62 protein-coding genes (2 of these 62 only partly in view) are annotated in these 55,621 nt (G+C 56.6%); 24 read left to right on the plus strand and 38 right to left on the minus strand.

Annotated features, from left to right (window positions below; all coding sequences use genetic code 11):
* The 3 genes from groL to C8N30_RS04395 all read right to left on the minus strand — a co-directional run.
* Positions 1 to 765 carry the 5' end (the start) of a chaperonin GroEL gene (gene groL / locus C8N30_RS04385; protein ID WP_025063285.1) on the minus strand. It extends 879 nt beyond the left edge of the window, so the window shows 765 of its 1,644 coding nt (coding positions 1-765); it begins with the start codon at positions 763 to 765; its stop codon lies off the left edge, out of view.
* A 75-nt stretch (positions 766 to 840) separates the two neighbouring features.
* Positions 841 to 1,128 carry a co-chaperone GroES gene (locus C8N30_RS04390; protein WP_025063286.1) on the minus strand — a complete coding sequence of 96 codons (288 nt, stop codon included), beginning with the start codon at positions 1,126 to 1,128 and terminating at the stop codon, positions 841 to 843.
* Positions 1,129 to 1,284: 156 nt separating this feature from the next.
* Positions 1,285 to 1,956 (minus strand): DUF2161 domain-containing phosphodiesterase, encoded by a 672-nt coding sequence (locus tag C8N30_RS04395; protein WP_037968500.1) that lies wholly within the window; start codon positions 1,954 to 1,956, stop codon positions 1,285 to 1,287.
* Between the two features lie 60 nt (positions 1,957 to 2,016).
* Between C8N30_RS04395 and C8N30_RS04400 the strand changes: the two genes are divergently transcribed.
* The 7 genes from C8N30_RS04400 (at position 2,017) to C8N30_RS04430 (ending at position 7,407) form a co-directional block, all read left to right on the plus strand.
* Positions 2,017 to 2,370 carry an MmcQ/YjbR family DNA-binding protein gene (locus tag C8N30_RS04400; RefSeq protein ID WP_025063288.1) on the plus strand — a complete coding sequence of 118 codons (354 nt, stop codon included), beginning with the start codon at positions 2,017 to 2,019 and terminating at the stop codon, positions 2,368 to 2,370.
* Positions 2,371 to 2,449: 79 nt separating this feature from the next.
* On the plus strand, positions 2,450 to 3,370 hold the full coding sequence (locus C8N30_RS04405) for a manganese-dependent inorganic pyrophosphatase (protein WP_025063289.1): 921 nt from the start codon (positions 2,450 to 2,452) through the stop codon (positions 3,368 to 3,370).
* 131 nt (positions 3,371 to 3,501) lie between these two features.
* On the plus strand, positions 3,502 to 4,374 hold the full coding sequence (locus C8N30_RS04410; protein WP_025063290.1) for a TIGR01459 family HAD-type hydrolase: 873 nt from the start codon (positions 3,502 to 3,504) through the stop codon (positions 4,372 to 4,374).
* A gap of 89 nt (positions 4,375 to 4,463) precedes the next feature.
* Positions 4,464 to 4,907, plus strand: coding sequence for a MaoC family dehydratase (locus tag C8N30_RS04415; protein WP_025063291.1), 444 nt, complete (start codon positions 4,464 to 4,466; stop codon positions 4,905 to 4,907).
* Between the two features lie 36 nt (positions 4,908 to 4,943).
* On the plus strand, positions 4,944 to 5,876 hold the full coding sequence (locus C8N30_RS04420; protein WP_025063292.1) for a bifunctional riboflavin kinase/FAD synthetase: 933 nt from the start codon (positions 4,944 to 4,946) through the stop codon (positions 5,874 to 5,876).
* A complete protein-coding gene (locus C8N30_RS04425) occupies positions 5,873 to 6,370 on the plus strand; it encodes a YcgN family cysteine cluster protein (RefSeq protein ID WP_025063293.1) in 498 nt (165 codons plus the stop codon). The genes C8N30_RS04420 and C8N30_RS04425 overlap by 4 nt, the downstream gene beginning before the upstream one ends.
* A complete protein-coding gene (locus C8N30_RS04430) occupies positions 6,370 to 7,407 on the plus strand; it encodes a threonine aldolase family protein (RefSeq protein ID WP_025063294.1) in 1,038 nt (345 codons plus the stop codon). The genes C8N30_RS04425 and C8N30_RS04430 overlap by 1 nt, the downstream gene beginning before the upstream one ends.
* Here C8N30_RS04430 and C8N30_RS04435 read toward each other — a convergent pair.
* Positions 7,404 to 8,186, minus strand: coding sequence for an alpha/beta fold hydrolase (locus C8N30_RS04435; protein ID WP_025063295.1), 783 nt, complete (start codon positions 8,184 to 8,186; stop codon positions 7,404 to 7,406). The two genes, C8N30_RS04430 and C8N30_RS04435, sit on opposite strands and share 4 nt — an antisense overlap.
* Before the next feature lie 2 nt (positions 8,187 to 8,188).
* Positions 8,189 to 8,785 carry a 2-hydroxychromene-2-carboxylate isomerase gene (locus tag C8N30_RS04440; RefSeq protein WP_025063296.1) on the minus strand — a complete coding sequence of 199 codons (597 nt, stop codon included), beginning with the start codon at positions 8,783 to 8,785 and terminating at the stop codon, positions 8,189 to 8,191.
* A 105-nt stretch (positions 8,786 to 8,890) separates the two neighbouring features.
* Between C8N30_RS04440 and C8N30_RS04445 the strand changes: the two genes are divergently transcribed.
* The gene (locus tag C8N30_RS04445) at positions 8,891 to 9,910 is read left to right on the plus strand and encodes a ribose-phosphate pyrophosphokinase (protein WP_025063297.1); all 1,020 of its coding nucleotides are present in this window, start codon (positions 8,891 to 8,893) and stop codon (positions 9,908 to 9,910) included.
* Between the two features lie 98 nt (positions 9,911 to 10,008).
* Here the strand turns inward: C8N30_RS04445 and C8N30_RS04450 are convergent, their stop codons facing one another.
* The 6 genes from C8N30_RS04450 to C8N30_RS04475 form a co-directional block, all read right to left on the minus strand.
* The gene (locus C8N30_RS04450) at positions 10,009 to 10,359 is read right to left on the minus strand and encodes an H-type lectin domain-containing protein (RefSeq protein ID WP_025063298.1); all 351 of its coding nucleotides are present in this window, start codon (positions 10,357 to 10,359) and stop codon (positions 10,009 to 10,011) included.
* A 123-nt stretch (positions 10,360 to 10,482) separates the two neighbouring features.
* Positions 10,483 to 10,911, minus strand: coding sequence for a F0F1 ATP synthase subunit epsilon (locus C8N30_RS04455; protein ID WP_025063299.1), 429 nt, complete (start codon positions 10,909 to 10,911; stop codon positions 10,483 to 10,485).
* A gap of 12 nt (positions 10,912 to 10,923) precedes the next feature.
* The gene (atpD, locus tag C8N30_RS04460) at positions 10,924 to 12,351 is read right to left on the minus strand and encodes a F0F1 ATP synthase subunit beta (RefSeq protein WP_025063300.1); all 1,428 of its coding nucleotides are present in this window, start codon (positions 12,349 to 12,351) and stop codon (positions 10,924 to 10,926) included.
* A gap of 19 nt (positions 12,352 to 12,370) precedes the next feature.
* The gene (locus C8N30_RS04465; protein ID WP_025063301.1) at positions 12,371 to 13,246 is read right to left on the minus strand and encodes a F0F1 ATP synthase subunit gamma; all 876 of its coding nucleotides are present in this window, start codon (positions 13,244 to 13,246) and stop codon (positions 12,371 to 12,373) included.
* Positions 13,247 to 13,259: 13 nt separating this feature from the next.
* Positions 13,260 to 14,798, minus strand: a complete 1,539-nt coding sequence (gene atpA, locus C8N30_RS04470; RefSeq protein WP_025063302.1) for a F0F1 ATP synthase subunit alpha — start codon at positions 14,796 to 14,798, stop codon at positions 13,260 to 13,262.
* A complete protein-coding gene (locus C8N30_RS04475; protein WP_198021483.1) occupies positions 14,799 to 15,359 on the minus strand; it encodes a F0F1 ATP synthase subunit delta in 561 nt (186 codons plus the stop codon).
* A 485-nt stretch (positions 15,360 to 15,844) separates the two neighbouring features.
* Between C8N30_RS04475 and C8N30_RS19775 the strand changes: the two genes are divergently transcribed.
* Positions 15,845 to 15,979 carry a hypothetical protein gene (locus C8N30_RS19775; RefSeq protein ID WP_269667565.1) on the plus strand — a complete coding sequence of 45 codons (135 nt, stop codon included), beginning with the start codon at positions 15,845 to 15,847 and terminating at the stop codon, positions 15,977 to 15,979.
* An 85-nt stretch (positions 15,980 to 16,064) separates the two neighbouring features.
* On the opposite strand, the gene C8N30_RS19265 is transcribed toward C8N30_RS19775, so the two are convergent.
* Positions 16,065 to 16,223 carry a hypothetical protein gene (locus C8N30_RS19265; RefSeq protein ID WP_156949585.1) on the minus strand — a complete coding sequence of 53 codons (159 nt, stop codon included), beginning with the start codon at positions 16,221 to 16,223 and terminating at the stop codon, positions 16,065 to 16,067.
* On the minus strand, positions 16,224 to 16,958 hold the full coding sequence (locus C8N30_RS04485; protein WP_025063305.1) for a methyltransferase domain-containing protein: 735 nt from the start codon (positions 16,956 to 16,958) through the stop codon (positions 16,224 to 16,226).
* A 60-nt stretch (positions 16,959 to 17,018) separates the two neighbouring features.
* Between C8N30_RS04485 and gloB the strand changes: the two genes are divergently transcribed.
* The 3 genes from gloB (at position 17,019) to C8N30_RS04500 (ending at position 21,355) form a co-directional block, all read left to right on the plus strand.
* Positions 17,019 to 17,810 (plus strand): hydroxyacylglutathione hydrolase, encoded by a 792-nt coding sequence (gene gloB / locus C8N30_RS04490; RefSeq protein ID WP_025063306.1) that lies wholly within the window; start codon positions 17,019 to 17,021, stop codon positions 17,808 to 17,810.
* Between the two features lie 267 nt (positions 17,811 to 18,077).
* The gene (gene clpA / locus C8N30_RS04495; RefSeq protein WP_025063307.1) at positions 18,078 to 20,399 is read left to right on the plus strand and encodes an ATP-dependent Clp protease ATP-binding subunit ClpA; all 2,322 of its coding nucleotides are present in this window, start codon (positions 18,078 to 18,080) and stop codon (positions 20,397 to 20,399) included.
* A 14-nt stretch (positions 20,400 to 20,413) separates the two neighbouring features.
* Positions 20,414 to 21,355: a M23 family metallopeptidase gene (locus C8N30_RS04500; protein ID WP_232222834.1), complete on the plus strand. Its 942-nt coding sequence runs from the start codon at positions 20,414 to 20,416 to the stop codon at positions 21,353 to 21,355.
* A 37-nt stretch (positions 21,356 to 21,392) separates the two neighbouring features.
* On the opposite strand, the gene C8N30_RS04505 is transcribed toward C8N30_RS04500, so the two are convergent.
* From C8N30_RS04505 to C8N30_RS04515, 3 genes are all read right to left on the minus strand, one after another.
* Entirely contained in the window at positions 21,393 to 23,132 is a 1,740-nt protein-coding gene (locus tag C8N30_RS04505) for a peptidoglycan -binding protein (RefSeq protein WP_025063309.1), read from the minus strand.
* Positions 23,133 to 23,134: 2 nt separating this feature from the next.
* Positions 23,135 to 24,355: a biopolymer transporter ExbB gene (locus tag C8N30_RS04510; RefSeq protein ID WP_025063310.1), complete on the minus strand. Its 1,221-nt coding sequence runs from the start codon at positions 24,353 to 24,355 to the stop codon at positions 23,135 to 23,137.
* 67 nt (positions 24,356 to 24,422) lie between these two features.
* Positions 24,423 to 24,953, minus strand: a complete 531-nt coding sequence (locus tag C8N30_RS04515; RefSeq protein WP_025063311.1) for a gamma-glutamylcyclotransferase — start codon at positions 24,951 to 24,953, stop codon at positions 24,423 to 24,425.
* Positions 24,954 to 25,018: 65 nt separating this feature from the next.
* Between C8N30_RS04515 and C8N30_RS04520 the strand changes: the two genes are divergently transcribed.
* Positions 25,019 to 26,023 carry a DUF2125 domain-containing protein gene (locus C8N30_RS04520; protein ID WP_025063312.1) on the plus strand — a complete coding sequence of 335 codons (1,005 nt, stop codon included), beginning with the start codon at positions 25,019 to 25,021 and terminating at the stop codon, positions 26,021 to 26,023.
* Here the strand turns inward: C8N30_RS04520 and C8N30_RS04525 are convergent.
* From C8N30_RS04525 to C8N30_RS04550, 6 genes are all read right to left on the minus strand, one after another.
* Entirely contained in the window at positions 26,020 to 26,772 is a 753-nt protein-coding gene (locus tag C8N30_RS04525) for an extensin-like domain-containing protein (protein WP_025063313.1), read from the minus strand. The genes C8N30_RS04520 and C8N30_RS04525 overlap by 4 nt on opposite strands.
* Positions 26,769 to 27,692 (minus strand): prephenate/arogenate dehydrogenase family protein, encoded by a 924-nt coding sequence (locus tag C8N30_RS04530; protein ID WP_025063314.1) that lies wholly within the window; start codon positions 27,690 to 27,692, stop codon positions 26,769 to 26,771. Before C8N30_RS04530 ends, C8N30_RS04525 begins: the two co-directional genes overlap by 4 nt.
* Positions 27,693 to 27,694: 2 nt before the next feature.
* Positions 27,695 to 28,777, minus strand: a complete 1,083-nt coding sequence (gene hisC, locus C8N30_RS04535; protein ID WP_025063315.1) for a histidinol-phosphate transaminase — start codon at positions 28,775 to 28,777, stop codon at positions 27,695 to 27,697.
* Between the two features lie 203 nt (positions 28,778 to 28,980).
* Positions 28,981 to 29,601, minus strand: a complete 621-nt coding sequence (gene rpsD, locus C8N30_RS04540) for a 30S ribosomal protein S4 (RefSeq protein WP_025063316.1) — start codon at positions 29,599 to 29,601, stop codon at positions 28,981 to 28,983.
* A gap of 315 nt (positions 29,602 to 29,916) precedes the next feature.
* Positions 29,917 to 30,897 carry a sterol desaturase family protein gene (locus C8N30_RS04545; RefSeq protein WP_025063317.1) on the minus strand — a complete coding sequence of 327 codons (981 nt, stop codon included), beginning with the start codon at positions 30,895 to 30,897 and terminating at the stop codon, positions 29,917 to 29,919.
* A 159-nt stretch (positions 30,898 to 31,056) separates the two neighbouring features.
* Positions 31,057 to 31,629 carry a DNA-3-methyladenine glycosylase I gene (locus C8N30_RS04550; protein ID WP_025063318.1) on the minus strand — a complete coding sequence of 191 codons (573 nt, stop codon included), beginning with the start codon at positions 31,627 to 31,629 and terminating at the stop codon, positions 31,057 to 31,059.
* Between the two features lie 135 nt (positions 31,630 to 31,764).
* Here C8N30_RS04550 and C8N30_RS04555 point away from each other — a divergent pair, with 135 nt between their 5' ends.
* The 5 genes from C8N30_RS04555 to yddG all read left to right on the plus strand — a co-directional run bounded on the left by C8N30_RS04555 (position 31,765) and on the right by yddG (position 36,862).
* On the plus strand, positions 31,765 to 32,607 hold the full coding sequence (locus C8N30_RS04555) for an EAL domain-containing protein (RefSeq protein ID WP_025063319.1): 843 nt from the start codon (positions 31,765 to 31,767) through the stop codon (positions 32,605 to 32,607).
* Between the two features lie 145 nt (positions 32,608 to 32,752).
* On the plus strand, positions 32,753 to 33,928 hold the full coding sequence (locus C8N30_RS04560) for an acetyl-CoA C-acetyltransferase (protein ID WP_025063320.1): 1,176 nt from the start codon (positions 32,753 to 32,755) through the stop codon (positions 33,926 to 33,928).
* Positions 33,929 to 34,000: 72 nt separating this feature from the next.
* On the plus strand, positions 34,001 to 34,723 hold the full coding sequence (gene phbB / locus C8N30_RS04565) for an acetoacetyl-CoA reductase (RefSeq protein WP_025063321.1): 723 nt from the start codon (positions 34,001 to 34,003) through the stop codon (positions 34,721 to 34,723).
* A gap of 337 nt (positions 34,724 to 35,060) precedes the next feature.
* Positions 35,061 to 35,999 (plus strand): transcriptional regulator GcvA, encoded by a 939-nt coding sequence (gene gcvA, locus C8N30_RS04570; protein ID WP_025063322.1) that lies wholly within the window; start codon positions 35,061 to 35,063, stop codon positions 35,997 to 35,999.
* On the plus strand, positions 35,996 to 36,862 hold the full coding sequence (gene yddG / locus C8N30_RS04575) for an aromatic amino acid exporter YddG (protein ID WP_025063323.1): 867 nt from the start codon (positions 35,996 to 35,998) through the stop codon (positions 36,860 to 36,862). Before gcvA ends, yddG begins: the two co-directional genes overlap by 4 nt.
* Here the strand turns inward: yddG and C8N30_RS04580 are convergent, their stop codons facing one another.
* The 3 genes from C8N30_RS04580 to C8N30_RS04590 form a co-directional block, all read right to left on the minus strand.
* The gene (locus C8N30_RS04580) at positions 36,863 to 37,027 is read right to left on the minus strand and encodes a YdcH family protein (RefSeq protein WP_084273611.1); all 165 of its coding nucleotides are present in this window, start codon (positions 37,025 to 37,027) and stop codon (positions 36,863 to 36,865) included. It abuts the gene before it with no gap.
* A gap of 109 nt (positions 37,028 to 37,136) precedes the next feature.
* On the minus strand, positions 37,137 to 37,862 hold the full coding sequence (locus tag C8N30_RS04585) for a tRNA1(Val) (adenine(37)-N6)-methyltransferase (RefSeq protein WP_232222835.1): 726 nt from the start codon (positions 37,860 to 37,862) through the stop codon (positions 37,137 to 37,139).
* Between the two features lie 11 nt (positions 37,863 to 37,873).
* Positions 37,874 to 38,089: a putative signal transducing protein gene (locus tag C8N30_RS04590; RefSeq protein WP_025063325.1), complete on the minus strand. Its 216-nt coding sequence runs from the start codon at positions 38,087 to 38,089 to the stop codon at positions 37,874 to 37,876.
* 56 nt (positions 38,090 to 38,145) lie between these two features.
* Between C8N30_RS04590 and C8N30_RS04595 the strand changes: the two genes are divergently transcribed.
* Positions 38,146 to 39,141 (plus strand): polyprenyl synthetase family protein, encoded by a 996-nt coding sequence (locus C8N30_RS04595; protein ID WP_025063326.1) that lies wholly within the window; start codon positions 38,146 to 38,148, stop codon positions 39,139 to 39,141.
* On the opposite strand, the gene C8N30_RS04600 is transcribed toward C8N30_RS04595, so the two are convergent.
* From C8N30_RS04600 to C8N30_RS04610, 3 genes are all read right to left on the minus strand, one after another.
* Positions 39,134 to 39,967: a 4-(cytidine 5'-diphospho)-2-C-methyl-D-erythritol kinase gene (locus tag C8N30_RS04600; protein ID WP_025063327.1), complete on the minus strand. Its 834-nt coding sequence runs from the start codon at positions 39,965 to 39,967 to the stop codon at positions 39,134 to 39,136. The two genes, C8N30_RS04595 and C8N30_RS04600, sit on opposite strands and share 8 nt — an antisense overlap.
* Positions 39,957 to 41,681: a tetratricopeptide repeat protein gene (locus C8N30_RS04605; RefSeq protein WP_025063328.1), complete on the minus strand. Its 1,725-nt coding sequence runs from the start codon at positions 41,679 to 41,681 to the stop codon at positions 39,957 to 39,959. Before C8N30_RS04605 ends, C8N30_RS04600 begins: the two co-directional genes overlap by 11 nt.
* 97 nt (positions 41,682 to 41,778) lie before the next feature.
* Complete coding sequence (locus C8N30_RS04610) at positions 41,779 to 43,431, minus strand: electron transfer flavoprotein-ubiquinone oxidoreductase (protein ID WP_025063329.1); 1,653 nt, start codon at positions 43,429 to 43,431, stop codon at positions 41,779 to 41,781.
* A 381-nt stretch (positions 43,432 to 43,812) separates the two neighbouring features.
* Here C8N30_RS04610 and greA point away from each other — a divergent pair, with 381 nt between their 5' ends.
* A complete protein-coding gene (gene greA, locus C8N30_RS04615; RefSeq protein WP_025063330.1) occupies positions 43,813 to 44,283 on the plus strand; it encodes a transcription elongation factor GreA in 471 nt (156 codons plus the stop codon).
* A 14-nt stretch (positions 44,284 to 44,297) separates the two neighbouring features.
* Positions 44,298 to 45,374, plus strand: a complete 1,077-nt coding sequence (locus tag C8N30_RS04620; protein ID WP_025063331.1) for a hypothetical protein — start codon at positions 44,298 to 44,300, stop codon at positions 45,372 to 45,374.
* A 12-nt stretch (positions 45,375 to 45,386) separates the two neighbouring features.
* Here C8N30_RS04620 and C8N30_RS04625 read toward each other — a convergent pair whose 3' ends face one another.
* The 5 genes from C8N30_RS04625 to C8N30_RS04645 all read right to left on the minus strand — a co-directional run bounded on the left by C8N30_RS04625 (position 45,387) and on the right by C8N30_RS04645 (position 50,210).
* A complete protein-coding gene (locus C8N30_RS04625) occupies positions 45,387 to 45,872 on the minus strand; it encodes a hypothetical protein (RefSeq protein ID WP_025063332.1) in 486 nt (161 codons plus the stop codon).
* A 10-nt stretch (positions 45,873 to 45,882) separates the two neighbouring features.
* Entirely contained in the window at positions 45,883 to 47,994 is a 2,112-nt protein-coding gene (locus C8N30_RS04630) for a molybdenum cofactor synthesis domain-containing protein (RefSeq protein ID WP_025063333.1), read from the minus strand.
* Positions 47,991 to 48,482, minus strand: coding sequence for a molybdopterin-guanine dinucleotide biosynthesis protein B (mobB, locus tag C8N30_RS04635; RefSeq protein WP_025063334.1), 492 nt, complete (start codon positions 48,480 to 48,482; stop codon positions 47,991 to 47,993). Before mobB ends, C8N30_RS04630 begins: the two co-directional genes overlap by 4 nt.
* A complete protein-coding gene (gene mobA / locus C8N30_RS04640) occupies positions 48,479 to 49,081 on the minus strand; it encodes a molybdenum cofactor guanylyltransferase MobA (protein WP_025063335.1) in 603 nt (200 codons plus the stop codon). The genes mobB and mobA overlap by 4 nt, the downstream gene beginning before the upstream one ends.
* A gap of 247 nt (positions 49,082 to 49,328) precedes the next feature.
* Positions 49,329 to 50,210: a formate dehydrogenase accessory sulfurtransferase FdhD gene (locus tag C8N30_RS04645; protein ID WP_409373581.1), complete on the minus strand. Its 882-nt coding sequence runs from the start codon at positions 50,208 to 50,210 to the stop codon at positions 49,329 to 49,331.
* A gap of 54 nt (positions 50,211 to 50,264) precedes the next feature.
* On the opposite strand from C8N30_RS04645, the gene C8N30_RS04650 reads away from it, so the two are divergent.
* Positions 50,265 to 50,981, plus strand: a complete 717-nt coding sequence (locus C8N30_RS04650; RefSeq protein ID WP_025063338.1) for an AzlC family ABC transporter permease — start codon at positions 50,265 to 50,267, stop codon at positions 50,979 to 50,981.
* On the plus strand, positions 50,978 to 51,304 hold the full coding sequence (locus C8N30_RS04655; protein ID WP_025063339.1) for an AzlD domain-containing protein: 327 nt from the start codon (positions 50,978 to 50,980) through the stop codon (positions 51,302 to 51,304). Before C8N30_RS04650 ends, C8N30_RS04655 begins: the two co-directional genes overlap by 4 nt.
* On the opposite strand, the gene C8N30_RS04660 is transcribed toward C8N30_RS04655, so the two are convergent.
* The 5 genes from C8N30_RS04660 to C8N30_RS04680 all read right to left on the minus strand — a co-directional run bounded on the left by C8N30_RS04660 (position 51,293) and on the right by C8N30_RS04680 (position 55,379).
* Positions 51,293 to 51,892 carry a hypothetical protein gene (locus C8N30_RS04660; RefSeq protein ID WP_025063340.1) on the minus strand — a complete coding sequence of 200 codons (600 nt, stop codon included), beginning with the start codon at positions 51,890 to 51,892 and terminating at the stop codon, positions 51,293 to 51,295. The two genes, C8N30_RS04655 and C8N30_RS04660, sit on opposite strands and share 12 nt — an antisense overlap.
* Before the next feature lie 11 nt (positions 51,893 to 51,903).
* The gene (locus C8N30_RS04665) at positions 51,904 to 52,038 is read right to left on the minus strand and encodes an aa3-type cytochrome c oxidase subunit IV (protein ID WP_025063341.1); all 135 of its coding nucleotides are present in this window, start codon (positions 52,036 to 52,038) and stop codon (positions 51,904 to 51,906) included.
* A gap of 104 nt (positions 52,039 to 52,142) precedes the next feature.
* The gene (locus tag C8N30_RS04670; RefSeq protein ID WP_025063342.1) at positions 52,143 to 52,607 is read right to left on the minus strand and encodes a DUF6173 family protein; all 465 of its coding nucleotides are present in this window, start codon (positions 52,605 to 52,607) and stop codon (positions 52,143 to 52,145) included.
* 3 nt (positions 52,608 to 52,610) lie between these two features.
* Positions 52,611 to 53,660, minus strand: a complete 1,050-nt coding sequence (locus C8N30_RS04675) for an MBL fold metallo-hydrolase (protein ID WP_025063343.1) — start codon at positions 53,658 to 53,660, stop codon at positions 52,611 to 52,613.
* Positions 53,661 to 53,663: 3 nt separating this feature from the next.
* Complete coding sequence (locus C8N30_RS04680; protein WP_025063344.1) at positions 53,664 to 55,379, minus strand: acyl-CoA dehydrogenase; 1,716 nt, start codon at positions 55,377 to 55,379, stop codon at positions 53,664 to 53,666.
* 136 nt (positions 55,380 to 55,515) lie between these two features.
* Between C8N30_RS04680 and C8N30_RS04685 the strand changes: the two genes are divergently transcribed.
* A protein-coding gene (locus C8N30_RS04685) for an L-threonylcarbamoyladenylate synthase (RefSeq protein WP_025063345.1) crosses the window boundary here: on the plus strand, positions 55,516 to 55,621 show its 5' end (the start). 839 nt of this gene lie beyond the right edge of the window; only the first 106 of its 945 coding nucleotides appear in the window; its start codon is at positions 55,516 to 55,518; its stop codon lies beyond the right edge, outside the window.

Here is a 55,621-nt window from a genome sequence, read left to right on the forward strand (position 1 = left end):
TTCAACATCTTCCGAGATGATGAGCAGTGGCTTCTGCGACTGGATCACCTGCTCGAGCAGTGGAACCATTGGCTGGAGCGAAGACAATTTCTTTTCGTGCAGCAAGATGATCGCATCTTCCAGCTCGACTGTCATTTTGTCTGAGTTGGTCACGAAGTAAGGCGACAGGTAACCGCGGTCGAACTGCATGCCCTCAACAACATCGGTTTCTGTTTCCAGACCTTTGTTCTCTTCAACAGTGATGACGCCTTCGTTGCCAACTTTTTGCATCGCATCTGCGATCTGACGACCGATATCTGCTTCGCCGTTGGCGGAGATGGTGCCAACCTGAGCAACTTCGTCGCTGTCGGATACGGGGCGTGCCGCTGCTTTGATCGCTTCGACAACTTTAGCAGTTGCCAGATCGATGCCGCGCTTCAAGTCCATCGGGTTCATGCCCGCTGCAACTGATTTCATTCCTTCGCGCACGATGGCTTGGGCAAGGACTGTTGCGGTTGTTGTACCGTCACCAGCCTCGTCATTGGTGCGGGAGGCCACTTCTTTGACCATCTGTGCGCCCATGTTCTCGAACTTGTCTTCCAGTTCGATCTCTTTGGCGACAGATACACCGTCTTTTGTGATGCGTGGTGCGCCGAACGATTTGTCCAAAACCACGTTACGGCCTTTGGGGCCGAGGGTTACTTTGACGGCGTCTGCGAGGATGTTAACACCCTTGAGCATTTTGTTGCGCGCGTCGGTACCGAATTTGACATCTTTTGCAGCCATTTTCGTATTCTCCTAAAATTGGTTTATGATGGATCGCGTCTCAAAGGGGGGCAGCAGTGCCCGCCTGTCCTGATCTCAGGACAGGATCCCCATGATGTCGCTTTCTTTCATCATCAGCATTTCTTCGCCGTCGACTGTCACCTCTGTACCGGACCATTTGCCGAACAGGATACGGTCGCCCGCTTTTACCGCTGGTGCGATCAATTCGCCGTTGTCCTTGCGTGCGCCTTCGCCCACAGAAACAACTTCGCCTTCGGAGGGCTTTTCTTTTGCGCTCTCGGGGATGTACAACCCGCCAGCAGTTTTCTCTTCGCCCTCTGTGCGCTTAACCAGCACGCGGTCGTGAAGTGGTGTTAATGCCATCTTTGTAGCTCCTTGATGCTCAAAGTTTATCTCTATGACCGGCCCTTCACCCGAAGCGACCAGCCGTTAGCACTCACATATGTCGAGTGCTAACGGCTGTTAGTTAGGCAGTGCACCCATATGAGTCAACGGGCCCGTCGATAAAATTTTCACAACCTAATCAGCGGCAAGGACGCGGGCCGAAACAGCAACTGCATCCGCGCCCGACGGGGTGAGGCCGTAAACACCTTTCTCGACTTTTTCAAACCAGCCATAATGATTATCGCGCATCATCGCAGTGGCCTTCGGGATGCCCGTTTCCTTGGCTACATCCGCACCTTTGCATGCCCCCACCTCAAACAGATAAACAGCGATTTTCACCGCATCCTGCCGGTAGGCCGTGACCAGCCCTGCCCGCGTTTGGCCCCCGTCGTTGGGATCACCCTGACGCCGCGCAAACTCGCGGAGTAATGTCGCCTTACGCTTTTGGTTCTTGCGCGGCGCATAAGGGCCGGGGTCACAATGTACCGTCACCAAGCCGTCTGCCAGCCGCACCGTCATCAGCCCCAACCCCAGACGCCGCGCCAGCGCAGTATTGGCTTTAACCGCCTTATAGAAAGGCTTGCCTGCTTTATGAGCCACGGCCAGATAAACGTCCTCGCTCAGCTTGAGGCGCTCAACGCACTGGTGAAACAGCGCCAACGAAAAACCCAGCTTCAGTTCGACGACGACCGGCGGCTCGCCTCCGCGCAGAGCCACAACATCGGCCGCCCCAACTTCGGCTTTCACCACATATCCCTGATCCTCCAGAAAGGCTTTTACGGGGGGGTATAAATCAGTCTCACGCATGCTCATGGCGGGTACAGTATCATCATTTCCAAACACCGCGCGACCCCTTAAGCTGCGGGCATGACTTGCGATGATCTAAAACATTTCTGTGCCTCGCTGCCCCATACAACCCATGTGGTCCAATGGGGCAACGCGGATGTCTACAAAATCGGGGGCAAGATGTTTGCGGTGGTGGGCATGAGCGGCACGAACGCCACCGTCACCTTCAAGGCCAGCGATCTGTCATTCGAAATCCTCTCGGACAGTCCCGGACTGCGCCCCGCCCCCTACATGGCATCGCGCGGATTGAAATGGATACAGCAATACGCTGAGCCGGGCCTTTCAGATGACAGCCTGCGGGATCACATCCGCGCCTCATACGATATGGTCGTGGACGGCCTCACAAAAAAACTGCGCGCAGAGCTGGATCAGTAGGTACTGTGCCTACGTGACAAGACCTGCTTTCCTGCTATAAGGCGCTCGAATTGACTCACAGCTTGCAGGAGCGCCCCCCATGACCACCCTCGTTTTCGGCCACAAATCCCCCGACACTGACAGCACAGGAAGCCCGATCATCTGGGCGTGGTACATGTCCGAAATTATGGGCACTCCTGCAAAAGCTGTTCTGCTGGGCGAGCCGAACACCGAAGCTCTGTTCATGCTTGACCACTGGAAACTGGACAAGCCCGAGATCATCACAGACGTCGAGGCCGGTCAGGATGTGGTCATCGTCGATACCAACAATCCCGCCGAACTGCCCGACACCATCAACGATGCGAACATCACAGCCATCATCGACCACCACAAACTGGTTGGCGGGCTGGAAACAGCAGGCCCCATCACAATTCGCATCGAGCCACTGGCCTGCACTGCGACCATCATGTGGAAGATGATCGGCAAGGACATCGCGCAAATGCCGTCGAACGTAAAAGGCGCAATGCTCACTTGCATCCTGTCCGACACGCTCGAGTTCCGCTCCCCCACAACCACACAAGAGGACAAGGCGATTGCATGGTCGCTTGCCGAAGATCTGGAGGTGGACATCCCGACCTATGCGGCACAAATGTTTGCGGCAAAGTCCGATGTGTCCTCTTTCTCCGAGGCCGAGCTTTTGCGCATGGATAGCAAGGAATACGAGATCGCAGGCAAGCAGTTCCGCATTTCCGTGCTGGAGACCACATCGCCCGAAGCAATCCTGAGCCGTAAGGCTGAACTTATGGCCGCAATGCCCGCCGTTGCACAAGAAGACGGTGCCGATCAGGTACTGTTGTTTGTTGTGGATATCCTCAACGAGGAGGCGACAATGCTTATCCCCAACGAACTGAGCAAGACCGTCGCGGAAAAATCCTTTGATGCAAAAGTTACCGGTGACACGGTTGTCCTTCCCGGCATCATGAGCCGGAAAAAACAAATTATTCCATTCCTGAAAGTCTAATTTTTCACAAGATGCGTTGCCATTAAGGGCCTCCCGTACATACGGGGGGCCTTTCTCGCATACGCCGACCTCTTTGCATCCGCCGCCGCCTCCGCTATCCCACGCACTAGCAATCCCTGAGGAGCACACCTATGACCCGCATCATCACCGCCCTGTCCGAAGTCTCTGCCGACTATGAGGCGCTATTCGTAGATCTGTGGGGCTGTGTGCACAATGGCGTCAAAGCAATTCCGTCTGCTGTGATCGCGCTTCAGGACTACCGCAAGACGGGCGGAAAGGTGGTGCTTGTAACCAATTCCCCCCGCCCCCGCGCAGGCGTGGCAAAGCAGCTTGTGCATTTCGGTGTGCCCGAGGATGCGTATGACGCCATCGCCACGTCTGGCGATTCCGCCCGCTCGGCGATGTACCGCGGCGTGGTCGGGCATAGCATCTGGCACTATGGCCCTCCCACCGACAGCCGCTTTTTCGACCCGCTCGACATCTTGGAAAACCCTGTCGAAATTACGCGTGTGCCTCTGGCCGAGGCAACTGGCATCGTATGCACAGGCCCCTTTGATGCCGAAGCGGACCCCGAAACATGGCGCGCAGATCTGGAACTTGCGCTTGCCAGCGACCTCAAACTTCTGTGCGCAAATCCTGATATCGTCGTGGACAGGGGCGACGTGCGGGAGTGGTGTGCAGGGGCCGTGGCCAAAATGTATACCGAGATGGGCGGTACCAGCCTCTATTTCGGCAAACCACACGCCCCCATCTATGATCTGGCCCGCCGCCGTTTGCACAAACTGGGCACTGCAATTCCCGATACGGCCATCCTTGCTATCGGTGACGGCATCCTCACGGATGTAAAAGGCGCCATTGACGAGGGGATCGATTCCCTGTTCATCACCGGCGGCCTTGCGGCGGCAGAAACAAAAACTGTTAACCAACCCGATGAAAAATCCCTAACTGCATACTTAAAGGCGGAGAAAATGGATCCAACCTTCACAATAGGTCACTTGCGCTGACATATTTAAGGCTTGCCTTTCTGCACTCGCGAAGTAATTAAGTTGCAATCAGGACGCCCTGATCGAACGATTATTACCAAGAGGCAAGCATGTTGGACAATCTTCCGCGCGGCACCATCGTCATTGAAGACATCGAAATCGGAATGTTCCGGTACCTGCGCAAGCAGGTGACAGACGAAGATATCGAAATGTTCGCCACCATCTCGACTGACCGTAACCCCGTGCACCTCGACGATGATTATGCGCAGGATACAATCTTTCAGGGCAGGATCGCCCACGGCATGTTGACCGCGGGCCTCATCTCCGCTGTCATCGGAGAACAGCTGCCAGGACACGGGACTGTCTATCTGGGCCAGACAATGAAGTTCCTGAGGCCCGTGCGCCCCGGCGATACTGTCTATGCCGAGGTCAAAGTTACCGAAATCGACGCTGCCAAACGGATAGTTAAAATGGATTGCCACTGTTCCGTCGACGGCAAAAAGGTGTTGGTGGGCGAAGCAACAGTTCTGGCCCCCTCGCGCAAGTTCGACTGACCTTGCACGCATCCGCACAGGCCGCTAATCAAAGCCATGCGGATAATTTCTGACTATCAATTTGTGAATGAAGCTGATCGCGGTGCCACCGCTGCGATTGGTAACTTTGACGGCGTGCATCTGGGGCACCTGTCGGTGATCGAGATGGCGCGCGCAGCCGCGCCTGATGCGCCCCTTGGGATTGTTACGTTTGACCCCCACCCGCGCGCCTATTTTGCACCAAAATCACCGCCCTTCAGGCTCATGAGCAGTGCCGCCCGCGCCTCGCGCCTTGCGAAGGTCGGTGTCGAAAAGCTCTATCAGCTTCCGTTCAACACCGCGATGGCCTCCCTCACGCCGATTGAATTCGCGGGCAAGATATTGCACCGTGGTCTGGGGTTGAAGCATGTCGTGGTCGGTGCTGATTTCTGCTTTGGAAAAGACCGCGCAGGCACTGCGGCTGACCTCGAAGATTTCGGGCGCCAGCTAGGCTTTGGCGTAACGATTGCGCCGCTCATGTCCCAATCAGAACAAACCGTCTCTTCCACCGCGATCCGCACTGCCCTGAGCGAGGCACGCCCCCGCGATGCCGCTGCGATGCTGGGCCATTGGCACCGCATCGAGGGGCCAGTTATCGGCGGAGAGCAGCGCGGCCGCGAACTGGGTTATCCCACAGCAAACATGTCAATTGACGGCCTTCACCCACCTGCCTTCGGCGTATATGCCGTTCTGGCCGATGTGTTGGAAGGCCCTCATAAAGGAAGCTACCATGGCGTTGCTTCTATGGGTGTTCGGCCTATGTTCGGCGAAAACAAACCAAACCTTGAAACCTTTATCTTCGATTTCAAGGGTGACCTATATGGCAGCACCATTTCAATTGCCCTCGTCGATCATTTGCGCGGCGAGGAGAAATTTAACAGTCTTGAGGCACTTATCACCCAAATGGACGCCGACAGTGCAAATGCCCGTGCTATTCTGGCGGCCCTATGACCGGCCATCCTGAACGCAACGCAGACGCAGATCCTATTGACCGCAATGGCCTAAGCCCTAAGTTTTGGGAACGTAAGCCGTTAAAATCCCTTAATAATAAAGAATGGGAAGCGCTTTGTGACGGCTGTGGCAAGTGTTGCCTGAACAAGCTCGAAGATGAAGACAACGGTGAAGTGGCGCTAACAAACGTTGCTTGCCGTCTGCTCGACGATGGCAGCTGCCACTGCGCCCAATACGAGATCCGCCACCAGTTCGTGCCCGATTGCATCGTTATGACACCGGAAAACATCGACGACCATGCCTATTGGATGCCGCAAACCTGCGCTTACCGCCTACTCTGGAAGGGTCTGCCCCTGCCGCAATGGCATCCGCTGATCAGCGGCACCCAAGAGAGCGTCCACAGCGCGGGTGTCTCCATGCGTGGCCGCACTGTCAGCGAATGGGACATTGCATTTGAAGACTGGGAAGATCACATTATCGAGGAGCCTACATAGTGTTTTTTGCATCCGACAACGCGGGCGTCGTTCATCCGAAGATCATGCAAGGCATCGTTGATGCAAATACGAACTATGCTATGCCTTATGGGAACGATGACCTGATGGCGCAGGTCCGTAGCAAAATCCGCGATCTTTTCGAGGCCCCAGATGCGGCCGTTTATCTGGTCGCCACTGGCACTGCTGCGAATTCCCTCGCTCTCGCCTGCTACACACAGCCATGGCAAACCATATTTTGCGCCCAATACAGCCACATCGAGGAGGACGAGTGTAACGCCCCTGAATTCTACGCCAGTGGCGCAAAACTCACTCTCATCCCCACATCTAATAAAATGTCTCCCGAAGGACTGGCCCAAGCCATAGCCCACCGCGCAGGTGACAGCGTGCATATGGCGCAATCAGGCGCGGTATCGATAACTCAGGTTACTGAATTCGGGTCGGTTCATACATTGGGCGAGCTGAATGCTCTCACGGCTGTGGCAAAAGCGGCAGGTCTGCCAGTCCACCTTGACGGCGCTCGCTTTGCCAACGCTCTTGTCGCGCTTGATTGCTCACCAGCCGAAATGACGTGGAAAGCGGGCATCGACGTGGTCAGCTTTGGCGGTACAAAAAACGGATGTATGGGTGTAGAGGCGGTGATCTTCTTTGACCCGTCAAAAGCGCAGGAATTTGAATACCGCAGGAAGCGTGGCGCGCATCTGTTCTCGAAACATCGCTATTTGTCGGCACAAATGCACTCCTATCTCGCAGATGATCTGTGGAAGGAAATGGCAAGCACTGCCAATGCAGCCTGCTCTCGCCTCGCGGCGGGACTGCGCGCTGCAGGCGCCGAATTTCTGCACGAGCCTGAGGCGAACATGATCTTTGCGCGTTTCCCACGCGCTGTGCATCAAAAGCTACAAGCGGATGGCGCAAAGTATTATGTGCTCGATGGCGATGTCACATCCGGTCCACCTGAAGAGTTTTTGCCCTGCCGCCTTGTTTGCGACTGGGCAATGACCGACGCACTGGTCGACCGGTTTCTTGCTCACTTCTAGCTCCGTGCAAGCAACTCTCGCACAGGCACCGCGACTTCATCAGGGTGCGTGACCGGTAGCATGTGCCCCGCCCCCTTAATGACAACACGCTGAACATCGGGTAACCGCTTGGCCAGCGAGACCGCAACCTTACCGCTCATGGCGGGGGATTGATCCCCCTCAATTAGGACGCATGGCATCGCCGCCCCGGCCATCCGCCCCGGCGCCAGCAATTCGGCACTGTCATGGTGCAAAAACGCCGAGCTTGCAGGCACATAGTGTACGAGACGCGCCATGTGCTCACGCATTCGTTCCGGCAGTGTATCCCACGGCGTGCCATCGCCCCAGTCACGATTAAATACACGCGCAGCCTCGCGCTCGTCTCCACTGGCAAATGCCGCATCAAGCGCGGCGCTGTCGCGCCGGTAATCGCTTAGCAGTTCGGGTTCATCCTCGATCGCGGCAGCGAAATACACCGGCTCTATCAACGTCAGACTGCGGACAAGCTCGGGACTTTCGACTGCAATGCGCAAGGCAACCGTTGCCCCGAACGAGTGCCCGATCAGGTCCATCCTCTCTGTGATCTGGCCCCGTGCCATATCTGTCGCCACATCATGCACATTGCCGGTCCGGTCCCAGACACCCGATTTTCCATGGCTAGGCAAGTCAAACGCAAGAATGCTCAGTTCGTTCTTGAGTGCCGCAGCCATGCCGCGCCATGCCCCCGAATGCCCAAGCGTACAATGAATGGCCAAAGCCCGGCGCGGAGCGCCCTCATAAAGATGGGTGTGGGTATGCAATGCTACAGCTTTCCTTGAAGATAAAGTTCAAGATCGACAATCCGGTCCTGTCCCCAGAACCGCTGACCTTCGATCACATAGAAGGGCGCGCCAAATGCCCCGGCCTCAACAGCTTCCTCAAGGTTACGCGTATAGGTCTCCGCCCCTAACAGCAGCCCGCTGTCGGCGAGATCGGGGTTAAACCCCGCCTCGACCAAACAAGCGCGGATAACTTCTTCATTCGCTATGTCTTTTTCCTCGGCCCAGCAGGCGCGGGTAAAACTGTGCGCCAGCAAACCCAGATCACCACCACCTGCATTCTGCGCTGCAATAAACGCATAGGCAGACAGCGCGCCATTCGTGGGCCAATGCGCAGGCTTGAGATTGAATGGCAGCCCCAGCTTTTTGGCCTGCCGTACCAATTCTTGTGCGCGATATTCGATACGGCTGATATGCCGGTCTTTCGGTGCCATACCTCCCGTGAGGGTGAAACCCTGTAACAAATCAAAGGGTTTGTAATTAATCTGGGCGCCGTTCTTCGCCGCGACCTCCTCCAGCCGCAGGCCAGCAAGATAGCAATAGGGTGACAGGGTTGCGAAATAATAGTCGATAGTAGCCATTTGGAGCTCCAACAGGGTGTGCGTGCTTTGCCTGACCCTAGGCACATGTTACTGGGTGTTCAATGTAACGATTCTGTTAAACCGCTGCCACGGAGCCCTCCCCACATGCGCCATATCCCCGAGCCAAAGCTGATTTCCGGCAATGCCAACATGCCGCTTGCAAAAGCAATAGCACGGCGGATGTCCCTGCACCGCGGTGTCAACGTAGGCCTAGTCGATGCACGTGTTGAGCGTTTCAATGACGGCGAGATATTCGTCGAGGTGTTCGAGAATGTGCGCGGTGAGGATATGTTCATCATCCAGTCCACTTCGAACCCTGCCAACGATAACCTGATGGAACTGCTGATCATGGCCGATGCCCTGCGCCGCTCCTCCGCGCATCGTGTGACCGCTGTTCTCCCATACTTCGGTTATGCGAGACAGGACCGCCGAACAAAAGCGCGCACGCCCATCACTGCAAAACTGGTTGCAAATATGCTGGTTGGCACAGGGATCGAACGTATACTAACGATGGACCTACACGCCGCCCAGATTCAGGGCTTCTTCGATATTCCCGTCGACAACCTTTATGCTTCGCCTGTCTTTGCACTCGACATCAAGCATGCCTTCAAGGACCAGATGGACGATCTGTTGATCATCTCGCCCGACGTGGGCGGCGTTGCCCGCGCCCGCGAACTGGCCAAGCGCCTCGGCGCACCGCTCGCTATCGTGGACAAGCGCCGCGAAAAAGCCGGTGAAGTCAGCGAGATGACCGTAATTGGAAACGTCACCGGCAAGACCTGTCTCATCATTGACGACATCTGCGACACTGCGGGCACCTTGTGTAAAGCCGCCGAAGTCCTGCTGGAAAACGGTGCCAAGGAGGTTCACGCCTACATTAGCCATGGTGTCATGTCCGGACCCGCCGTTGAACGCGTCACCAACTCGGTTATGAAATCACTGGTAATTACCGATACAATCCAGCCTACTGAGGCGGTCAAAAAAGCGCCGAACATTCGTATTGTTCCGACCGCTCCAATCTTTGCGCAGGCCATTTTGAACATCTGGAACGGCACGTCCGTCTCCTCCCTGTTCGAGCAAGACACCCTCGGACCGATATATGATGGAATGTACAACGACGTCTGACCGGAAAGTTAGGGCGCCAGCGTATTTATCGGTTCCCAATAAAGCTAGCTGACCTCTCCCCTCGGGGAGAGGTCAGCGGATACCACATCGAGCTAACGTCAGCCAACATCCCAAGCATCGGCATCCTCAAGCTCGCCCAAGGCCGTCCACGATATCCGGATACGGGCCACGCGCGTGTCGCCCCATGTGCGAAACACCATGTCAAACCCCTTTTCAGTCACGGCTTCAGCGGCAACATCCGCGCGAAGGACGGTCCCTGCATCCATATCCCATAGCGAAATAGACAGCTGAACCGTTGGAATACTCAAATACTTCTCGGAAAATTTGATCCGGCGACGCCTCTCACGCTGGCCCCGCCCCGTCCACATCTCGCCACCGTCTTCGAAATCCTCAAAAAGGATTTCATCGCCGCTATCCACACCCACAATCAAACTACGCAACTTTCTCATTGTGGGTTTCCTATTATCCGTTGATCCTTCGAAGTAGAAACAATTTATGGCAAATTTACGGAACTTGGAAACGCAAAAGGCCCCACACTCTGGCGGGGCCTCACGCTAACTTGTCGAAACCGATCAGGTCTTGGCCGAAAGACCAATCTGCTCACCCATTGCTACCATGTCAGACAAAAGCTTGGCCGCGTCGTCTACAGGACCTTCCTGATTTTCAAACGCTTCTTTCACTTTGGTATAAGTGGTCCGAGCTTCTTCCATAATCTCGTCCATGGTCTCTTGAGTCATGTCCTCGCGTGCAAGCGCACGTTCTGCCAAAACAGAAACTCCTTTGCCTGTGATCTCGGCGAAACCGCCCGTCACGACAAATTGTTGCTGCCCGTTTGGGCCATCTACCGTCAGCAAGCCAGGGCGCATCGTGGTGATGGTTGGCGCATGATCGGGCATTGCCGTCATGTCGCCATCCGTACCCGGAATCTGCACCGAGACAACTTGAGCCGAGGCCAGGCGCCGCTCAGGCGACACCAGATCGAATTGCATCGTGTCTGCCATTACAACGCCTCCTTAAGCAGCAGCGTCCGCTGCCATTTTCTCTGCTTTCGCAATCACTTCCTCAATGCCGCCTACCATGTAGAACGCGCCTTCTGGAAGGTGGTCATACTCACCAGCAACAACTGCTTTGAACGACTGAACAGTTTCTGCAAGAGGGACCTGCTTGCCGTCTGCGCCGGTAAATACCTTTGCAACGTCAAACGGCTGGGAGAGGAAACGCTCGATCTTACGTGCACGGGCCACGGCCAGTTTGTCGTCTTCCGAGAGTTCGTCCATACCCAGAATGGCGATGATATCCTGCAAGGATTTGTAACGCTGCAGAACCTGCTGAACGTCTGTCGCCACTTTGTAATGCTCTTCACCGATCACGAGGGGATCAAGCAAGCGTGACGTGGAACCAAGCGGGTCAACCGCAGGGTAGATACCTTTTTCCGAGATCGAGCGGTCCAGAACAGTTGTCGCATCGAGGTGCGCAAACGAGGTTGCAGGCGCTGGGTCGGTCAAGTCATCCGCTGGAACATATACGGCCTGAACAGACGTAATGGAGCCTGCTTTTGTCGAGGTAATACGCTCCTGCATCTGGCCCATGTCGGTGGCCAATGTCGGCTGATAGCCAACAGCGGAGGGAATACGACCCAACAGAGCGGACACTTCGGAACCGGCCTGTGTGAAGCGGAAGATGTTGTCGACGAAGAACAGAACGTCGGTACCGGATTGGTCACGGAACTGCTCGGCCAATGTCAGACCGGTCAGAGCAACACGCATGCGCGCACCTGGAGGCTCGTTCATCTGACCGTAGACCAGCGCCACTTTAGACTCAGTGAGGTTGTCAGGAACGATAACGTTGGATTCGATCATCTCGTGGTAAAGGTCGTTACCCTCACGCGTACGCTCACCCACACCCGCGAACACGGAGAAGCCCGCGTGCACTTTTGCGATGTTGTTGATCAGTTCCATGATCAAAACGGTTTTACCAACACCGGCACCCCCGAACAGACCAATTTTACCACCTTTGGCATAGGGCGCCAGAAGGTCGATGACCTTAATACCTGTCTCGAGAACCTCGGACGTGGTCGCCTGCTCCGCGAACGCAGGTGCGTCGGCGTGGATAGAACGATGCTCGGTCGCTTCAACGGGGCCTTTTTCATCGATAGGCTCGCCTACGACGTTCATAATGCGGCCCAGTGTGGCATTGCCAACGGGGATTGTAATAGGCGCGCCGTTGTCAGTCACTTTCTGACCACGCACCAATCCCTCGGTCGCATCCATCGCGATGGTACGTACCGTGTTTTCGCCAAGGTGCTGAGCCACTTCGAGGATCAGCTTCTTGCCGTTGTTTTCTGTTGTCAGTGCGTTGAGAATCTGTGGCAGATTGTCTTCGAACTGTACGTCAACGACCGCGCCGATGACTTGGGTAATTTTTCCGACTGCTTGTGCCATGTCGTTAGTCTCCAATACCTTACAGCGCTTCCGCGCCGGAAATGATTTCGATCAGCTCGTTGGTGATGACGGCCTGACGTGAACGGTTGTACACGATTGTCAGGTCTTCAATCATATCGCCGGCGTTGCGCGTTGCGTTGTCCATTGCGGACATACGCGCCCCCTGCTCAGACGCGCCGTTTTCCAACAGCGCCGAGAAGATGGCAGTTGCCACGCCACGCGGCAAAAGATCAGCGAGGATCGCTTCTTCACTCGGCTCGTAATCGAACAATGTGTCAGGCGCGTCGCCCTCGGACTGTTCGAACTTTGCCGGAATGATCTGAAGTGCTGTCGGGATCTGTGTCACCACATTGACGAACTCAGAATAGAACAGCGTGGCGATATCGAATTCGCCTTCGTCAAAACGGCCCAACACATCCTTTGCAATGCCCTGCGCATCGACATATCCAATGCGCTTGACCGCAGTAAGGTCAACATGACCGACGAAATGCTTCGACAGGTCCCGCTTGAGCTGGTCACGCCCCTTTTTACCGACAGTCAGGATTTTAACCTCCTTACCTTCGGCAATCAGTTTTTGCGCGTGCGCACGGGCCTTCTTGGCGATGTTCGCGTTGAAGCCACCACACAGACCTTTTTCAGCCGTCATAACCAGTAGCAAATGCACCTGATCCTTGCCCGTACCGCTCAGCAGTTTAGGCGCAGTGTCAGATCCACCAACGGACGCAGCGAGTGACGCCATAACAGCATTGAAACGCTCCGTATATGGACGGGACGCCTCGGCAGCTTCCTGCGCGCGGCGAAGCTTCGCCGCGGCAACCATTTGCATGGCCTTCGTGATCTTACGGGTGTTCTTTACACTCGCGATCCGGTTTTTAAGGTCCTTGAGATTGGGCATTGCCTATCTCCCCTTAAGCGAAGTCAGCAGCGAACGCGTCGAGAGCCGCCTTGATTGCATCTGCCAGCTCGTCTTTCACCTTGCGATCGTTGTTGGTGATATCGTCGAGCAGATCCGAATGCTTGCTGCGCAGGTGCTTGAGCAGACCCGCCTCATAGCGGCCTACGTCTGTTACCTTAACTTTGTCCAAGTAACCGTTCGTACCTGCAAAGATTACGCAGACGATTTCGGCGTTGGTCAGCGGGTTGTACTGCGCTTGCTTCATCAACTCTGTCAGGCGCGCACCACGGGCCAGCAACTGCTGGGTGGAGGCATCAAGGTCGGAGCCGAACTGGGCAAATGCCGCCATTTCGCGGTACTGTGCGAGGGACAGTTTCACCGGACCAGCAACCGAAGACATTGCTTTGGTCTGAGCGGAGGAACCAACACGCGAAACGGACAAACCGGTGTTCACAGCAGGACGGATACCTTGATAGAACAGTTCGGTCTCAAGGAAAATCTGACCATCCGTGATCGAAATCACGTTGGTTGGAATAAACGCGGACACGTCACCACCTTGGGTTTCAATGATCGGCAGAGCCGTCAATGAACCGTTACCTGCGGCATCACCGAGTTTGGCGGAACGCTCAAGCAATCTGGAGTGGAGATAGAAAACGTCACCAGGATAGGCTTCACGGCCGGGTGGACGACGCAGCAGAAGTGACATCTGGCGATAAGAAACCGCTTGCTTGGAGAGATCATCATAAACGATCAAAGCGTGGCGGCCGTTGTCGCGGAAGTGCTCTGCCATGGCTGTCGCAGAGTAAGGTGCGAGGAACTGCATAGGGGCAGGCTCGGACGCGGTTGCGGCAACGACGATAGAGTACTCAATCGCGCCTGTTTCTTCGAGCTTTTTAACAAGCTGGGCAACAGTGGAACGCTTCTGGCCGATCGCAACGTACACGCAGTACATCTTCTTGCTCTCGTCGTCGCCAGCAGCTTTGTTAACCTGCGCCTGGTTCAGCATCGCGTCGAGCGCAACAGCTGTTTTACCCGTCTGACGGTCACCAATGATCAATTCGCGCTGGCCACGGCCAACGGGGATCATCGCATCCACAGACTTCAGGCCAGTTGCCATGGGCTCGTGTACGGATTTACGCGGGATAATGCCCGGCGCTTTGACTTCGGCAAGACCGCGCTTTGTTGCGCCGATCGGGCCTTTGCCGTCGATTGGATTGCCCAGACCGTCAACAACACGGCCCAGCAGTTCGTCACCGATTGGCACGTCCACGATGGAGTTCGTACGCTTTACAACGTCGCCCTCTTTGATGTCGCGGTCGGAGCCGAAGATAACCACGCCGACGTTGTCGGTTTCGAGGTTCAGGGCCATGCCCTGAATACCACCGGGGAATTCCACCATTTCACCAGCCTGAACATTGTCCAGCCCGTAAACGCGCGCGATACCGTCCCCTACGGACAGAACACGGCCAACTTCGGCCACTTCGGCTTCTTGACCAAAGTTTTTGATCTGGTCCTTAAGGATCGCAGAAATCTCTGCAGCTTGGATACCCATTTATCCGACCTCTTTCATTACATTCTGAAGGGAATTGAGCTTGGAGCGGATCGACGTATCGATCATCTTGGAGCCCACTTTTACGATCAAACCACCGATGAGTGTCTCATCGACGGTTTGGTGGAGTGTCACGGTCTTGCCGGTTGTCTTCTTGAGCGACGCAGCCAGTTTATCGGCCTGAGTCTTCGTCAACGCCTTGGCAGATGTTACGTCTGCGGTAACTTCGCCCTTGTCGTCAGCGATGATGTCCCGCAGCGTTTGCACAAGCTGCGGCAGCACGAACAAACGGCGCTTTGTTGCCATCAATGCGACTGTATTCGCCATCATCGGCGACAATTTCATTTTTTTCGCAATAGCAGTGATCGCTGTGCCCTGCTGCTCACGCGTATACACGGGTGAGTGGATGAGTGCGCGAAAATCTTCACTTGTGCTCATAGCGTCTTGCAACGCAGTCAAGTCCGCTTCAACGGCTTTGACAGTGTTGGCCTCTTTGGCCAACTGGAATACGGCGGTCGCATAGCGCTGCGCGATACCGGTGGAAATCGAAGCTGGTTCCGACACGTCCATCCTCTCATACTAATCCACCGGCCCGCGATCATCGCAATGCCGGTGTTGTGGCGCGGCCTTGGCGAAAAAATGCCAAAGCGGTTAAATCAGGGGCGATGTAGCAGACCGTTATCGACGCCGCAACACGCCATCGTGTCCATAGTTCTCAACCGCCTCTATTGTTTTCAACAGCTTGCGCAATCTGCGGCCTTTTGACCACGGATAAATTTCGCTGACCTTGCACCGCTTCACCCGATTCTGCCATCAAATAAGGCGAGGCCACCACAACTTGCCTTACGCGCCACTTGGAAGCAATCTTTGGAATTTGCCCAAATTTGTACTCGTAAAGTCTGTTTTTTCTGTGCGCAGCCCTCGGAATATCGCGCGCCGCAGCAGTAATTGAATGGTCGGCCAAATCTGGGGAAATCAAAAATTGGTATAGCCGAAATCAAATCTGCATCTATCCCCCCTCCAACCTTTTTGACACACGATCAGATTTTGTGCGCTGCACGGATATCGCTGATCTGGGTCAGCAGGACATCGATATGGTCGTGCTGGCACCTCAGAAGCTGAGAGAACATGATGATTTCGTCCTCGTGGCCCGCGTCACGGATTTCACTCCGGTGAGGGGATGATCGTAATCGCTCCCGACCCACCTCGAACGGCGCCTCGGTGCGCTTCATGCAGTCGGTAACATTGACGCAGTGTTACGGTAACTGCTCAGCTGTCATGCGCTTTTTCCTCACCGACATCAGCCACCTTGATGATCGTGCGGTTGACCAAGACGCAAGTCTTATCACTCACTGACAAGGCGCGGCCCAGCCCTTTGGCAAAACAATTCGAGGCAGACGAAGTAATCCCGCCTTTGCTGCTGTACAACTAAACCGGCTTGGCCGCCCCTTCCATCACGCCTATCGGGTTCCGGACGCGCTTGCGCTTTACCTGACCTTTGGGCGGATAGACCAGCTTTGTCGCTTCCACCATAAAGGCCCCGCCTGCCATCATAGTGGGCAGGCTGCGGCCAACCCGCTCGAACAATCCGCCGGATTTCATCCACATCCGCTGGCTCGAGGGAAACTGAAACAAGGCCCCCACATGCCGCTCCGGCAGGAACTGGTGCTTGCGCAGTTGCGCATCCAGCTGTCCAGGAGAATAAGGCCGCCCATAACCAAATGGCGTACGGTCGCGCCGAGCCCACAGGCCAGCGCGGTTGGGCACGATAAATAGCGCCTTGCCGCCCGGCCCCAACACACGCCAGCATTCCTCCAACAAGTCTGACGGCCGCTCACAGGTCTCTAGTCCGTGCAGCAGCACCAGCTTGTCGACATGGCCAGTCTCGATCGGCCACAACGTCTCTTCGGTAAGCACAGATGTATTTGCCATACCGGCGGGCCACGGCATCACCCCCTGCGGCCCCGGCATGAGGGTGATCACCCGCCGCGCGTCCTTAAGATATGGGCGCAACAGAGGCACCGCAAAGCCGAATCCCACGACCGTCTGCCCCTTGGCCTCCGGCCACAATTCCAACATCCGGTCGCGCAAGGATTTCTGCGCCGCACGCCCCAATGCACTGCGGTAATAGAAATTGCGCAAATCCTGCACATCAAGATGCATTGACAGTACGCCCCCTAGCGCCATTTTATGTTATGATAGCGCAGCACAGGAGGCTTGCCCATGCCAGCCGAGAGAATTGAGACCGACAGCCACATCCTAGTAACAATTGCCTGCCTGTCGGACAATTACGCCTTTTTGTTGCGCGATAAGGCAACAGGAGATGTGGCGCTGATTGATGTGCCAGAGGCAGCGCCAATCGCCGCAGAACTGTCGTCGATTGGATGGACGCTCAGTCAGATATGGCTGACCCACCACCATCCCGATCATATTCAGGGCCTGTCAGGTCTGCTAGCTGATTTTCCTGCACCCGTCTACGGTGCTGCCGCCGATGCCCACCGCCTGCCCGATCTAGATACCGCCCTCGCGGACGGCGATCATTTTTCCCTCGGCGAGACTCCGGTGCACGTGATTGATGTGTCAGGGCACACAAACGGTCATATCGCGTTTTATGCTCCCGCAGCGTCGGCTGCGTTCACTGCCGACAGCCTAATGGCACTTGGCTGTGGCCGCCTTTTCGAAGGCACGCCTGCGCAGATGCATGCATCTCTGTCGAAGATGGCCCAGTGGCCCGATGATACCCTGATTTGTTCGGGTCATGAGTACACAGCTTCTAACGCCAAATTCGCTCTGACTGTTGATCCGGACAACGCCGCCCTCCAACAGCGCGCCCGCGATACTACACAAGCCCGTTCGCAGAATAAATTTACCGTCCCTTCACTCATGGGGCTTGAGCGGGCGACCAATCCATTCTTGCGTGCAGGAGACCCGGCCCTGCGCGCCGCAATTGGGATGACCGGCTCAACCGGTCCGGAAGTATTCACAAAAGTACGTGCCCTTAAAGACAGCTTCTGACTTGCCCACATCCGGCATTTAACCGTTATCAGGACAACGCCTTCAGGCGGCCATCCAATTTCTCTGCAACTGTTGCGTGGTTGACTCAAACATCGCACAAAAACACGCCATGACACCTACGTGAAAATAAATGTGACAACTTTCTTACAAATAGGACTTGAAGGTTGGCCACTATAAACCAAACTCTAATAGTATCAGGCCATGGTCGGACCGCAGGCGCTGGCATCCTTCTGCACCGCACCGACCCCCTTCGAAAAGGAGCACACCGTGCCTTCATTCTCGACCACACTAGAGCAGTCCATTCACGCAGCCCTTGCGTTGGCAAATGCTCGTAAACATGAATTCGCCACGTTGGAGCACCTGCTTCTATCGCTGGTTGACGAGCCTGATGCACTTCAGGTGATGAAAGCCTGCTCAGTTGACGTAGAAGAGCTGCGCGAAACACTTGTTGAGTTCATCGATGAGGATCTTAGCAATCTTGTCACCGATGTCGAAGGGTCCGAGGCAGTGCCGACGGCTGCGTTTCAGCGGGTGATCCAGCGTGCGGCGATCCACGTTCAATCTTCGGGCCGTACCGAGGTGACCGGCGCAAATGTGCTCGTAGCCATTTTTGCAGAGCGCGAGAGCAACGCGGCCTATTTTCTGCAAGAGCAGGACATGACCCGTTATGATGCCGTTAATTACATCGCACATGGCGTAGCAAAGGATCCGGAATATGGCGAAGCCCGCCCTGTGTCAGGCGCACCCGAGCATGAGGAAGAGGCAAAAGGGGTCACCGACGGAGACAAGAAAGAATCTGCGCTGGAAAAATACTGTGTGGATCTTAACAAGAAATCGCGTGACGGTGACGTCGATCCGCTCATCGGGCGCGATGCTGAAGTAGAGCGTTGCATTCAGGTTCTCTGTCGCCGCCGCAAAAACAACCCCTTGCTGGTCGGTGATCCCGGCGTGGGTAAAACAGCCATTGCCGAAGGTCTTGCGCGCAAAATCGTATCCGGCGAAACCCCGGAGATCCTGTCGAAAACAACGATCTTCTCTCTGGATATGGGCGCACTGTTGGCTGGAACACGGTACCGCGGTGATTTCGAGGAACGCCTGAAAGCCGTTGTGACGGAGTTGGAAGCGCACAAGGACGCAGTGCTGTTTATCGACGAAATCCATACAGTAATCGGTGCCGGTGCGACATCCGGTGGTGCTATGGATGCGTCCAACCTGTTGAAGCCTGCACTCGCCGGCGGCAAACTGCGCACCATGGGCTCCACCACCTACAAGGAGTTCCGTCAGCATTTTGAGAAGGATCGCGCCCTTGCGCGGCGCTTTCAGAAAATTGACGTTAACGAACCTTCGGTGGAAGACGCACAGAAAATCCTTAAAGGTATCAAGCCATACTTTGAGGAGCATCACGGCGTCAAATACACCGCAGACGCGATCAAGACCTCCGTTGAGTTGGCGCATCGCTACATCAATGACCGTAAATTGCCCGACTCGGCAATCGACGTGATCGATGAGGCCGGCGCTGCACAACATCTGCTTCCTGCGTCGAAGCGCCGCAAAACTATCGGCACCAAAGAAGTTGAGGCTGTGGTTGCCAAAATCGCTCGTATCCCTCCGAAGAACGTATCCAAGGACGATGTGATCGTGCTGAAGGATCTTGAGACATCGCTAAAGCGGGTCGTATTCGGGCAGGACAAAGCGATTGAGGCGCTCTCGTCTGCAATCAAGTTGTCCCGTGCCGGCCTACGCGAGCCTGAAAAACCTATCGGTAACTACCTGTTCGCAGGACCAACAGGTGTGGGTAAAACCGAAGTTGCGAAACAGCTTGCTGATACGCTGGGCGTGAAACTTCTGCGCTTTGACATGTCCGAGTACATGGAGAAACATGCGGTGTCCCGTCTCATCGGTGCCCCTCCAGGCTATGTCGGGTTCGATCAGGGCGGCATGTTGACTGACGGCGTTGATCAGGACCCGCATTGTGTTTTGCTTCTCGACGAAATGGAAAAGGCACACCCTGATGTGTACAATATCCTTTTGCAGGTGATGGACCACGGCAAGCTGACGGATCACAATGGACGCACTGTGGATTTCCGCAATGTCGTACTGATCATGACATCCAACGCCGGTGCTGCCGAGCAAGCGAAAGAGGCAATCGGTTTTGGCCGCGAAAGCCGGACCGGCGAGGATACTGCCGCAATCGAGCGGACATTCACGCCTGAATTCCGCAACCGCCTCGACGCTGTCATCTCGTTTGGCGCGCTGCCCAAGGAAACCATTCTGCGTGTGGTCGAAAAGTTTGTGTTGCAACTTGAGGCACAACTGATGGACCGCAACGTCACAATCGAGCTGAGCGATAAAGCCGCCGAGTGGCTGGGTGAAAAAGGGTATGATGCCAAGATGGGTGCCCGTCCCCTCGGGCGCGTCATTCAGGAATACATCAAAAAACCTCTGGCGGAGGAGCTGTTGTTCGGCAAACTCGCCAAGGGCGGTGTAGTCAAGATTGGCGTGAAGAAGGGCGAACTCGATATTGTTGTCGAGGGTCCCGATCATCCGCGCCTGACCAGCAAGAAACCACCACTGCTCACCGCAGAATAATGCGGTTTGGTCTTATGGCCCTCTTCTCCCTCGCTGTGCCTGTCACAGCGGGGGATTTTTCGTTGATATCCCCCATTGCATGCGATCTGAACGGCCCATGCTACATCCAGCAATATGTTGATCATGACGGCACTGATGCAGCCTCCGATTTCACATGTTCCGGCCTGAGTTATGATGGCCATAAGGGCACGGATTTCGCCCTCCCGACATATGATTACATCTCAAAAGGAATTGATGTTGTCGCCTCGGCTGCTGGGACGGTAGGCGGCACACGGGACGGCGTTGCCGATGTCCGGTATTCGTCTGAAAATGCGGCCTCGGTACAGGACAAAGAATGCGGCAATGGCGTTGTTATCCGGCATGAGGGCGGCTGGGAGACCCAATATTGCCATCTGCGACAAGGCTCCATTACCGTAGTTCAGGATCAAAATGTCGAGGTTGGAACAGTATTGGGACAGGTTGGTATGTCGGGGCGCGCGGAGTTTCCTCATGTTCACTTGTCAGTGCGCCGCGATGGTGCGGTGATTGATCCGTTCGATCCGGATGGCAATATCACCTGCAACACTGTCGAGACAGAGACGCTCTGGGCTAATGTGCCGCCTTACCGCCCCGGCGGCATTGTCACTGTCGGCACCAGTGCAACAATCCCCGAGTTCGAGGACATCCGCGCGAATACCGTTCTGCCGCCCGATGCCAACAGTGATGCGCTGGTAATCTATGCATTTCTTTTTGGCACGCGGGAGAGCGATATCATTTCGCTTGCACTAAGTGGGCCAGAAGGCACTGTAATCAAACGTGACGTCCTCCTGAAACGAAATCAGGCACAATCTTTCCGTGCGATTGGTAAGAAACTTCGCAGCGACCGTTGGCCTGCAGGCACCTATACGGGCACCGCAGAATTGCGGCGCGCAGGGACCGTTCTTGAGCGAGAAGAGATCGAGCTCATCATACCCTGAGCCGCGACATTCTCGCAAAAGGGGAAACGGTTGCCCGCTACTTCTCGGTGAATTTAAGCTCGATACGGCGGTTACGCGTACGCGCCGCTTCGGTGTTGGCGGTGTCTAAGGGCTGGTATTGACCGAAACCATTCGCGGCCAGACGGTCGGGGGGAATCGCAAGAAAATTCGCCATGTACTTGACCACCGATAGAGCGCGTGCCTGGCTCAACTCCCAATTGTCCGCAAACTCTCCCTGCCCAGACAACGGCACATTATCCGTATGTCCGTCGACGCGAATTACCCAATCGATGCCTTCCGGGATATCGGCTGCGATGTTGCGCAAAATATCTGCAACTTTTGCGACTTCGCCCTGACCTGCGACTGACAGATCTGCCCCGCCCGGAGGAAACAATACCTCCGAGCTGAACACAAAGCGGTCGCCTTCGATACGAACACCTTCCTGCGAGCCCAGAACAGATCGCAACCGCCCGAAAAACTCGGAGCGATATTGCTCGAGGTTTTTTGTCTCCGCCTGTAGGCGCTCAACTTCCGCCGCTTCCAACTCTGCCCGACGGCGTTCTTCCACTGCAACGCGGGCCAGCGCTGTATTAAGCTGGGACCCCAAAGATTGCAGCTCGACCTGGCGGGCAATATCGTCAGCCTCGGCACTGTCCAGCAGACCTTGTAAGGTGCTCAGCTGTGCGCGAAGCGCCGCAACCTGCTGATTGAGTAGCTCCGTCTGACGTTGTGCCGCGGCCGATGTCTCCTGCTCTTGCGAGAGGGCCAACTCGGCTTGCGACAATAAGGCCGCGCGCCGCGCTGCTTCGGTTTGGGTTTCGTCAACATTGCTTTGAGCAGCCAGCTTTTCGGCCATCGCTGCTGCCAACTCCGCGCGCAGATTATCGATCTCGGCTTCGGTCTCGTTCTGCGTTGCTGTAAGTCGCAGATCAAGCTCCTCTTGCGCCGCGCGCGCCGCAGCCAACAAGGTGAGCGTCTCCTCCGCCCGCTTGCGCTGCGCCTCAAGCGACAGGGTCATCGCCGTCAGTTCCGTATCTGCATTTTCCAATCTTGCACGCAACGCCTCCGCAGCGGCCGCATCAGCGAGCTGTGCCTCCTCACGCTCACTCAACGCCGTACGCGCTGCCGCGGCATCTGACGCCAGCCTCTCGATCTCGCCTTCGGCCGCCGCATTTTTGGTGCGTAGATCTGCCGCCATCGCCTCCAGCGCTTCGCGCCGCGCTGCCGCAAGGCGGGCAATTTCGGTTTGCGCATCGACCTCGTCCCGACTGGCCGCCAGCGCGAGATTGAGCGCCTCCTGTTCGTTCAACAACGTGGCTTCCCTCGCGGTCAATTCTGCAACTTGCCCCTGCGCTGTATCGCGGTCCGCGATGAGTGCGGCGACCTGCGCCTCAAAACTGGTGAGCCGTGTCTGCGCGGCGTTGAGGGCTGTATCTTGTTCGTCACGCTCGGATTGAAGCGCGGCGATGCGCGAGGCTTGTTGCGCCGCTTGCGTTTGTGCATCGCCCAGCGAGGAGCGAAGCGCACCAACCCGTGCTTCTAGATCGCTGTTGGTGCGTTGCTCCAAGCCCAGCGCCTGCGCCAAAGCAGCCACCTCTGACGACAATGTATCAAGTTCAGTTTCTTGTCCCGAAATTTGCTCCGTCAGGACAAATTGCACGACCATGAATATAGTCAGCACAAACATCAAAACCAATAACAGACCGGTCATCGCATCAACGAAGCCCGGCCAGATCGACGCCTGAAACCGCGCCCCCGTACGCCGCGACAGTGCCATGACTAACGGTCCCCGCCGCCGGGCGGACTATTTGGCGTACGCATGCGGCGCGGTTCGGTGCTGCTGCGTGGCGAAGACAACGCCTTTGTCAGATGCGAAAGTTCCTGACGCAAATCTGCCATCGTCTCCTGCCGCCCCGCAGAGATTTCCTCAAGAATACGCAACATCTGGACATCAATCGAGCGTAGGCGCATCCGGCTTTCTGCATCCGGGCCCGAACTTTCATGGCGAAGTTCGCGGGGTTGCTCAAGCGCCGTAATCATCCGGTCCTGCCCCATGATGATACGCTCGAGCAGCTCGGCGGATCCGCCCTGATCGCCCATCTGAACTGCCATCCGCTCAATCGCCAACGCCAGCTTACCAAGCTTCTGTTCAACCTCAGCGCGGCCCGCCTCGGAACGGGCGAACATCTCTTGCATGCTCTCCATTTGCTCGGCCATGTGATCGACCATGCCTGCCATCACAGCCTGTTCGGGCGTGCTGTCATCACCTGCGGCAAACCCTACCCGCGTAATCGAGCTGAGCCAATCCTCGAGTTCCTGATAAAATCGGTTCTGACCGTGACCCGCGAACAGCTCCAGCAGACCAACAATCAAAGATCCCGCGAGACCGAGCAGCGATGATGCAAACGCCACCCCCATACCCGCAAGCTGGGATTCCAGGCCAGTCATCAGGCGGCTGAACACCTCTGTGCTGCTTTCTCCTGCTTGCGGCGCAAGGCTACGAATAGTGTCAACGATTGCGGGGACTGTTGTAGCGAGGCCATAGAACGTTCCTAAAAGGCCCAAGAAGATCAATGTATTGACGATATAGCGCGTAATCTCGCGCGCCTCGTCAATGCGGGTGGCCACGGAATCAAGAATAGAGCGGGTCGAGGACGCGCTCACTTGCATCCGCGCTCCACGCGTGCGCAACAGCGCCGCCAACGGCGCGAGCATCTGTGGCGGTGTCTCGTTCGGCTCTGCGTTATCGGAGGCAAAGCTCTCGATCCAGCGGACCGAGCCGATGAGTTGTAGCACCTGATAGAAACAGGCGACGACACCGATCAAAAAGACAAAGAAAATAAAGCCGTTCAGATAAGGGTTCGCCTGAAAAACCGGCAGTACCCGCGGCAGGGCAACAAACACCCCAAAGCCGGACAGCCCTAAAACCAGCAGCATCAAGGTGATCTGCCGGACGGGTTGGGAAAATTGCGGTTTTGCCTCTTGGTCTGGTTGCGCCATGCGCTCCTGCTCCTGACCTTATTGTTATGTTTCTACGTTACCTTGAAACCTGCGTATTCCAAAGGGTTTATCGGTCGATTTCACGAACCCGTGCCGCCAACCATGCTAAAGCTGGGTCGTGCAAACCCACAGAGGTTAAATGATCGGCGGTATTGTAAAGATATTCAGCATTTGGTCCCCGCCCACCCACGGCTGCTGCCATGATTTGCGCCTGCTCCTCGAGCGGTAGCCCACCACAATACTGCTCATGCGCCTCATCGATCACATAGACAAGGGCAGTCACTTCGCGCCCGTCGGTCAAACGGACGGGCAGTTCCTTTTCTACATAAGCGGAGGAAATAAGTTCTCGCTCTCGTAGATATGCCAGCGTTTTAGTTTCATGCCCCGCAGCCACCCTAAGCGCGACGCCTTCACAGGCCTCGGAGGGTTGTTCATCCAGCGCAAGCACAAGTCCCGGGGCCGCAACAGTTCCACGGTGATGGATCGACCGCATACAAAAAGAGCGGGCATAGCCCGGCAAGGTCCCGATCACACTCTCCACGACTTCGAAACCCGGATTCCAAAGCAAGCTGCCATAGCCGAATACCCACATACTCATCTGGTTCTCCTGTCTTTTGCTAGGTAAACCGCAAAGGTGCGTCATTGAAAAGGGGGGCTTTGCCCATGAGCCGGCTGACTGTGAAATTACTGGCCCTAGCTGTCCTGATCTGGACAACATGGTGGGTCCTCGCGACAAATGGTATGCAAAGAACCCTGAACACATGGTTCGATGCGCGCCAGAACGAAGGCTGGCAAGCTTCAGCAGCCCAAATGAGCCGCGGCGGCTTCCCCCTGCGAATCGCGACCACACTTCGCGATGTATCGCTGGATGATCCCGCCACGCAGTCTTCGCTGCAGCTGCCGGAAATAACGATATCGACACCGATATACTGGCCCGGGCATGCTACCGTTCGCCTGCCTGCCGAACCTGTCACCCTAACGACGCCGCAAGGTATATTGACGCTTACCACAGGTGGGGCCGAAGCGGCATTGCGTCTGCGCCCCGGCACCTCGCTCCAGCTTGAGGGAATGCGCGCGCAAAGCAAAGACATCGCCCTCGACCTTACTGAGGGGCGCGTCGCTGTTATGCAGACGCTGGACGCGGTTATACAGCAGGGTGCAGATCCGCAAACCTACGATGTTGACCTGAACGCCACCGGATTTGCCCCTGGCAGTATTATCCGCGAGGGACTGCGCCTTCCCGCCGCTTGGCCCGATGTGTTCGAAACATTGCTGGCTGATATGACCATCGCGTTTGACCGTCCATGGGACCGCAGCGCGCTGGAGGACAGCCGCCCGCAACCGCGCAGCGTCAAAGTGGATCAACTGGAGGCTAGATGGGCTGATTTGAGCCTGTCGCTGACCGCAAATGTCGTAGTGGCGCAGGGAGGTGCGATGACAGGCACGCTCAAACTACGGGCGGAGAATTGGCAGCGCATGCTTGATCTTGCGGCCGCCAGCGGCGCAGTTCCGTTGCAAATGCGCCCGCAAATCGAGAGCGGACTGAACCTGCTGTCAAACTTGTCAGGCAGCCGCGAGACATTGGATCTGGATATAACCCTCGAAGATGGGCGCATGCGGATGGGGTTCATCCCGCTGGGTACGGCACCATTGTTGATCCTGCGTTAACGGCAATACGTTCCATTTCGGTAGCGGACAGTGTCAAAGTGAAAATGATCCAGATGGAACCGGTTTGCCCGTGGTCCAAGGACAGTCCCGAAAGGCCCACAGGCATCCGCATGCATCTTTTGCATCGCTTTTGCTGTGTTTGCCGCTGCCCAACCATTAAGCACTGAAATTTCGCTGCCATCCGCCAGCTCAAAGCCGGAAATATCAATTGCGCGGCCTGTGCCATGCTCCGATATTTTTCCCGTTTTTGCGTTGTTGCGGCGACGGCATGTATAATGTGCAGCAACCTTAAGCTCCCGCAGGCCGCCGCCTTTGGTCGAGAGAGCGGGCTTTGCGCTGCCGTCCACCCACGACCTCAACGCCTTCGCAGTGTCGCAGTCCATGGTTGATTTCGTACTAAGATTTACGCCCGAAACCGACGAGATGCGCACAGCGTCATCCACACCGCATCCAGCGATTTTTCCATCAATCGTCCCGATGGTTTCGCCCTGAAGGGCGGGGTCCCCACAGACAGAGCCAGCCGCCAGCGCCTTTTGCTGTTGACGCGACGAGCGCCCCGCCAACGGGGAACGGAATATCGGGCGCAGTGATTTTAAAAAACCGCCTTGGGTGTTTTCCTCCGCCGAGCGGTCTATCCTGCTATCTGCTACCATTGCAGGCGCAGGGCGTGCTTCTGGACGGGCCGAAGTATCTGGCCCCGCACACGACAGAGTCGCGATCGCGCAAAAAACAACGACCAGCGGCTTCATTTGCGGGCATTTCCGCCACGGCCAAAATCGGGCGCTTCGGTATCCTGACCTGCCTCGATGATGCCACGCCGGATCGCGCGGGTACGGGTGAAATAATCGTGCAGGTGCGCGCCATCCCCCTGTCGGATCGCCCGCTGCAGCGCGAACAGCTCTTCGGTAAAGCGACCAAGGATTTCCAGCGTCGCGTCCTTGTTACTCAGAAAAACATCGCGCCACATGGTAGGATCGGAAGCAGCAATTCGGGTAAAATCCCGAAAGCCGGCAGCCGAGTATTTTATTACTTCACCGTCTGTCACACGCCCCAGATCATCGGCTACGCCAACCATCGTGTATGCAATAAGATGCGGCGCATGTGATGTAACGGCAAGCACCAGATCATGGTGGTCCGCGTCCATCTCCTCGACGTTTGATCCCATCCCCTCCCACAGGCTGCGCAGTTTCGCGACAGGTTCAGGCGCTGTGCCGCTTGGGGGCACCAGTAGACACCACCTATTGTCAAACAGCTCCGCAAAACCCGAACGCGGTCCGGAATGTTCTGTACCCGCCAAAGGGTGACCGGCAATAAAATGAACGCCTTCTGGGATATGCGGCATCACCTTGTCGATCACATCACGCTTGACCGATCCCACGTCCGTGACTGTCGCACCTGGCTTCACCGCGTCTGCAATTTGCGCCATTACCTCGCCCATGACACCGACAGGGACGCAAAGTACGATCAGATCGGCATCACGCACGGCATCGTTGATGTCATCATAGACAACATCGCACAGGCCAATTTCGCGCGCCGTCCGGCGGGTTTCATCAGAGCGGGCATATCCCGTAATTTCGCCTGCGAGGCCGCCGCGCTTCATCGCCCAGAACATTGATGACGCGATCAGCCCGAGGCCGATCAGCGCGACACGGTCGTATATCTTTGCCATTCTCAGCCTTCCTTGAACTGGCGAACAGCATGGACCACACGGCGGCAACCGCTTTCGTCGCCCACTGTGATCCGCAAGCAGGTGGGCAGCTTGTATCCCGCCACACGGCGCACGATCAGTCCTTTGGATTGCAGATAGGTGTCGCAGGCTTCTGCCTCTTGCTGCGATGAAAACCGCGCAAGGACGAAGTTTGCAAGAGACACATCGGACGGCAGGCCGATTTCGGCCAACCCGTCCGCCAGCCACGTGCGCCAGCGCGCATTCTCAGAACGGCAATGATCGACATAAGCAACATCACGAACGGCTGCCTCTGCGGCGGCAAGAGCTGAATTGCCCAAGTTGAAAGGTCCCCGCACGCGGTTCAACACATCGATTACATGCGCAGGCCCATAGCCCCAGCCGATGCGCAGCCCTCCCAGCCCGTAAATCTTGGAAAATGTGCGGGTCATAACGACATTCTGACGCGAATCCACCAATGCAGCACCACCGTCATATCCTTCGACATATTCCGCATAAGCCCCGTCAAGTACTAGCAGCGCCTTGGGGGGCAGAGCATCCGCCAGCCGCGCAATGTCGCCAAGCCCGATCATGGTTCCGGTGGGGTTGTTGGGATTGGCCAAAAACACCAACCGGGTCTTGTCTGTGCAAGCAGCAAGGATCGCATCGACGTCTGTGACCCGCTCATGCTCGCACACCTCTACGGGTGTAGCACCCGCAACCAGTGCAGAAATCCGGTACATTGCAAACCCGTGTTCGGTATGGATCACTTCGGTGTTTGGCCCTGCATAGGCCTGACACAAAAAGGTAATGATCTCGTCCGAGCCCGCACCACAGATTATCCGCGCCGGATCAAGGGCATAAACCTCTGCAATCGCGCCGCGCAACTCCGCGTGGTCCGAGCTGGGATAGCGGTGCAATTGGCGCCCTGCTGTCTCATAGGCCTTAAGCGCAGCGGGCGACGGTCCAAAAGGGTTCTCGTTCGAGCTTAGCTTGAGCGCGTTATCTTGCCCTGCGATATGGGAGGCCCCACCTTGATACAGGGCAACATCCATAATTCCGGGTTGGGGCGTGATAATTTGTGTCATGTCAGGTCAGGACTCTTTCATTTGCTCACGGCCTTTTAGCGCTTCAAACCTGCCACAGCCACCCGAGATTTGCATATGTGCGCCGTGTGGCACCAAATGCCGCGCTTTCCTACAAAAAACGCCCCGCCGGTAAACCGGCAGGGCGAATTTCAAATAGCAAAGTGATGACAGCAAAGCCAACGTATCGGCTCAAGCGCCACAGCTTAGTTTTTGGCGTAGAATTCCACGACCAGGTTTGGTTCCATTACAACAGGGTATGGCACGTCGCCCAGCGCAGGTGTGCGCACGAACGTTGCTGTCATTTTGGAGTGATCCACGTCGAGGTAGTCAGGCACGTCACGCTCGGAGAGTTGTGTCGCTTCGATCAACGCGACCATCTGCTTGGAACGGTCACGCACTTCGATCACATCACCCTCTTTTACGCGGTAGGAAGGAATGTTAACCAGCTTGCCGTTCACGCGGACGTGGCGGTGGTTCACGAACTGGCGCGCAGCAAATACGGTTGCAACGAACTTGGCACGATACACAACCGCGTCAAGGCGACGCTCGAGCAGACCAATCAGGTTCTCACCTGTATCGCCTTTTACACGCTCGGCTTCGCCGTAAATGCGGCGGAACTGCTTTTCGGTCAGGTCGCCGTAGTAACCCTTGAGCTTCTGCTTGGCACGCAGCTGGATACCGAAATCGGAAATCTTGCCCTTGCGGCGCTGACCGTGCTGGCCGGGGCCATATTCACGACGGTTTACTGGTGACTTTGGACGGCCCCAGATGTTTTCGCCCATGCGGCGGTCAATTTTGTGCTTGGCAGCGGTGCGTTTTGTCACGGCTGTTCTCCTTTTTGTGGCCTCCCGCAAAATTGCGTATGAGGCAGTAAAGGGCGTTGTCCTCTGAGCGAATGCTCCGACAGGGATCCTCTTGCGAGGTCCACCAACACCAACAGATGCGCGCTTACAGTGATATGATACGGGGAGTCAATGCATCAGGTTGGACAACGCAGCAATCGGGGCGCGCCTCCCTGCTTCCGCAGTCGTGACATGTCAAAGCATCCAATGCCCGCTATCTATGTCTTGCCTCGAAAGGCAGTTGGACCGTGCCGTGGATTGGCTGTGCAGGCTCCATTGACCCCACGAAGCGTATTCCTAGCTTCCCATCATCCGTTTACGTCGTTCTTTCATCAGCGCATCCGCTCTGCTGGTACCGTCGTGGAATGACCCGAACAGTTTGTCCCAGGGAATTTCAAGCGAGCCGTAATTACACTCGAAATATCTGTGATGCATCTGGTGATGAAAGGTGCCCAGCGCCAGCCGCTTCTTGTCCTTGACGACCAAACCCTCAAATCCGGTATGTGTCGTGACAGCGGTCAGCGCGTAGTATTGCAGGTGGAAAAGGATGTGCACAGGGTGAGCGGCCACCACCCAATGGATTAAGACAGACCCGAGGAAGATCACATGTTCAACCGGATGCATCGACAAGCCCGACCAAGGCCCGACATTTATATTACGATGATGCAGGGCGTGAATATGTTTATAGAAAAACGGAATGTGCAGAAAACGGTGTATCCAATAGAAGTAAAAGCTTTCCCAGACCGGAATGGCCCAAAACATCACCACGAACCACACAGGATGCGCCGCCCATGTAAGCAACGGCGCATACCCGTTCGCCAGCGCCCAAAACATTAGCACCTCGTATGTGGTCCAAACCGTTACACCGCTGGCCAGCGTCCAGAAAACATTATCTTTGATTTGACCGCCCAACGTAAACTGGCGACCATTCTTCATCAGCGGGCGTGGGTCATACCGCAGCTCTTTGCCCTGTTTTGTGAAAGAGTAGAAATACAAGTGCAGTCCGCCCGCTACCGCAGTCATCAACAACAGGTTCCGAAGATACATCTCGGCTATCCACCCAAACGCAAGTGTTTGCGTTTCCCCCAGAGGCGGCTGGAACCAATAGAACGAGGCAAACGCAATCGCCACGATGATGAGCTTTTCAGTGATCAGAAACCACGAATTCCACACCCAAGAAAGCATTTCCAAAGGACGCAGCGGCCAAGTGAAAAAAGGTGAAATCCTAAGCGGGACGGCTGGAACATGATTCCAACCCTTTAGCGGCTCGTTGTCCATCTCGACTATCTTCTCCCAAGAAGTATGCTGAAGACTGGCAGAAAGGCCGCATGATAGAAAATGAATTTTGCCTCCCGTCACAACTTGTTTGACTGGGTGCTATCCAATCATACTCAGTGACGTCGCGCATTTCACGCAAACGCCCCTTCCTGCCCCCCCCTAATCCCGCTGCAGCCGCGCACAAAAGTCGTGCCTATGGCATCCAACCAGATGATCATTCACCAGCCCGCATGCCTCCATCCATGCATATACGATAGTAGGGCCGCAAAACTTGAAGCCAGCTTTCTTCAAGTCCTTACTCACCTGCTCGGACAGTGCAGTTTTGGGCGGCACATCCGCCTGCCGCTCGAAACGGTTTTGCAAGGGCGCTCCGCCAACGCGGTCCCACATAAAGCTGTCAAAACCGCCTTCCTCCTCCATTTCAAGCCACGCTTGCGCGTTGGTAATTGTCGCCTCAATCTTTCCTCGGTGGCGGATGATCCCTGAGTTGCTTAATAGACGCTGCACATCCTGCTCGCTCCATCGGGCAATGACGTGTGGGTCAAAGCCTTCGAACGCGGTACGAAACGCATCCCGCTTTTTCAGTATCGTTATCCAGCTGAGCCCGGCTTGAAATCCGTCCAGAACCAGCTTTTCCCACAGCGCGCGGCTGTCGTACTCAGGTACGCCCCATTCTGTGTCGTGATAGTCAATGTAGATTTGTTCAGGCCCAGCCCATTCACACCGCGTCATGTCCAGCCTCCGTAATCTTAAACTCTGCTTTACTACATTTCGCACAAAACAAAGCCTTTAACATCTTTTTAGCCGCTCTTGCCCAATGTCCCTCTCACGGTCGGCATCAGGACACACGATAAAGAGGATACTCCCGTGAAAGGCATCACACGTCGCAAAATCGCCAGCGCAAACGGTGGCTCTCTCAGCCCGCTTGATTTTGCCATTTCTCAGGGCAAGCTAAGCACTTTGGATATGGTAAAAGAGGCGATTGCCCACAACCAGACCATGCTGGCCTTCCAGCCGGTGATCCGCAGCGACGAGATGGGGCAAACAGGATTTTACGAAGGCTTGATCCGTGTTCTTGATCCCACAGGACGTGTCATTCCCGCGGGGGAGTTTATGAGCAAAATCGAGGATACAGAAACAGGGCGGGAGATAGACGTGCTGGCGCTCCGTCATGGGCTCAGCAGCCTCAAAAGTAATGGAAGCCTGAGGCTGTCGATAAATATGTCAGCACGCTCGATCGGCTACAAACCATGGATGAACTGCCTTAATCGGTTCTTGAACGAATCCCCCGCGCTAGGGGAGAGGCTCATCCTTGAAATCTCAGAAAATTCTGCGATGCTCGTGCCGGAATTGGTCATTGATTTCATCGCTCGCCTGCAGCCGCGAGGCATTTGCTTTGCCATGGATAATTTCGGTTCCGGCCACATGGCGATCCGCTACTTCAGAGACTTTGACTTTGATATTCTTAAAATTGACGGTCAGTTCATGCGTGGCATCTCAACCAGTCCCGACAATCAGGCTGTTGTGCGCGCTCTTTTCGGTATTGCGCAACAATTCGAGATGCTCACCGTAGCCGAATGCATCGAGACAACAGAAGATGCCATGACCGCAAGAAATATTGGCATCGACTGCTTGCAGGGATACTACTTTTCGGCCCCCACAACACGTCCAGACTGGGCCCACGATGCAGCTAACTACAAAAGCGCGTAAGAATGTAGCCCGAAAACGGGTCTTCTTGCCGCGCCGCGCCCCTTGCGATAACCTCTAAGACAAGGTGAGGAAATGACTGCGCGATCCCTCGTGCTCCAGTCGGTAAACCGCCTCGCCACGCGTCATATCAAGAGGACCGCATTCCATGACCAATGTTGTTATCGCCTCCGCCGCCCGCACTGCCGTCGGCAGCTTCGGCGGCTCGTTTGCCAATACACCAGCCCATGATCTGGGCGCTGCCATGCTGAAAGAAATCGTGGCGCGTGCAGGTGTCGACCCGTCAGAAGTCTCCGAAACAATCCTCGGCCAGGTCCTCACTGCGGCACAGGGCCAAAACCCTGCCCGTCAGGCCCATGTCAATGCGGGCCTTCCAATCGAATCCTCGGCATGGTCGATCAACCAGGTTTGTGGCTCCGGCCTGCGTGCCGTAGCCCTCGCAGCGCAGCATATCCAGCTAGGCGATGCCGATATAGTTGCCGCAGGAGGTCAGGAAAACATGACAATGTCGCCGCACGCACAAAACATGCGCGCAGGCCAGAAAATGGGCGATATGCAGCTCATTGATACCATGATCAAAGACGGACTTTGGGATGCGTTCAACGGATATCACATGGGCCAGACGGCCGAAAATGTCGCCGGCAAATGGCAGATCACCCGCGACGAGCAGGACGAGTTTGCCGTAGGTTCCCAGAACAAGGCCGAAGCAGCCCAGAAGGAGGGTCGCTTTAAGGACGAAATTTTTGCATTTACCGTCCCGGGCCGGAAGGGCGACACCATTGTGGACGCAGACGAATATATTCGCCACGGCGCCACGATGGACGCGATGGCTAAATTGCGCCCCGCGTTCACAAAAGACGGGTCCGTCACGGCGGCGAATGCCTCCGGCCTGAATGATGGCGCCGCCGGTGCCCTGTTGATGAGTGCGGAAAATGCTGAAAAGCGCGGCATCGAGCCTCTCGCGCGGATCGCCTCCTATGCAACAGCAGGCCTTGACCCTTCAATCATGGGCGCAGGACCAATCTATGCCTCGCGCAAAGCGCTCGAAAAAGCAGGCTGGACCGCAGCAGATCTGGACCTTGTCGAAGCAAACGAGGCCTTTGCTGCACAAGCATGCGCGGTGAATAAAGAGATGGGCTGGGATCCCGCAATTGTAAACGTCAACGGCGGAGCCATTGCGATTGGCCACCCCATCGGGGCTTCTGGCGCGCGGGTTTTGAACACGCTGTTGTTTGAAATGAAGCGGCGCGGCGCGAAAAAAGGTCTGGCAACTTTGTGTATTGGCGGTGGCATGGGTGTTGCCATGTGCCTGGAACGGCCTTAAACAAATCGGGCGCGCAATATAATTGCGCGCCTACGCTTAACAGAGCAACAACATTACTTTTGGGAGAATCATATGTCGCGTGTCGCACTTGTAACCGGAGGCAGCCGCGGGATCGGCGCCGCTATTTCAAAAGAACTCAAAGACAAGGGCTACACCGTCGCCGCGACATACGCAGGCAATGACGACGCCGCGAGCGCGTTTACTGCAGAAACGGGCATCAAGACCTACAAATGGAATGTCGCCGATTATGACAGCTCAAAAGAGGGCATTGCGAAGGTCGAAGCAGAGCTTGGCCCGATCGAAATTATCGTAGCCAATGCCGGCATTACCCGTGATGCCCCATTCCATAAAATGACGCCTGACCAATGGAATGAAGTGATCGGCACCAACCTTACAGGTGTATTCAACACGATCCATCCGATTTGGCCCGGCATGCGCGAACGTAAATTCGGTCGGATTGTCGTTATCTCCTCGATCAACGGCCAGAAGGGTCAGTTCGCTCAGGTAAATTATGCCGCCACAAAGGCTGGCGATCTTGGCATCGTGAAATCACTGGCCCAAGAAGGCGCACACGCAAATATCACGGCGAATGCGATCTGCCCCGGCTATATCGGAACTGATATGGTAATGGCAGTGCCCGAAAAGGTGCGTGAAGGCATCATTGCACAAATCCCTGCCGGCCGCCTGGGCGAGCCAGAGGAAATTGCGCGGGCCGTATCGTTCCTCGTCTCCGATGACGCGGGCTTCATAAACGGCTCTACGATTTCTGCAAATGGTGCGCAGTTCTTCGTTTAATGGCGCGATGACACTCCGCAACAGGGCTGAAAAAACTGGGGCCGGTGGATCACTCCACCGGCCCCACGGCGCTATGCGCACCAGCATTCAAAACGCCGGTAAAAAGCCCTAGCTGCGCAGCCATGCCCAGAAATCTGCAATCATACGACCACGCGCAATATGGGCGGAATTCATTGCGGCACGGGCGGCGGGATTCGTGGTTGCTTCAAACATATTCTGGCTCCTGATTGATCAATATTGGATCAAGACAACTTTGTTGCTCCCAGTATCGCCTTTTGCCTCACCCGCGACAAACGAGACTTTTCAACCTTTCAGTTAAGGTATACTTAACTGAAGCATGACGAACAGGTTACCGCCACTCACGGCTTTACGCGCTTTTGACGCCGCTGCGCGCCATTTGTCGTTCGCGCAAGCCGCAGCCGAGCTGAATGTCACGCCCGCAGCCCTGTCATTTCAGATCAAATCTCTTGAAGAGCATCTTGGCGCACCGCTCTTTCGCCGCCTCAACCGCGCAGTCGAGTTGACCGAAGCTGGAGCCGCGTTGTCTCATGGTGCAGCCGAGGGTTTCCAGACACTGGCCACAGCATGGCGCGCCGCGTTGCGCACACAGGACACTCAAACCCTGACTGTCACAGCTGGCCCTGCGTTCACAGCGAAATGGCTGGCGCCGCGTCTGTATGAATTTGCGCAGACCCATCCAGAAATTGAATTACGATTTGCCGCAGCTCTCCACCGGATGGATCTGATGCGAGACAATGTAGACGTTGCGATCCGCTTTGGTACAGGGCCCTCCCCTGACCTTTATACGCTGCCGCTGGCTGAAGAATGGGTGATGCCCGTCATGACGCCCGCAATCGCCGCGCAATTCCCAACCGTAGAGAGCCTGCACAACGCTCCGATCATCTTTGACGATTCGATTAACTTCCTCGACACACCCGTGACATGGGCGGATTGGTTCGCAGCCATGAACGCCCCATTCATCCCTACGCTGGGGCCGCGCTTTTCCCAATCCGATCACGCTCTCGATGCGGCACTGGCCGGGGTGGGAATTGTGATGGGGCGGCGCGCTCTTGTCGTCAAGGATCTTGCCGAAGGGCGACTGGTCGCGCCCTTCCCGACTGCCTTGCCAACTGGAGCACGCTTCAGTTTCCTCTGCCTCAAAGGAATGGAAACGCGCCCACAAATTGCCGCGTTCCGCGATTGGATGCTCGAAGAGATCGAAAAAACCGCTCATATCACCGAAAATCTCAACCTGTTGGAGTTTTCCGCCCGATGAGCCGCACAAAAGCAACTGCAACAGGGTTTATCGCAGTGCTGCTCTGGGCGTTGTTGGCACTGTTCACTGTTGGATCAGCTCCTACCCCTCCGTTGCTGCTCAATACACTCAGTTTCGGCATCGGCGGCACTGTCGGCCTGTTGTGGGCTTGGCAAACTGGCAGCTTCGGCCTGATGCGGCAGGTTCCCATGCGTGTCTATATCTTTGGCGCGTTGGGCCTGTTTTGTTATCATCTTCTGTACTTCTCTGCGCTCCGCCTTGCTCCAGCGGCCGAGGCGGGACTTATCGCCTATCTCTGGCCTCTGTTGATCGTTGTGTTTTCGGGCTTCCTCCCTTCCGAGAAGTTACGCGCAGGCCATATCATAGGCGCGCTACTGGGGCTCACAGGGGCCTCCCTCATCATTCTGCGTGGTGAAGCAAGTATGAGCGGTGATCACCTTTCGGGCTATATTCTGGCCCTGCTCGCCGCTTTTACATGGGCCGGCTATTCCGTCCTATCACGACTGGTAGGCACCGCCCCCACGGCCAGCGTCGCGGTGTTCTGCCTTACCACCTCTGCACTGTCCCTACCGCTGCACCTGACGTTCGAGGAACCACTTCTACCCGACACACTGCTCGGCTGGGCAAGCATTGCAGGGCTCGGGCTTGGCCCTGTTGGGTTGGCATTTTATGTCTGGGATATCGGGTGCAAGCGTGGTGACATTCAGGTCTTTGGCGCGAGTTCGTATGCGGCGCCCCTTCTATCTACTGTCGCCTTGATTGTGGCGGGCTTTGCCGCGCCCAGCATGACACTGCTCTGGGCAGGGCTGCTGATCACTGGCGGCGCGGTTGTTGCAGCGCGCGCCAGCTTTTCTCAAAAGTGATTATTCGGACAGACGGCTGATTTCTTCTTTCAGTCGCATCTTTTGTTTCTTCAAATCGGCCACTTTGAGGCCGTCAATGCCGGGCGCACGTTGGGCGGATTCGATCGCCTCACCCATGTCACGGTGCTTTTTCTTCAACGTCTCAAGATGTGCGTTTAGGGACATACTTCCTCCAGTTGTTAAAAGTGCAATTTCACTCAAGCATGCCCCTGATTAGAAGTCACGCCGCCCCGCAGCATAACGCCAATAGTGGTAAAAATTTGCTTAACACCGCTCAAAAATCAAGCGCAGCCCCTGCACGCAAGGCGGCGCGCACTTTTGGGGTATACTGATCACCGTCGATATGCAGGTCGCCGCAGTGCAGAATAAGGGGAGTGTGCAAGCGGAAATCCGCCCTTCCTGATTTTCGGGCCCGCAGAATGATCCTCTCCGCGCCGCGCCCCTCACGCGCAGCAATCGGCAATACCTCAATGCTACCCATGTCGCGTGGCAACGCGGCCAGCAACTCGGGCAAACGCTCGGCGCGGTGAATGAGGTGCAGCATACCTTTTGGGGCAAGCCGTTTGGCCGCTGTTTGCACCCAAAGATACAGCGGTGTCTGCTCGCCCAAGGCCGCCTCCCGCAGGGTGTCGCCCGTCGCAACAGAGGCCAGCCGCCGCCAGTAGGGTGGATTGGCGAGAACATGGTCAAATTGTCGCTCTCGGACTGTCAAAGGCAAGGCTGCAAGGTCGGCCTCCACAACCTCCAGACTGCTGCCGCCGTTGCGCATTGCCAAACCGGCATACACGGCCTCACGCTCTACACCGGTGAGAACCAGTCCCTCCACACGCGCGCCGAGGCACAGAATCGCAGCGCCGACACCACAACCGAGTTCAAGTACACGCTGGCCGGAAACCGCAGGAATACTGGCCGCAAGCAGTACAGGATCGACGCCAGCGCGGTATCCTGTGCGCGGTTGCCATAGATGCACCAGACCGCCAAGGAATGCATCGTAGGTCAAATCGACTTCACTCACAGGCCCAGCGGGATCTCGTTGTCGCGCATCACGCGCACCGCATCTTCATGATCGTCTGTCCGCACCATGAGGCGGCGCGGGAAAATTCCGATGCCACCTTCGAGGATGCTCATATTTACGTCCATCTGAAAACAGTCTATGTCCTCCCCCTGCAACAGAGCTTGGGCAAAGGCCATGATCGTAGGGTCGGTGCTGCGCAAAAGTTCTTTCATGGCAGTGATGTAATCCGGGGCCAGTGGCCTTGTCGAGCGCTAGGATGCGGGAAAATATGAGCGACCAATCGAGCCAGAAACCACATGACCGTCTTGCCGCCGTTCTGAAAGATGATCTTGATGCCGTGAGTATCATGATCAGCGAGCGTATGGCATCCGAGCATGCACCGCGCATACCACAGGTTACCGCCCATCTTGTTGAGGCGGGCGGCAAGCGGCTGCGCCCTATGCTCACGCTCGCGGCTGCAAAACTCTGCGGCTATACCGGTCCCTATCACATCCATCTGGCGACCACGGTGGAGTTTATTCACACGGCCACCCTGCTGCATGATGATGTGGTCGACGAGAGCGCCCAGCGCCGCGGGCGGCCCACCGCGAATTTGCTCTGGGACAATCAATCCTCTGTGCTCGTGGGGGATTACCTGTTTGCGCGCAGCTTCCAGTTGATGACTGAGCCCGGCTCGATGCGGGTCATGAAAATTCTGTCAAATGCAGCTGCCACGATCGCAGAAGGGGAAGTGCTCCAACTTACGGCTGCACAGAATCTGGCAACGACCGAAGCCGTATATTTTCAAGTTGTGCGCGGAAAAACTGCTGCCCTCTTCTCTGCTGCGACAGAAGTGGGAGGTGTTATTTCCGACGCACCTGAGGACCACGTAAAAGCGCTTTTTGACTATGGCGACGCGCTGGGGATCGCCTTCCAGATTGTGGACGATCTACTGGATTATCAAGGCAGTGACGCCACCGGCAAGAACATCGGCGATGATTTCCGCGAGCGTAAACTGACGCTACCGGTGATTAAGGCCGTCGCCTTGGCAGATGCCGAGGAGCACGCATTCTGGGTCCGCACCATCGAGAAGGGCAAGCAGGTAGACGGCGATCTGGAGCATGCGCTGGCGCTGTTGAACAAACATGGCACACTGGACACGACAAAGGCTGACGCGCTGATGTGGGCCGACACAGCAAAGGCTGCGCTCGCCATTCTGCCTGATCATGAAATAAAAGGTTTGCTTGTTGATCTGGCAGATTATGTGGTCGCACGTATCAGCTAGGGGTTTGACCTGCTGTTTGCGTTGAGACGACCCACCAGTTGTTGTAGGCTCTTCGAATACGCGCGGCGGCGCTATCTGCTGCGGCGCTATCAGGATAAATTCCGTAACACGTGCTTCCCGACCCCGACATGCGGGCAATCAGAGCGTCATCAAGAGCATCCAAAACCTGCCCGATCACGGGCGCCACAGCACGTGCGGGAGCCTCAAGATCGTTACGTTGGGATTGCAACCACCCGACCAACGCGGCAACGCCCTCGAACCCGTCAAACGCATCCATCGCAGGGTTATCTTTTATCTCAAGCCCCTCAAACACCGCACCTGTGGGCACCGCTACAGAAGGATTTACAAGAACAATATGGCATCGGGGCATGGGCTGGACCGCTTGCAAAAGGTCTCCGATGCCGTGCATCCTCTGTGGAATCGAACCGATGCAGACAGGTACATCAGCGCCCAACGATAGCGCGCCTTCCAAGCCGATACCATCATCCACAAGCTGGCCGAACAGGCTGCGCAGCAGGGCCGCTGCATCGGCAGACCCCCCCCCGAGCCCGGCGCCGTGAGGCAGGTTTTTCTCCAGCTGGATATGACCTTTGACTCCTGCCAGTTCTGCAGCTTGCCAGACCAGATTGCGCGCGTCTGTCGGGACGCCATTTGCGAAAGGGCCTGAGATCTCCATGCTCATGGTATCAGTTTTATCCAGCCAAAGCCGGTCACCGACACTTGCAAACACGACCAAGCTGTCGAGCAGATGATAGCCATCAGCGCGTTGCCCAGTGACATGAAGACTTAGGTTAACCTTAGCGGGCGCAAAACCCTCAATTGTCATTCGCCACCTTCAAGGGCTCGGCACCCTCTTCTACCAGGACAACATCAAGGCCCACCTCGAGCTTTCGGCGGATACGGTCAGGCTCTGCTTCGGTGTCCATGGTGCTGAACTCGACAAATGAAAGCGCACGTTTCCATTGAAATTGCGCTTCGCGTTTACGGCCAACTGCCCAGTAAACATCACCTAAATGATCATTTACTACCGGATCAACAGCTTCAAGCTCTACGGCGCGCTCCATTTGGATCACTGCCTCGTCATAGCGACCAAGGCGGTAGTAGACCCATCCGAGGCTGTCGACGATATAGCCGCTATCGGGGCTCGCCGCGACTGCCCGTTCAATCATCCCGAGGGCTTCGTCAAGTTTGCGCTGCTCCTCGACGAGTGAGTACCCCAGATAGTTGAGGACCTGCGGCTGATCGGGATTGATTGCCAGAGCGGCGCGGAAATCGGCTTCGGCGGACACGTTATCGCCATCTTGGGAGTAGGCAATACCGCGGGAAAAATACAAAAACCATGCGCGGTCATCGCCTTTGTCTGTCAGGTCAACTGCTTTTGTGTAGGCTGCAATAGCTGCCTGATCCTGATCCTGCGCGCGGAAAATGTCGCCGAGGGTCGCATGAACAACAGCGAGATTACCGTGACTGCGGGTCAATTGCTCAAGGACTTCGATCGCCTGATCGACCTTGTCGAGGCGGCGCAATCCAGCGGCACGCCCCAGCTCGGCTACGTGAAATGCCGGATCATCGGCATCAACGGCGCGATATTCCTCGATCGCCAATTCGTACTGTCCCAGCTGCTCCAACAATTCGGCCGTCAGCAGTAGGGCATCGACGTGGTCGGGGCGCAGATGCCGCGCTATGCGGGCATATAGCAGGGTGTAGTAATCACTTGCCTGCTCGGCCCGCAGAAGAGCCGCAAAGGTAAAGAAAACTTCGGAAAGGCCAGCACGGGCCGTTGGTGCATGGGTAAACGGCAGCTGTGCCCCGGTCTCGAGATTGGCAATCAGGATATCTAACTCGGGATCGGTCGCGCCACTGAATGTGGATGCAATGACCTGTACGGCGTCTTCGTTACGCCCCAGCTGGGACAAGATCTCGACCCGAGCGATCACGCCGCGCCGTGTGCGCGCTGCAGACCCCGGTGCCTCGGATGCAAACAGCGCCTCAGCGTCTGCGTAGCGGCCCACAGTCGCAAGGGCCAGCGCCTTGTGAAACTGCACAATGCCGCGCATGCCAGCGTCGGCCTCGATAGAATCGAACTGGGCAAGCGCGCCACTCACGTCGTCGCTGCCGATCAGGGCCCACCCCTTGACCAAACCATCGACCCACGGGCTAATCCCGTCGGTGCCCGCCTCATGCGCCGCGAGAGCCACAAAATCACCATCGTCGATCAGTCCGGCTGTGGTCACCATTTGCGCCACATGCGAGCGCTGGCCCGCATCAATGATCGCTTTGGCCAGCGGCAATGCTTTGCTGATATCGCCAAGTGCCAGATACGATAACGCAGCGCTCTCCATGAGTTCGACGTTCGACGGGTCCCGGGCCAGCGCGCTGCCATAATATTTCGCAGCGATGCCAAAGTCATTGCGCACGGACGCACTGCGACCCGCAAGATAGGATCCCGCAAGTGTTTCAGCCGAAACAGGTGCAGGGGCGCCAATGCTCAGGGCAATCCCGAGGGCGGCAATACTCACAGAAGTCAGGAAATTTCGCATATGCTCAAGCCTTTTCGTTTTAAGACAGGCTAGCATGTTTGCGCATACGCGCAATGGCGGCCCCCCACCTGAATAGGCAGGAAGCCGCGGTTATTGATCACATGTTCGGGTAGTTCGGACCGTCTCCACCCTGCGGAGTTGTCCAGACAATGTTCTGGCTAGGGTCTTTGATGTCGCATGTCTTGCAATGCACACAGTTCTGGAAGTTGATAACGAAACGGGTGTCTTTTCCCGCCTCTTCCACAAATTCGTATACGCCTGCAGGGCAATAGCGTGCTGATGGACCCGCGTATTTGGCGAGGTTAACCTCGACAGGCACGGTCGCATCCTTGAGCTGCAGATGCGCGGGCTGGCTTTCCTCGTGGTTGGTAAAGGAAAACGCCACATTTGTCAGACGGTCAAAGCTAAGTTTGCCATCCGGCTTGGGATAGGCAATCTGTTTGTGTTTGGAAGCAAGCTCCGTCGCGTCGGCATCGTTTTTACCATGCGGCATCGTTCCAAGCAGAGAGAAGTTGAACAGCGTGTTGCACCACATATCGAAGCCGCCGATCGCAAGCGAGGCGGCAAGGCCGTATTTCGACCACAGCGGTTTTACGTTGCGAACTTTGAACAGGTCCTGACCGATCGCACCTTCGCGGACTTCCTTCTCATAGTCAGGCAGTTCGTCTCCCGAGCGTCCGGCAATGATTGCCTCATGCGCCGCCTCTGCCGCAGCTTTGCCGGAAATCATTGCATTATGGTTGCCCTTGATACGCGGTACATTGACCATGCCCACCGAACACCCAAGCAGAGCCACACCAGGTGCGACCATCTTTGGCATCGATTGATAGCCGCCTTCGGTGATCGCACGCGCGCCATAGGCCACGCGCTTACCGCCCTTGAGCAACTCGGCCACCATCGGATGATGCTTGAACTGCTGGAATTCCATGTAGGGAAACACATGCGGGTTTTTGTAGCCAAGGTGGACCACGAAACCGACGTAGACCTGATTGTTTTCGAGATGATAGATAAATGATCCACCACCCGCTTTCTTACCCAGCGGCCAACCCATTGTATGGGTGACGGATCCTAATTTGTGCTTGGCGGGATCAATCTCCCAGATTTCTTTCATGCCAAGACCATATTTCTGGGGCTCTTTACCCTTGGCCAGATCGTACTTCTCGATCACCTGCTTGGACAATGATCCGCGTACACCCTCGCTGAGGAAAACGTATTTGCCGTGCAGTTCCATTCCGGGCTCATAGCTCGGGCCCGGGGTGCCATCGGCACTCTTGCCCATTTCGCCCGCGACCACGCCTTTGACTTCACCATTTTCGCCGTAGACGATCTCGGAGCAGGCCATCCCGGGAAAGATTTCGACCCCGAGTTCTTCCGCCTGTTCGGCCATCCAGCGACAGACATTACCCATAGAAACGATATAGTTGCCGTGGTTGTTCATCAAAGGCGGCATCGGAAAATTCGGAATGCGCACTTCGCCCGCAGCACCCAGAGCATAAAAGTTATCTTCAACGACAGGGACGTTCAGCGGCGCGCCTTTTTCTTTCCAGTCAGGAATCAATGCGTCGAGACCGACAGGATCCAAAACCGCACCCGAGAGAATGTGCGCACCTACCTCTGAGCCTTTTTCCAGCACAACGACAGTACGCTCGGAATCGAGCTGCTTGAGACGTATGGCCGCCGACAGACCCGCAGGCCCTGCACCGACGATAACAACGTCATATTCCATCGCTTCGCGTTCGTTCTCGGCCATCATTCTTGCTCCCGGTCGGTGAAAAAGGTTTGAATTGAGGTAGCGACTGGAACAGTAGTTTGCAATCACGACGATACGTTAAAATCGTCGCAGGGGCGTGTTTTTGCCTTAACTTTACGCGCATCCCCCTCACTAGCTGGGTTTTTGACGGGATTTGCCGGCAGCCGCGCGGACCATTTGCGCCGGTCGGATGCTTGAAAACGATGCGCCAGTTGCCACGGCAATCATGCTGTGCCCGTGATGTGTTTCGGCGAAACCGCGCCGCCATCATCGGCTTATCCGCTTGCATTTGATGCTCAACATAGGTCAGGTAAAAGACAACACCAACACGCGCCCCGAACCGCATTCGGGGCGCGCCTTAGTATTACGGACACCGATGCCATGGAAAAAATACCAATGACTCGCGGTGGGCACATCGCCCTCGAGACCGAGCTCAAGCACCTCAAGACCGTGGAACGGCCCGCCATCATCAAGGCGATTGCCGAAGCGCGCGAGCATGGGGATCTATCGGAGAATGCCGAATACCATTCCGCCAAAGAAAAGCAGTCTTTCATTGAGGGACGTGTAAAAGAACTTGAGGGGGCGATTTCGCTTGCCGATGTAATTGACCCTGCAAAACTGTCCGGCACAATCAAATTTGGTGCCAAGGTGACACTTGTGGATGAGGTTACCGAAGAAGAGAAGACTTATCAGATTGTTGGCGAATATGAGGCCAATATCGAAAAGGGTATGCTCAACATCAAATCACCCATCGCGCGGGCGCTGATCGGCAAGGACGAAGGCGACAGCGTCGAAGTCCGCACACCGGGAGGTGTTAAATCCTATGAGGTCCTCAAAATCGTTTATGCCTAAGCGGAGCGGTAACCATGTCTGACGGCCCATCCGAAGATAGCTCAGGCGCACGCCCCGCCACCGGCGCTTTGCGCAAATCAACACTCAAAAACCCTTCCGCCCGTCCAACCCCCTTGGGCATATATGACAAAACACGCGCGGAAGGCATAACCGGCATCGAAGTCGCAGCAATTGCGATGTCGGTGATCTGGTTACTGGGATGTTTGATTTTCTTTGTCTTCATGACCCAGCCCTCGGTTCCAGAGGGTCAGGGAGGTCTGCGGTTTTTGATGACAATGCTGGCGGTTTTCATGCCGGTTGCGATGATCTGGGTCGCGGCAACTGCCGCCCGTGCCAGCCGTGTCATGCGTGAAGAAAGCCAACGCTTGCAGGCCGCAATCGACGCAATACGCCACGCCTATATCGCCCAGCAACAGGGTGGCGGTTTCAGAAACGAACCGTCCGTCAACCGCAAACTCGACGAGATTGCGGCCGCAACGCGCAAAACCGAAACCGCGCTCGCGACATTTTCCACCCGCCGCGAGGAATCGTCGCGCGCTCCAAAGCCCGCGCCGGCTGTGGCACCCCCGGACGATCAGCCGACCCTCGCACTAGGCACACAAAGTGCTGATATGGCGCCCGTGCTGGCGGCCGAGGATCTGATCCGTGCGCTCAACTTTCCTGAAACGGCAGAGGATGAGGCCGGTTTTGCCGCCCTACGCCGCGCCATGAAGGACCGTAACGCCGCCCAACTTATTCAGGCATCTCAAGACATCCTGACCTTGTTGAGTCAGGATGGCATTTACATGGACGATCTCACCCCCGACCGGGCGCGAACCGAGATATGGCGCATGTTCGGGCAAGGCGCACGCGGGCGTCCTGTTGCCGCTCTGGGTGGTATCCGCGACCGCTCGTCCTTGGCCCTGACTGCTGGTCGGATGAAGCAGGATCCCATCTTCCGCGATGCCGCGCACCATTTTTTACGCCGCTTCGACAGACTGTTCGCCAATTTCGAAAAAGTATCAAGCGACGAGGAAATTTCGGCGATGGCCGATACACGCACTGCCCGCGCGTTCATGTTGCTCGGGCGGGTGGCGGGTACGTTCGACTGAAGCTATCGCACCTCAGGGGCAAACTTGCGCGCGATTCTCCGCGTCAAAAACGGCCCTTAGTATATTACCAGCCACTGTTTCGAACACCACAGACGCGCCCGCCATTTCGCCGCCTGTAACGCGGATCTGGCCCAGATCTGACACCTTGAGGCGGTCATCAACATCGATAGAAAAGACAGCACGCGAGTGGGGAGCCCCATCGCGCAGCGCTACCCGAACAGCCTGCGCGCCATCTGCCACGACACCCGCAGTGGTGCCACCCTCGTCACGCAGCGGCTGGAACACATCGACACCTGTACCCCCGTCCGCCGTATCGAAAATCAGTTGACCGGCCGAACCGCGCAAATCGACAGTTACAGACATCAATGGCTGTATGCCCATCACCAGCTCAAAGCGATCCCACGGCGCGCTTTCAATAAAACGCAGATTTGGTCCCTCACAATCTGCTGCCTGCGCACCACCTGCCAAGACAAGCATGAAAATTGTCGACTTTACCATCACCATCCTCCTAGATTCCGAAACTTCCAAACGGGATGAACCGCACCGGATCGCCTTCTGCGACCTCTCGTGCATCCTCATCTAATTCAACCAAACCCTCTGCCCAGCTCAGCCCGCTGATCCGCCCCGAACCTTCAGAAACGAACACTTCGGCGCGGCCATCACGGATGCGGGCGCGCAGATACTCGCGGCGGCCAGCCTTTTTACGCTTGGAGAACGCGGCGGGCACCTCAAAACCCTGAGGCACCTGCCATGCTGCCCCCGCAAGACGGCCCAGCGCCGGCCGCGCGAATATCAAGGTACAGACCATCGCCGCAACAGGATTACCCGGCAAACCGAACACAGGAATGTTGCGCCACATTCCAAGGGCAAGTGGTCGCCCCGGTTTGATAGCGATGCGCCAAAGCGTCATAGCGCCGGCCTCTTCCAGCAGGCCAGAGACGTGGTCTTCGTCTCCAGCGGAAGCGCCGCCGCTGGTTATAATGGCGTCAACCCGCTCTACGCAATTATCGAGCATCCGGCGCATCACTACGCGGTCGTCCGGCGCCTGGCCCAGATCAACAGCTTCGTGCCCCATCTGCTCTAACAAGGCCAAAAGCATGGGCCGATTTGCATCATAAATCTGGCCCGCCGCCGCAGAGGCCCCCGCCTCGACCAGTTCGTCTCCGGTAGAAAGAACGCCCACGCGCAGCCGTTTGCGGACGGCAATTTGCGACAGACCTGTGGCAGCCAGAAGAGCAAGATCGGCGGCGGTGATGCGTCGGCCAGCACTTACGATCACATCACCCGCCGCGACATCCTCCCCCGCGCTCCGGGTGTTGGAGCCTCGCTTGAGCATGCCCTGAAACATAATATGCCTATCTGAGACAGAGACATCTTCCTGAAGGATGACCGTATCAACACCCTGAGGAAGTACTGCGCCGGTTAGTACACGGATTGCGAAACCCGGCGGTACATCTGCAGGGGCGTCCCCCGCTGCGGCACGGCCCTGTACCAGCGGCAAACGGTGCATTCCATCTGGACGGCCTCCGGCAAATCCATACCCGTCAACGGCTGTGTTCGGCAGTGCCGGATTAGCGCGGGCGGCGGATACATCGTGAGCCGCAATACGGCCACAGGCCTGCGTTATCGGCACGTTCTCAACCTGTGCAACAGCCACAAGTCTGCCCTCAAGCAGCGCTAGCGCCTCCGCGACAGGCGTCCAATGCACCCCTTGGGGCAGCGCAAAACAATCATTGCGCAGAGGCGGCGTGCGGGCTGCAAGGCTAATAAGCTCTTCCGTGAGGCCCGCCCCCAGTATCCATCCCTCTTCACGGGCAGCAGGCGGAATATCCTTCATATGCGCGGAGAGGCGGTCCACGGGCAAGCGTGCGAGCGCGTCTGCCAGAAGGCGCACCTGCGTCCTGTCGCGTATCCTATCAGAGCCCTCAACAGCCAGAGCAGATTTAACCGCTTTCTCTATAACACCGGGCCAAATTTCGGCCAGCACCACTGGGGCTTCCTCACACGCCTCGAATGGCCAAACTGCCACCTCTCCGAGACGCCGCAGTCGATTTAGCATCGGAAAGCCCATCATCGCCTGACCGCCTACTGTCGGCGGAAATGCCAACTGAAAACATGACGATGACGCCTTTGAGACAAGGTCACAGGCGCGTTTTTCCGCGAATGAATCAAAAACGATTCCCGCCTTGCGGTAGGGAATTTCAGGCCAGCGGTCTTTGTGCAATTTACCCCAGAACGGACCTGCGCCCTGAAACATTTCATTCAGAATTTCGGCCAGATCAAAGCGGTTGTTACTGCCATCCACCGCATCCTCGATCCGGTCGTCAAACCATTTCCACACTTCAAAAGGGTCATCCGATCCGGTCACATGCCGCCCAAATCCGGCGGGATAGCCGAAGGGGAAATCGAACGTACACAGCAGACGGCGCCCCGCCTTTTTTTCAGCAGCGATCAGGCGGATGATCTCTTGCTCTGCTATCTGCCGCGACCTGCAATACACCGGCTCTAAGGACGCGCCATCCTGCGTAATCCCAAGCCAGATAGCGTCTTTTTGCGGCTTTGGACCTTTGCGCTTTCCTGCTGACCAATCTACCACGACGACAGTGTCAAAAGGCCTCACAATCCAACCTCGCGCAGAATGAAATCAGCAATCAGGACAGTATCATCAAGATTGAAAACAGGCCGGTCAAGTGTCACGGAAACGTCGCTGGCCACAGCACGAACAGACGGATCGTCGCTTGCAATAAGAGGATTTCCGGTCACGGCACGGTGCGCCTCGATTTTTGGATGCGCGTCGCGCTTGTACCCTTCGATCAGTACCAGATCGACCGGAGCAAGCTGCGCCAGCAACATGTCGAGTGCAGGCTCGGGTGCGCCGCGCAGCTCGTGCATCAATGCGATGCGGTTACGCGATGCGAGCAAAACCTGCGATGCACCCGCCTCGCGGTGGCGAAAGCTGTCCTTGCCAGCATGATCCACATCGAAACTGTGATGGGCATGCTTTACCGTCGAGACGGAAAAGCCCCGCCCCGTGATCTCTGTTACCAGCCGTTCCATCAACCCTGTCTTGCCCGCGTTTTTCCAGCCGACGACACCGTAGAGCTTCATAGCATCGCCTCGGCGCGAGCCAGATCATCGGGGGTGTTGACGTTAAAAAACGCTTCCTCTTGCGGGAACAGTGCCTCACGCCCGCCGTGTACCTGCGTCCACAGCACGACCTTGCGCAATCCCCCTTTCAGCGCGGCGCGCAAATCATCGCGGAGGGCAACTGGCCAAAGACCGAATGTCGGATGGCGTGCCGCACCGCGCTGTTCGTCAGGTGTAGCAGCAAGGACAAGCGGATGCGTCATACCCTCTGAGGCAAGCAGAAGCTGCGGCACCAGATCACAGGGGAAAAAAGGTGTGTCGGCAGCGGCTGTCACAATCGTATCTGCACCCTGCGTCGCGGCCCAGTCGAGACCAGCCAGGACACCGGCCAGCGGCCCCGCGAATCCCTCAATACTGTCTGCAATCACGGGCATGGCCATTGAGGCAAACCGCGCAGGATCACCATTTGCGTTCAGCGCCAGCGCCGCGACCTGAGGCGCCAACCGCGCTTCGACACGCGAAATCAGTGTCTGACCGCCCAGCATCCGCAACCCCTTATCGCCGCCGCCCATGCGCGTTGCCTGCCCCCCCGCGAGTATAACGCCAAAAGGTTGTTTCATAGGGCGGCCTCCAGCCATGATTTCAGATCGGCGGGAACCTCCTTCGCCGTGGCTCGCACAACTGGAGCAACTATTGCAATCCCGCGAAGCACTCCGCCTGTTCCCAAGGCGGGCGCCCTTATTCGGTGCGGTGCGGCGCACGCATGCGGCCAGTGGATTTGACTGGCTCTCAACTCTGGGGCAAGCGCTGTGCGATCGCGCCGCAAACCTGCGCCATCTACACATTGACGCCACACGACTGCATCACTCATGGCGCGCTCTTCCGGCCTGCGCGCCGCGGCTCTTCCTCGATAGCGGCTGGGTCGGCGTCGCGCAGCAAGCGCGCCTCACCTGCAAGACACATAAACCGCCGCCCCTTCATCCGCCCGATGAGGGTAAGACCGACTTGTTGGGCAATCTCCACGCCCCATGCCGTAAAGCCCGAGCGCGAGGCAAGGACAGGTATGCCCATCATCGCAGTCTTGATCACCATTTCAGACGTCAGGCGGCCCGTAGTATAAAGGATCTTATCCTCCGCACTGACCCCTTCGGACAACATCCAGCCCGCAATTTTATCAACAGCGTTATGGCGCCCTACGTCCTCCATATAAACCAATGGACGGTCTGAACAGCACAGCACGGTGCCGTGGATCGCACCCGCCTGTAAATAAAGGCTCGGCGTGCGGTTTATCTTGGCGGATAGCGCGTAGAGCCAAGAGGTGCGCACCGGCGTTTGCGGCAGCACAACCCCCTCCAGTCCCTCCATCATATCTCCAAACACGGTGCCAACAGCACAGCCGCTGGTGCGGGTCTTTCGGCGCAGCTTCTCCTCATAGTCAGTCTTGCGCGATGTACGCACAACGACAACCTCGAGGTCTTCGTCATACTCGACGCCGGTAATATCGTCGCCCTCCCGCAACATTCCCTGATTGCGCAGAAACCCGAGTGCGAGGTAGTCGGGATAGTCGCCGATGGTCATCGCCGTCACGATTTCCTGACTGTTGAGATATATCGTCAGAGGCCGCTCCTCGACGACGTTGATTTGCTGGGCAACCCCATCGTGGTCGACCCCCGTCACCACGCGGGTCAGCCTTCGCGCCTCCGGATCAGGCGCGATCAGATAATCGGAAAGATCGTCGGTTACAGCCAATTGCACCCCCTGCAGCAACACGTTACGCAATGGACGTAATCCTAAGGGCATCGCATGACCTCCACCACCCGCAAAACTCCCTATCGGCAGGGGATCGTCGACAGTAGCCCGTTCATTCTGGTAATCATTCCGTTTGCATCGCTCTTTGGCGTGTTAGCTGCGGAGGCCGGGTTAAGTGTCATCGAGACGATGGCGTTTTCTATCGTCGTGATTGCAGGAGCGGCGCAGTTTACCGCGCTGCAACTGATGCAAGAGAACGCGCCGACGGTAATCGTCCTGATCTCCGCTCTGGCCGTAAACCTGCGGATGGCAATGTATTCGGCCTCTCTAACCCCGTATATCGGCTCGGCCCCCCTGTGGCAGCGTGCGCTGTGCGCATATTTGACCGTCGATCAGTCATACGTTGTGGGTGTGTCCAAATTCGAGCGGGAGCCGGATATGACAGTCCCCCAGCGGGTCGCCTATTTTCTGGGAGCGGTCACGCCAATTGTGCCTCTGTGGTATCTGTTCACGTACATAGGCGCAGTTCTTGGCGCGCAAATCCCGCAAAGCTGGGCACTTGATTTCGCTATTCCCATCACATTTCTGGCGATGATTGCCCCGATGTTTCGCACTGCAGCGCATGTAGTTGCGGCCCTCGTTGCAGTCATCGTGAGTTTGCTTGCAGCAGGTGTGCCGTACTCACTCGGCCTCATGATTGCGGGAATCGCCGGCATGATGGCGGGCGCACAGACCGAATTATGGCTGGAACGCAAAGGACTGGCTAAGTGATCGAAACAGGCACGCTTTGGACTGTGATTATTCTGCTGGGACTTGGCAGCTTTGGCTTGCGATTCATGTTTACCGGGCTGGTCGGCAACCGCGCCATGCCTGACTGGCTGTTGCGGCATTTGCGCTATACGGCTGTGGCAATTCTTCCAGCACTTGTCGCGCCGCAAGTCGTCTGGCCTGTGGCAACGGGTGGGGCTTTTGACATTCCGCGTGCGTCAGCAGCGGTTGCGGCATTGATGGTCGGATTGCTCACCAAAAATGTGATCATGGCAATGCTCAGCGGCGTGCTCACACTCTACGGGTTGCTCTATCTACTGGGATAAAGCTTTTATCCCGTCGCGGACATTGCCCTCGTCGTCTTCGTAATACCGCGTTGTTGTCACGCCTGGTTTCTGCTCGAACTGGGACATAAGGCTCAGTGGATAATAACCGCGGCGCACATCCTCGAACCCCGGAATTTGCTTTAGAATACCAGACGTTGCAAAGGCGCATTCCGCGCTGCGCACCGCACCACGCGCTTGCACCAGTTGCAGGGCACGCTCGGCCTGAGCCGGAGTTACATTAAACTCCTGGCTCACCACATGGAAATTGGTCCGCGCATGGGCAGACTTATAGGCCTGCACCCAGAACGGTGACATTCCGTACAGGACATCGCCACGCTCCGGCACGCGGTCATGAATAAACGATCCTGCGGGATCAAACATTACCGCCTGTGACCCCTCAACCAGCAGCGCTGTATGCGCACCAGCACCCGAGCGGTTGTTGACCATTGTAATCAAAGTCAGCTTTCGCTGGCCAGTGTGGACATAGGTTGCAGCCTCAATCGCCGACTGGGGCGATTCTTTTCCCGCGCTGGAGCAGCCTGCAAGAATGGACACACACAAAAGTATGGCGACAAACGGTTTAATCATTTTGTGGCCAATCAGCGGGCGAAAATTGCCATGAAAAGCAGAACGCCAATAATTACCATAGAGGCGCGGCTCACGAATTTGACGAAGCCGTCAAATGTCTTTTGCTGCGCATCGGATTTCATCGTGCCATGTTCATGTTCGGCCATTGGGATGTCCCTTTCGTCAAATCAGGCTAAGCTTTGAGGCGGAGTTACGGCATTTCGCCGGTGCTGTCACGCCGGATTTGCCGCATGTGTTCAAGATGCCGCGTTTAAGTCGCGTCATGCTCCAGATCCTCGACCAGTTTAAAGCCGATGCGATTTGGCGGCTCTGCGGCAACAGGTTTTTGAAGCGCGCGAAACAGTACATTTAGTTGGCTGACATGCTGGACCAACTGCATTTTGGCCCCCGACGAATCCGCCCCGTAGAAAGTCACCACATCAGGATCGAAATATCCCATGCCTTCGATTTTGAGCACGCCTGCATCAGTACCGGCAAACCCCATCGCAATCTCGTGATTGTCATCAAGGCCTTCCTCAAACTTCTTGAGGTAAAGGAACGTCCGCTCATAGGCCCATTGCGCCGGTGATTTCTGCGTTAACGGCGTGTCCGACACTCCTTTTGGTACCGGTTGGTCACGGGCATTTTTAGCCTTCGGATCACTATGCACTTCATGCGCGCGCGGTAATGCAGTCATCTCGGCTGCCTCGGCTGCGGTATTGATCTCGTCACCCATATCTCACCCTTTACGCTGGTACAGCCATGCTCCGTCTTCGCGTGTGGTCCGCGTGGCGAGACCTTCTTGATGAAGGTGGCTCAAATGCGCGAAGGCTTCAACCAGAGCGAGTCCGTATTCCCCCTCGCCTATCGCCCTTTTGAACAGCGGTGCAAAAACCTCGCCTGCTGTTTTCGGCGTATCGATATACGCGAGCAGACGTTTCAGTGCGCCGTGATGGTTGTCAATCAACATGCTCATCCGTTTGGGCAAGCCCGTGAATGGCACTTTATGACCGCCCAGCACCAGATGGTCGGCGCGTCCCAGTAGCGCAAGACGCTCGCAGGCCTCCAACCACTCGCCGATGGGATCAGCCATCGGCTCGGTCGCGTAGACGCCTACATTGGGGCTGATGGAGGGGAGGATCTGATCGCCTGCAATTACCAGATTGTCATCGCGGCTCCAAAAGGTCGCATGCTCCGGCGCGTGACCGTTGCCCATGTGGATATCCCATGTGCGCCCGCCCATCTGGATCGTATCGCCCTGCTTGATCCGCAAGTACCCCAGAGGAAGCGGGTCAACAATATCGGCAAAATTGAAAGGCCGCTCACCTGCGCGCTTGTCATAAATACCGGTCTCCATCCCCGCCGAGCGGTAGAACGCGAGACTTTCTGCATTGGGTGCGTCCTGAATATCAAGCGTCAGCATCCGCGCGGTCAGCCAAGCAGTGCGGGTTGTGACCAGTTGTGCACCGTGCACCGTCTGGAACCAGCCCGCCAAACCGATGTGATCCGGATGATGGTGTGTGACAACAACGCGGCTAACCGGCCTGCCTTCCAACGGCCCTGCCATGATCTCGGTCCAGATCGCCTTGGATTTCTTGGACGAAAAACCAGTGTCGATAATGGTCCAGCTGTCGCCCTCGTCGAGGGCATAGACATTCACATGGTCAAGCTTCATCGGCAGTGGCAGTCGCATCCACAACACACCGGGTGCGACCTCGATCGCCTCTGATCCGGTGGGAGGCACCTCCCACGGATACCGCAGGCCTTCCGGGGCGGGACGCTCTGCCATACCCTACCCCGCCAATTCTTCTGCGGTAAGCGCATAAAGATCCTCGGCGCCTGCCTGTGCATGGGCTAACAACGCTGCGTGCTCCGGCAGCATCCGCTGAATGTAGAACCGCGCCAGTTTCTCCCGTGCTCCGCCACGATCCGCTACGGCAGCCTTGAGATGCAGATGCGCACCCAGCACCCGCGCAAAAGCGTGCAGATAGGGCACAGCCCCAGCAAACCGCTCTTGCAGGTCAGTCTGCGAAACAAGCCATTCTGTCGCCTCGCGCATGCTCTCGGTGGCTTCCCAGACGTCGTTGGCCAGTCGTGGGAAGGTGGCACGGGCCGCTTCCACGTCTTTTTCCACCTCGTCGAGCAAGGCCATCGCCGCCTCGCCGCCATCCATCATCTTGCGGGCTACGAGGTCCATCGCCTGAATGCCGTTTGTGCCTTCATAGATTGCAGTTACGCGCACATCGCGGCAAAATTGCGCAGCACCTGTATCTTCGACAAACCCCATACCACCATGCACCTGAAGGCCCATATCGGCGACAGCAATGCCGGTGTCGGTGCCAAATGCCTTTGTGATCGGGGTCAGCAGGGCTGCACGCGCGGTCCACGCCTTGTCTCCGGTCGCTTTTGCCATATCAATCGCGACAGCGTTACTTACGGCGATCGCGCGGGCAGCAAATACATCTGCCTTCATGGTCGTCAGCATCCGCCGCACATCCGCGTGCCCGATGATCGAATCCTTCAGCGCGGGCGCACTTGTCTTTCCCTGTTTGCGGTCTTGTGCATAGGCCAGCGCATGCTGGTAGGAGGCATCGGCTATGCCGATCCCCTGCCCGCCGACACCAAGGCGTGCATTGTTCATCATTGTGAACATTGCGGCCATCCCGCCCTGCGGTTCTCCAACCAGCCATCCAGTGGCATTATCATATTGCATTACACAAGTCGGCGATCCGTGTAGCCCCATCTTGTGCTCGAGGCTGACCACGTTTACGCCGTTGCGCGCACCGGGGTTGCCATCCGCATCCGGCAGAAGCTTGGGCACCAGAAACAGGCTGATCCCGCGCACACCGGCAGGTGCATCCGCCAACCGTGCCAGCACCAGATGACAAACATTGCCCCCAAGATCGTGATCGCCCCACGAAATATAAATCTTTTGGCCACTGATGGCATAGGTTCCATCGCCATTATCCTCGGCCTTTGTTGTCAGCGCGCCCACGTCAGATCCCGCCTGCGGTTCGGTCAGGTTCATGGTGCCGGTCCATTCGCCGCTGATCATCTTTGGCAGGTACAGTTCTTTGAGGGCATCACTTGCATGATGCTCCAGCGCTTCAATCTGGCCTTGGGTTAACATCGGCGCAAGTTGCAGTGACAAACACGCCGCGCTCATCATCTCTCCGACGGCAGCGGTCAGCGCCATGGGCAAGCCCATTCCGCCGTATTCGGGATCTGCGGCCATACCTACCCAGCCCCCCTCCGCAATCGCTTTGAACCCTTTGTCAAAGCCAGGCGAGGTGCGCACCACACCATTTTCGAGGCGCGCAGGATGTAGGTCTCCACTGCGTTGCAAGGGGGCCAAAACCTCTTCGCACATCTTGCCCGCCTCGGTCAGGATGGCACGGGTCACGTCTGCCGTTGCATCAGCAAAGCGGTCCGTACCCCGCAAGGCTTCAAGCCCGACAACATGGTCGAAAAGGAAATTGTATTCTTCAACAGGGGCGCGATACGTCATATTGGTCTTTCTCACAAACACTTCGGCATTTAGGTTGAACACCAGTTTAGGGTGCAGACGCCACTATAACAACACGGTGGACCGCAACAACGCGCCGGCGCAATCAAAACGCCGCGTCAGAGCGAAAGGAGCAGGCATGACATTACATACAACGCGCCTCGTCCCCACTGCCGCGGGGTTGGCCGACGCGGCAAAGCTGTTACAAAATGGTGCTCTCGTCGCTTTTCCAACCGAAACCGTGT

The organism is Sulfitobacter guttiformis, from assembly GCF_003610455.1.
Lineage (GTDB): Bacteria > Pseudomonadota > Alphaproteobacteria > Rhodobacterales > Rhodobacteraceae > Sulfitobacter > Sulfitobacter guttiformis.

Bases quoted from the DNA above. Each gene is read 5' to 3' on its own strand.
- C8N30_RS04515 (WP_025063311.1), bottom strand. From the start codon at position 24,953: ATGAGTATGTGGGTATTCGGCTATGGCAGCTTGCTTTGGAATCCGGGT.
- C8N30_RS04670 (WP_025063342.1), bottom strand. From the start codon at position 52,607: ATGGGTGACGAGATCAATACCGCAGCCGAGGCAGCCGAGATGACTGCA.
- C8N30_RS04485 (WP_025063305.1), bottom strand. From the start codon at position 16,958: ATGCATCTTGATGTGCAGGATTTGCGCAATTTCTATTACCGCAGTGCA.
- C8N30_RS04440 (WP_025063296.1), bottom strand. From the start codon at position 8,785: ATGGCTACTATCGACTATTATTTCGCAACCCTGTCACCCTATTGCTAT.
- gloB (WP_025063306.1), top strand. From the start codon at position 17,019: ATGCCAGCCGAGAGAATTGAGACCGACAGCCACATCCTAGTAACAATT.
- C8N30_RS04445 (WP_025063297.1), top strand. From the start codon at position 8,891: ATGCGCCATATCCCCGAGCCAAAGCTGATTTCCGGCAATGCCAACATG.
- C8N30_RS04520 (WP_025063312.1), top strand. From the start codon at position 25,019: ATGAGCCGGCTGACTGTGAAATTACTGGCCCTAGCTGTCCTGATCTGG.
- phbB (WP_025063321.1), top strand. From the start codon at position 34,001: ATGTCGCGTGTCGCACTTGTAACCGGAGGCAGCCGCGGGATCGGCGCC.
- C8N30_RS04465 (WP_025063301.1), bottom strand. From the start codon at position 13,246: ATGCCCAATCTCAAGGACCTTAAAAACCGGATCGCGAGTGTAAAGAAC.
- C8N30_RS04680 (WP_025063344.1), bottom strand. From the start codon at position 55,379: ATGACGTATCGCGCCCCTGTTGAAGAATACAATTTCCTTTTCGACCAT.
- C8N30_RS04510 (WP_025063310.1), bottom strand. From the start codon at position 24,355: ATGGCGCAACCAGACCAAGAGGCAAAACCGCAATTTTCCCAACCCGTC.
- C8N30_RS04660 (WP_025063340.1), bottom strand. From the start codon at position 51,892: ATGATTAAACCGTTTGTCGCCATACTTTTGTGTGTGTCCATTCTTGCA.
- atpD (WP_025063300.1), bottom strand. From the start codon at position 12,351: ATGGCACAAGCAGTCGGAAAAATTACCCAAGTCATCGGCGCGGTCGTT.
- C8N30_RS04450 (WP_025063298.1), bottom strand. From the start codon at position 10,359: ATGAGAAAGTTGCGTAGTTTGATTGTGGGTGTGGATAGCGGCGATGAA.
- C8N30_RS04395 (WP_037968500.1), bottom strand. From the start codon at position 1,956: ATGCGTGAGACTGATTTATACCCCCCCGTAAAAGCCTTTCTGGAGGAT.
- hisC (WP_025063315.1), bottom strand. From the start codon at position 28,777: ATGACACAAATTATCACGCCCCAACCCGGAATTATGGATGTTGCCCTG.
- C8N30_RS04625 (WP_025063332.1), bottom strand. From the start codon at position 45,872: ATGGTAAAGTCGACAATTTTCATGCTTGTCTTGGCAGGTGGTGCGCAG.
- C8N30_RS04620 (WP_025063331.1), top strand. From the start codon at position 44,298: ATGTCTGACGGCCCATCCGAAGATAGCTCAGGCGCACGCCCCGCCACC.
- C8N30_RS04405 (WP_025063289.1), top strand. From the start codon at position 2,450: ATGACCACCCTCGTTTTCGGCCACAAATCCCCCGACACTGACAGCACA.
- C8N30_RS04550 (WP_025063318.1), bottom strand. From the start codon at position 31,629: ATGACGCGGTGTGAATGGGCTGGGCCTGAACAAATCTACATTGACTAT.
- C8N30_RS04590 (WP_025063325.1), bottom strand. From the start codon at position 38,089: ATGAAAGAACTTTTGCGCAGCACCGACCCTACGATCATGGCCTTTGCC.
- C8N30_RS04580 (WP_084273611.1), bottom strand. From the start codon at position 37,027: ATGTCCCTAAACGCACATCTTGAGACGTTGAAGAAAAAGCACCGTGAC.
- mobA (WP_025063335.1), bottom strand. From the start codon at position 49,081: ATGAAACAACCTTTTGGCGTTATACTCGCGGGGGGGCAGGCAACGCGC.
- C8N30_RS04425 (WP_025063293.1), top strand. From the start codon at position 5,873: ATGACCGGCCATCCTGAACGCAACGCAGACGCAGATCCTATTGACCGC.
- C8N30_RS04390 (WP_025063286.1), bottom strand. From the start codon at position 1,128: ATGGCATTAACACCACTTCACGACCGCGTGCTGGTTAAGCGCACAGAG.
- C8N30_RS04420 (WP_025063292.1), top strand. From the start codon at position 4,944: ATGCGGATAATTTCTGACTATCAATTTGTGAATGAAGCTGATCGCGGT.
- C8N30_RS04595 (WP_025063326.1), top strand. From the start codon at position 38,146: ATGAGCGACCAATCGAGCCAGAAACCACATGACCGTCTTGCCGCCGTT.
- C8N30_RS04545 (WP_025063317.1), bottom strand. From the start codon at position 30,897: ATGGACAACGAGCCGCTAAAGGGTTGGAATCATGTTCCAGCCGTCCCG.
- C8N30_RS04530 (WP_025063314.1), bottom strand. From the start codon at position 27,692: ATGGCAAAGATATACGACCGTGTCGCGCTGATCGGCCTCGGGCTGATC.
- C8N30_RS04560 (WP_025063320.1), top strand. From the start codon at position 32,753: ATGACCAATGTTGTTATCGCCTCCGCCGCCCGCACTGCCGTCGGCAGC.
- C8N30_RS04400 (WP_025063288.1), top strand. From the start codon at position 2,017: ATGACTTGCGATGATCTAAAACATTTCTGTGCCTCGCTGCCCCATACA.
- C8N30_RS04675 (WP_025063343.1), bottom strand. From the start codon at position 53,660: ATGGCAGAGCGTCCCGCCCCGGAAGGCCTGCGGTATCCGTGGGAGGTG.
- C8N30_RS04610 (WP_025063329.1), bottom strand. From the start codon at position 43,431: ATGGCCGAGAACGAACGCGAAGCGATGGAATATGACGTTGTTATCGTC.
- yddG (WP_025063323.1), top strand. From the start codon at position 35,996: ATGAGCCGCACAAAAGCAACTGCAACAGGGTTTATCGCAGTGCTGCTC.
- C8N30_RS04605 (WP_025063328.1), bottom strand. From the start codon at position 41,681: ATGCGAAATTTCCTGACTTCTGTGAGTATTGCCGCCCTCGGGATTGCC.
- greA (WP_025063330.1), top strand. From the start codon at position 43,813: ATGGAAAAAATACCAATGACTCGCGGTGGGCACATCGCCCTCGAGACC.
- C8N30_RS04665 (WP_025063341.1), bottom strand. From the start codon at position 52,038: ATGGCCGAACATGAACATGGCACGATGAAATCCGATGCGCAGCAAAAG.
- C8N30_RS04505 (WP_025063309.1), bottom strand. From the start codon at position 23,132: ATGGCACTGTCGCGGCGTACGGGGGCGCGGTTTCAGGCGTCGATCTGG.
- C8N30_RS04500 (WP_232222834.1), top strand. From the start codon at position 20,414: ATGGCCCTCTTCTCCCTCGCTGTGCCTGTCACAGCGGGGGATTTTTCG.
- C8N30_RS04525 (WP_025063313.1), bottom strand. From the start codon at position 26,772: ATGAAGCCGCTGGTCGTTGTTTTTTGCGCGATCGCGACTCTGTCGTGT.
- C8N30_RS04415 (WP_025063291.1), top strand. From the start codon at position 4,464: ATGTTGGACAATCTTCCGCGCGGCACCATCGTCATTGAAGACATCGAA.
- C8N30_RS04600 (WP_025063327.1), bottom strand. From the start codon at position 39,967: ATGACAATTGAGGGTTTTGCGCCCGCTAAGGTTAACCTAAGTCTTCAT.
- C8N30_RS04650 (WP_025063338.1), top strand. From the start codon at position 50,265: ATGACCTCCACCACCCGCAAAACTCCCTATCGGCAGGGGATCGTCGAC.
- gcvA (WP_025063322.1), top strand. From the start codon at position 35,061: ATGACGAACAGGTTACCGCCACTCACGGCTTTACGCGCTTTTGACGCC.
- C8N30_RS04410 (WP_025063290.1), top strand. From the start codon at position 3,502: ATGACCCGCATCATCACCGCCCTGTCCGAAGTCTCTGCCGACTATGAG.
- mobB (WP_025063334.1), bottom strand. From the start codon at position 48,482: ATGAAGCTCTACGGTGTCGTCGGCTGGAAAAACGCGGGCAAGACAGGG.
- atpA (WP_025063302.1), bottom strand. From the start codon at position 14,798: ATGGGTATCCAAGCTGCAGAGATTTCTGCGATCCTTAAGGACCAGATC.
- C8N30_RS04455 (WP_025063299.1), bottom strand. From the start codon at position 10,911: ATGGCAGACACGATGCAATTCGATCTGGTGTCGCCTGAGCGGCGCCTG.